The sequence below is a fragment of the Alloscardovia sp. HMSC034E08 genome (assembly GCF_001813415.1).
Taxonomy (GTDB): Bacteria; Actinomycetota; Actinomycetes; order Actinomycetales; family Bifidobacteriaceae; genus Alloscardovia; species Alloscardovia omnicolens.
This window is the reverse complement of sequence record NZ_KV812468.1, coordinates 201,041-258,711: the sequence shown is the minus strand read 5'-3', so window position 1 is coordinate 258,711 and position 57,671 is coordinate 201,041. Positions and strand designations below refer to the sequence as shown.

The following is a 57,671-nucleotide window of genomic DNA, read 5'->3' as shown; positions in this document are numbered from 1 at the left end:
CCGAAGGTAACTACGCTGTAGTGAACTACACTGCCGAGCCAGCAACAAGCGACGAACTTGATCGTTTGCTGAACCTCAACGAGTCCATCGTTCGCACGAAGATTCTTCGTACCGACGCTGAGTAAATCGTTGTTATCCGCGCTCGCTTGCTTTGCTTAAGCCGGGCGAACGCGATCGAAAAAATAAAGTAAACGTAAAACTTTAGATTTTACTTTCCAATTAACGGAGATAGTCATGGCTGGAGAAACCGTCATTACTGTAGTGGGTAATCTCACTGCCGATCCTGAGTTGCGTACCACAGGAAATGGAAGCCGCGTAGTGAACTTCACTATTGCATCCACTCCTCGTACATACAATCGCTCTACAGGTCAGTTCGAAGACGGTGAAGCGCTCTTTATGCGTTGCAGCTGCTGGGATTCCCAGTACACCACCATGGCCAGCAATATTGCACAGTCCCTCACGAAGGGTATGCGCGTTATTGCACAGGGCAACCTCGTTCAGCGCTCCTACCAAACGCAGCAGGGCGAAAGCCGTACTGTAGTGGAATTGCGTGTTACCGATATTGGTCCATCCTTGTTGCGTGCGACTGCCTCCGTGAACCGCATTTCTTCTGGTGCTGGTAACTCAGGAAACTTCTCTGCTCCTCAAGCACAGAACTCTCCAGCTGGTAATGGTGGATTCCAGGGCGGAGCATCGGCTCCAAACTACTCGAACGGTGCAAGCTATAACGCTGCATCTGCTCCATCAACAGATCCATGGAGTGCATCCGATGACTCTGCAGACTCCTTCGGCGGAGGTTCTAGTTTCGGCGGATCATCTGATTTCGGTTCTGACGAGATTTCTTTCTAACAGATAGATATAAGAAGCACGAAGAAAGCGCATCTAAAGTTAAATTTTTAAGGAGTGTGATATGTCACGCAAAAGGCCTCAGTCACCAGTAAAGCCTTTCAAGAAGAAGCCAAACCCATTGAAGGCTGCAAAGATTACCGAAATTGATTACAAGGACGTTGCATTGCTGCGCAAGTTCATCTCTGACCGCGGCAAGATTCGCTCCCGTCGTATTACCGGTGTAACCGTACAGGAACAGCGTAAGATCGCACGCGCTATTAAGAACGCACGCGAAATGGCTTTGCTCCCATACGCAACCAACGGTCGCTAAAGAGAGAAGGACAATACCATGGCAAAGAACACTAAGGTTATTCTTCTTGATTCCGTAAACGGTCTCGGTCAGTCCGGTGACGTTGTAGAAGTTTCTGCAGGTTATGCACGTAACTTCCTTCTTCCACAGGGCTACGCTTTCTTGTGGACCAAGCGTGCAGCAGCACAGATCGAGCAGCTTCAGCGTGCTCGCCGTGCACAGGCTCTCGCTTCCCGTGAGGATGCAGTTGCAGCTAAGGAAACCATTGAAGGCTCTGTAGTAGAAATTTCTGCTAAGGTGTCTGAATCCGGTAAGCTCTTCGGTGCAATCTCTGCTCCAGAAGTTGCTAAGGCTCTCAGTGCTAAGGGTAATGCAGTTTCTGCTAAGGCTATTACTGTAGAAAACATTAAGACCACTGGTGATTTCACTGCAACCGTACAGTTGCACCCAGAAATCTCCGCACAGTTCACTGTGAAGGTTGTTGCTGAGTAGGGTTTAGTTTAACTTAGCTTGGCTTGGCTTAGCTGAACTTAGGGCGCTCGCAAGGCTTGATTTTTCAGGCCTGCGGGCGTTTTTTGTTAGAGTATATGTGCGTGAATCGTGAGTGGCTATAGCCAATCACGATTCACGAATATGATTGATGATGGAAGCGCAAGATTTGTTTTGTGAAACGTGTAAATCCATGTCGATCCGCACTACACAATGACTATCAGATAATGCGTTCGTCTTCTGATAACCGTTTAACCGGGTTGGTACGTATTCGGAAATCAGCTTTAACCGTAAGAGCAGCTCTGAGTAATCGATAATATAGACTGTTTGGTCCTAAAAGATCATTCCATGTAACGCGGAAGAACGAATAGCCCAGAGCCTGCAAATCGCTTTGTCGTTTAAGGAACGATTGGCGTGCATCAAGAAATTCTTCCTCTGTTGTTCCCAATTTACCTGCATCATCGAACTCAATGAGAAGGCGGATACTTGGCACAGCGAAATCGGCATAGTAAGTACGGTTATTGGTTGTGATTCGATATTGTGATACATATTCGTTAGCAAATATAGAAGAAACAATGGGCTGTGGAACGGCTTCAGCTAAGGTTTCGCATCCAGCATCTGTATGGGAGAGAACGATTTTTGCGCGATTATATCCTTGCATATATGGGTGTAGTTTCTTTTCTTTATCGAGAGCAGCTAACAAAGATCCCTTAATCTTGATCTCTTTTGCCCTAGATACTTCTGAGTTGTGTCGAGAAAAATTCGACAGAGAGTGCAACATTTGAGAGACAGCTGCCAGTGCTTTGGTTGACGGTCTAGAGACTGCCATCCTTAGGCAAGTGAAGGGAAGCGACTCGACAGGCATACCTTGCACATGTATCGGGTGGCTACCTGCGAACGCATAACTCACTGGGTTGTAGGTCGATACAGGAATGGTGTAGTTGTAAATCTTAATGGAATCAAGACAGCGAGCATTGTGCCGTCCACCTGCGTACCCGCAAACGGGAGGACTGAGATTCCACGGTGCTATGCCGTGAAGGATCATGGAAGACTCGTGTGTGAAATATTCTAGGTGCTTACTTGTGGCATAGATTCCTTGAATACGTGCTAGATTCGCAGATTCCCGTAATAACCAATGGGAAGTATCGGGAGTGAAATGGTCTAATCTCATAACAACAGAACGCATAACGTTCACGCATTTGTAGCGCAGCTTCTTACGGTCGTGTGCTTTGAGGGCAATAATAGGGTTTTCGCTAATATTCATGTAGCTCATATATCGATATTGGCTCAGCAGCAGAGTGTAAACCAAATTGAAATGAACATGTGAACCGATGTGGAAACACGCCCGGATATAGGCAATAGCACAGAAAGATCTCGCCCATGGCCTTCGACTTCAAGAAAAAATACAAAGAACTGTACTCACCAGCCCAGCAGCCCCATATTATCGATGTAGAACCAATAAAGTTTCTAGCGGTGCGCGGTCACGGCAACCCGAACGACGAGAGCGGTGAGTATCAGCAGTCTATTGGTTTGCTGTATCCGCTAATGTACACGATAAAAATGGGGAAGAAAGGTCAGTTCGATTTCGTTGTTCCGCCTCTTGATGGCTTGTGGTGGCAAGAGGGCGTGCGCGGCTATAACCCACAAAGAAAAGATCAGCTCAGTTTTATCTCGATGATTCGCGTGCCAGATTTCGCCACTGAAGACGTGCTCCAGTGGGCAAAAATACAAGTCGAGCACAAAAAGAAGCTCGATACAAGCAAAGCAGAGCTCTTCACATACACAGAAGAGCTGTGTGTGCAAGCCTTGCATATTGGGTCATACGACAGTGAGCCAGAAACCGTCGAAAAGATGCATCAATATGCGCAAACGCAGGGTTGCGCGCTCGACATAACGGATCCGAGACATCATCACGAAATCTATATTGGAGATCCGCGCCGAGCACACTCGGACAAGCTCAAAACAGTCATCTGTCAGCCCATTAAATAAAAAAATTATGTGCAGGCTCAGCAAATTCCCAGCCAACTTTCCAGCGCGCGCGGTTTAATAGACAGAATGAAGAACCTAATCGCTCAAATTGCTAAATTCGGAATTGTTGGTGTAATCGCCGCGGTCATGGATTTCGGTATCCTCAATATTTTGGTGACCACCCTGCACATGAACGCTACAGCTGCAGGAACAATCTCCTTCTGCTTGTCCTTAATCTTTAACTATTTGGCGAGTATGAAGTTCGTCTTTGTTCACCGCGACGATATGGCACGCTGGATGGAAATGGCTATCTTTATTTTCTCGGCAGTGGTGGGTTTGCTTATTAACTTCGCGATTTTGTGGGCAGCCACGGAAGCTCTCCTCCCAGCAGGAGCTCAGCCAGGAGACGCCACTTACGCGCTGTACACCAACGGTGGAAAAATTGTGGCAACAGTTGTTGTAGCCGTATGGAATTTCGTTATTCGCAAGTGGCTGCTCGACGCACCAAAAGACGGGGTTATCGACGAGAATTCCTTCTCGCATAAGCTCGGCGTGTGGTCGCTCAAGTACGGCAAGTAGGAGGAACACAAAAGAACACAGAAAGGCAAGACAATCATGCCAGTAATTCACACTCATGTAAGCGTAGAAACAACACAAAGTCAGCGTGAAGAACTTAAGAGCATTTTCGGCAAAGCTATAACCGCTATTCCTGGCAAGTCAGAAACATGGCTCATGTGCCCATTCGAAGACAATATGCCTATCTATTTTGGCGGCGACGATTCCCAACCAGCTGCATACGTAGAAGTCAACGTTCTGGGTCGCAACCCAATTGCGCGCGAATGCTGGGAAAGCCTTACTGAGCAGATTATGGCAGCGCTCAACGAGGTACTGGGCATCGCTAAAGATCATATTTACATTCGCTACACAGCTACGGCTGACTGGGGCTGGAACGGATTGAACTTCTAATCATGGCAGAGCGCACATACACAACGGTTCATCTCATCCGTCACGGCGAGGTCTATAACCCAGATCATGTGCTCTACGAGCGTCTACCGGGCTTCCATCTCTCGGAGCGCGGTATGCGCATGGCGCACGAAACCGGGCGCTATCTGGCACAAAAATCAGAAACCAAAAATCCGGATGCTATCTTCTCTTCGCCGCTCGACCGCACAATCGACACGGTAACAGCTATCGTCGAGGAGCTCGGCAAGATGCCAGAAACGAACAATATTTACGATGTCGTAACTACCGACGAGCGCATTATTGAGGCGCGCAACGAGTTTCGCGGCAAACGCATCGGTCACGGTGAGGGTGCGCTGTGGAAGAACGGCAACTGGAAGCTGGTGCGCAATTTATGGCGTCCGAGCTGGGGCGAAAGCTATAAGGAGATTGCCGCGCGCGTGCAGGATTTCGTTTTCGAGAAGGTAGACGAGTATCCGGGCGGAAACGTGCTGGCTGTTATGCATGAGTCACCAATTTGGTCGTTCCGCTGCCTTATGGAAAAGGGCCGTTCCGAGCACAACATGCTGTTGCGCAAAACCGCGCTTGCCTCGGTAACGAGCTTTACTTTCGAAGTGGGCACGCACAAACTGGCGAGTATTGAGTACGCAGACCCTGCGGCGGGCGTACAATAAACCGTAGGATATTCGGGAACAACGCTCAACGAGGAGATGCGATGACACAATCAACGCTCACTATTCCAGCGATTCTTCTTAATCAGGCTCATGCGGCGGCTGCGAATTTGGAGGCGCTGTGGCCGCTCACCGACGCGCAGCAGCTCGATAACGACGTGCATTTTGGCGATAACATGCAGGTGCGTCAGACTTTCGAGATTGCGAAACTGCTGCTCGGCGTTGACTCGGACGAGTCCAAAGACCTGACCATTGCGGACGCTGAGTACGTTTTTGAGGGCGCGGAAGATATTCCGGGCCGCAATCAGGTTCTTGTGGATGCTCTGTTGGCCGCGAACGACGCTTTCGAGCAGGCGCACGAAATCCAGGAGACAGGCGATGCGATTGCGATTGTTCAGGCGGCCGCTTGCCTGGCTAACGGAGGCGCTGTATCCGCAGATTTAGGAGCGATTGAAACGCTGCTCGCCGAGGACGACGCTCAGGCTGCCGCAGAGGGCGAGGATGATGACGTTGCGAATCTCGTGCGCGGTTTTAAGTTGGCTGCCGCTATAGCGAAAGCGATTGTAGATGGATCGGACGATCCGGTAAGCGGTCCAGCTTTAATGATTTTGATTGCGAACGAATACCTTGATTCCTGCGATACGCCGCGCACTTTTGCGAAAGCAGATCAGCTGATTTCCGTCTATAACTCGGGCGTAGATGATGCGGCTGCGATTTCGCTCGTAGAGACTGCGGCACAGCACTGGCAGTACCGTCACGACGAGATTTTATGGGATAAGGACGAAGCCAAGCGTTTAGCGAAAGAAGAAGACGAACGCAAGAGCAAGGCTGCGCTCGCCGAAAAGTTCGAGCATATTAAGGACGATCCGAATAAACCGGAAGTGGAGCTGTAGGCGCTGGCGCCACAGGCACTGCAACCGGAATAATCGTGCGCATAATATCGAAGCGCACGCCCTCGTCGACGCTCGGCTTAGCCATAAGCATCACAAAAGCAATCCAGCAGGACACTGAGCCGAGCATCAAAACGATAAACAGGAAGCCAATAACAAAGGCGATAAGCATTGGTTCCGAATTCATTAAGGTCGTGGCAAACAAAGTGATGGCAATAATAAAGCCAATGTAGAGCCCAATCGTGCTAGCACCTAAGAGGCCCCACAGCCATTTGCCTGACAAATTCACGTCATGCATGCGACGAGTTGCTACCGCAAAGAATGGGGTAATAGACGCGATAAACACAATGGTGCTTAAGATGGCAGTAGCAATAGTGAGTGCAGGGAAAATCCAGCTAATAATGCCTAAAGCCTGAGTGACCAGCCAAATCATAAGCAATGGCCACCAAAACTCGCTACGCGAGGCGCGGCCGTTAAACGTGGCGTACTTGGTAAAGAAGCGTTTCGTTGCCTGCAGTGGGTTTGCGCCATAATAGGGTTGATGCTTCGGCGGCTCACCAAAAGCAGGTGAATACGTAATCGTGACCATACAATCAACTCCTTAAGCGGGTTCAAACGCAACTTGTTTTATTGTAAAACAGTGCAGGAAAACTAATCAATCAAATCTTGCGACGGCTCTCCCAACAGAGCGCGCTCGGCAGCAACAATAACGAGCATAAGAACTCCCGTGAGAACAGCAATCGAGAGTGTACACGCCCACACGAGTGGCGCCTGGAAGGAGTTGTACGCGGACTGCAGGAAAATGCCGATACCGTGACGGCTCCCCATATATTCGGCGGTGGCAGCAGTGCCGAGCGTATACGTGCCGGCAATGCGAATGCCGCTAAAAATCTGACGTGCCGCTGTGCGCAACAAAACGTGCCAGAGCGTCCACGAGCGAGTAGCGCCGCAGGTGAGCGCAACATCAGCAAAATACTGCGGAACCGCGTGCAGACCGCGCGAGGTTTGAATCGCAATCGGGAAAGCGCCAAAAACTGCGACAAGAACGATCTTGCCGAGTTCATCGAAACCGAACCACCACAGAACGAACGGCGTAATGGAAATGAGCGGCAAGGTCTGAATCGTGGTGAGAATTGGCATAACCGCCGCATTCGCCAGCTGCCATAAATACAGTGCCACGCCCACAACAATGCCGAGCACAACCGCTAAAGCAAAGCCCCAAGCGGCCTCAGTAATGGTAACGCTGGCATGCATGGTCAGCGTTGACCAGTTCAGCTGGACGGCCTCGAGAATCGCGCTCGGCGATGCGAAAGCGCGCGCAACCGTCGGGCTCGTGTTGGCGCTTAACTGCCAGACAATGCCGAGGAGGAGCACGGTTAAAAGGGTGGGGATAATACGCGAGAAGTGCGTGCTAATACCACGCGTGTTAGCTTGTCGTTTCTGTCGTGCTGGATGTAAGGATGCCATAAAAGCTGTAACCTACCTACTACGTATGAGTTCTGTGTGAGTTTTCTCAGTTTTATGTGCTGCTTTCGCCTCCTGCTGCCACCCGCGGCTTGCACAGCATAAAGTGGCTGTGTCGCGAAAAACACGTTCATACAGCCTCCTACCTACAATAGTCCCTATGACACAAGACACTGAAACAAATGTGAATAATACCGCAGTTGTAGCAAGCGATGCAGCAAGCGGTGCAATAAGCGATACGGCAAGCGATGTAGCAGCAACTTCTAAGCCTGAACTGCCAGAGAACGTGCGCGTGCGTTTCTGCCCATCTCCAACAGGAACTCCTCACGTAGGCATGGTGCGTACCGCTCTGTTTAACTGGGCTGAAGCGCGTCATACCAAGGGTACTTTCGTCTTCCGTATTGAAGACACCGATGCTCAGCGCGATTCGCAGGAATCCTACGAGCAGATTCTCGAAGCCTTGCGTTGGCTTGGTTTGGACTGGGATGAGGGTATCGATGTGGGCGGTCCTCACGGCCCATACCGTCAGAGCCAGCGCGGCGATATTTACAAGGATGTAGCGTCTAAGCTGCTCGAGGCTGGCTATGCGTACGAGTCCTTCTCCACCTCTGAGGAGATTGAAGCGCGTAACTTGGCTGCTGGTCGTCCAGCTGCTTTCGGTTACGACGGCTACGACCGCAACCTCACCGAAGAGCAGAAAGAAGCCTTCCGTGCCGAAGGTCGCAAGCCTGCTATCCGCATTAAGATGCCAGACGAGAACATTAGCTTTAACGATTTGATTCGTGGTGAGATTGAGTTCAAGGCCGGCAGTGTTCCAGATTATGTAATCGTGCGTCCAAATGGTGACCCGCTCTACACGCTCACCAATCCTGTCGACGATGCCATGATGGATATTAACGTTGTTTTGCGCGGTGAAGATCTGCTCAGCTCTACACCTCGTCAGATTGTTTTGTATCGTTACTTGATTGAGTTGGGTATTGCTCAGCAAGTGCCTTTGTTCGGTCATATGCCTTATGTGATGGGCGAGGGAAAGAAGAAGCTGTCCAAGCGCGATCCAGAGTCCAACCTCTTCTTGCATCGCGAGAACGGTTTTATTCGTGAAGGTTTGCTCAACTATTTGGCTGGTTTGGGTTGGTCAATTGCGGCTGATCGAGACGTCTTTACTTTGGACGAAATGATCGACAACTTCGATGTGCGCGATGTGAAGGCTAATCCTGCGCATTTTGATTTGGATAAAGCGATTGCTATTAACGCTGAACACATCCGCATGCTCGAGTCTTCTGATTTCCTGCGCCGCTCGGTGTCTTACCTGTTTAAGGATGGCGTTGTGTCGGCTGATACTTGGGACGGCTTAACCGACCGCGAGCGTCAGATTTTGACCGACTCCGTTGAGCTGGTACAGCCACGTGTGCGCTTGCTCGGCGAAGTTTCGGGGATGGTGGGCAGCTTGCTGTCGACTGAAGAATATATTGAGCCGGAGAAGGATGCTCGTAAGCAGCTGAAAGAATCTGCAGGTGAGGTTCTGGATATGGCTGTGAAAACAATGCAGGATATTCCAGCTGAAGATTTCAAGGCAGAACATGTGCATGAGGTGTTGACTCAGGTACTCGTTGAAGACGCTGGTATTAAGCCTCGCTTGGCATTCGGACCAGTGCGTGTTGCTGTGTCTGGTCGCCGCGTATCTCCTCCTCTTTTCGAGTCTATGGAGATTCTCGGAAAAGACCTGAGCATTGCGCGACTCGCCGAGTTGCGTAAGCATTTGGATTAGTGTATTGTAAGTATCCGTTGCGTTGGCAGTAGTCAAAAGTAACGGATAACTTAAGCCCCCATCGTCTAGCGGTCTAGGACGTCGCCCTCTCACGGCGGTAACATGGGTTCAAATCCCATTGGGGGTACGAAGTGCCTTCCATGTTGCACATTGTGCACATTCAAGACACGCCATATTGGGATATGGTGTAATTGGCAACACAGCTGATTCTGGTTCAGCCGTTCTTGGTTCGAGTCCAGGTATCCCAGCGATTAAATCTCTCAGTCAGGTGACTTGAGAGATTTTTTGTTTCTCAGGCAAAACGTAAGCTGCCTGCCGTATGCTTAATTCATGGGTAGTGAGGGTCATATGCAGAAACACACGCAGAAAAAAACGCAAACATCGCACAATGACGGCGAGCAGTCTGAATCAAACGCAATCTCAGCGTCAACGTCTGTATCCGCGCGTTTAGGACAGCTTCAGTTTCATGCGTCCGGTAAGTTTCGCATCTTACAGATAAGCGATATTCAAGACGGTCCAAAAGTATCGAAAGATACCGTCAAACTTATTGCTGCGTCTTGCGATGCGTCTCGTCCTGATCTTGTTATCTTTACAGGTAATCAAATCGCGGGCTATGATGCCGCGTATTCTCCAACTTTTATCAAGCGCCGCTGGCTTGACCGCGCAGCCGAGCCGAACTCTGCAGAAAAAGAGCGAACCCGTCAAATCGTTCGTGGAACTTTAACGCAGTTCTTGCAACCGCTTGTTGATCGTCGTATTCCTTTTGCCGTAACTTTCGGTAATCATGATTTTCAGTGCGGTTTGAGCCTCGAGGAGCTTACAGATATTTACCGCGAATTTTCGGGCTGTATTAATCCTTCTCTTCGTGCTGACGAAGAGAAGGAGCCGTCGTTACTTGAAAATCAGCAAGTGCTTAACTCAGGTGAAGCGGGAACTTTTGCGCTACCTGTGCGAGATGAATATAACAGCAGCAATCTTTTAGGCATAACTATTATTAATTCAGGCGATTATGCGCGTGAAGGCGGTTACGCTCAGCCGAGCGTGCGTGCTATGCAATTTTTGAAGCATGCAGTACGTCAGATGAATGTGCGTGCTATAGCGTTCCAGCACATGCCAGTACAGAAGTACTATGATTTACTACACTCGGTACCAGCAACGACGGTTAACGCTATTCAGGGATATCGCGCTTTCGAAAACCATAGCTATGTGCTTGATGAGAAACGAACACTACCAGGAAGTTATTTGGGTGAGGGGATTAGCTGTCCGGATAAAGACAGTGGGGAATTCCGTTTCTTGCAAGAGCATAACTATTTTGCGCTGTCTGCTGCGCATGATCACCGCAACGCTTTGGCGGGTGTGGTTGATGGTTTGCTGTTAACGAGCACGCCGACCGCAGGATTTAGTACTTACGGACCAAACCCTGAAAAGCGCGCGACGCGATTATTCGAGTTCGATGTGCGGCATCCTTTTGAACCGCGCACGCAGCTGTTGGAATTTGGTGATTTAGTGGGCAAGCCATCGGGTAATAAGGCGTATGCATTGGCGAGCACATATATGCCAAATAATACGGGAGAAGCCATTAATTTACTGCGTAAACCAAAGGTGTTGGCGAGCGTTGCCGCTGTTGTGGCGGGGATTGTGTCGCTGATGACTTTTAGGAGGAAGAAGTAGGGTAGGGCTTGGGCTGCCGGGCTGTGGGCTGTGGACGGCTAGTTGCAGGGCGGTGGGCGTTGAGCGCTCACAATCTACACGCTGACTCAACCTATAAACCCCTGCTAAGTCCGATGAACTGTTATGTCTCATGGGATTTTAGGGGGTGGTGGAGTTGCAGGTGCATGGCTTGTAGCTGTTTCGTGCAATCGGGCTTTACACCGTGTTCAATTCGAGGGGCTTTTACTCTCTCGCATTCTGCTTAACCGATTCGTACACCTGTTATGCCAGTTTTGATACGCAAAAATGGGTTCACACGTGGCATATCGGTTGCGCGTATCGACTTCACGCATGAACGCGGGTTTCAATCACTCTTAAAAGGCATGCTAGCAACTTTCACGCACTTGTAACCTACACACCCCGCTAAGTCCGAAAAACCAGTTTGCTGTATTATTCATCGTTGTGATTAGCTATGAATGATACAGCCCAATAGGCTTCTACTTTCGCGTGGTAAAAGCTTTACCACGTAACGCTAACTGGTAGGTACGAACGATACAGCACGCTCTAAATCGTATACCGTCGAGCTTATCTGCGCTCGGTAAAACTTTTCCAAGACTGATTTGAAGTGCGGACAGCTTTAACGCGGAACGTTATCGATAGCTGTAAGTGGTTCGCCATATGGATAAGAAACACGTCGATTTGATGGGCTTACATGTAAGTATTTGATGGGCGCAGGAGCTTGTCCAACCGTGTGAGGCTCAAGAACTAAGAGTTAACTGCCAAAAATCTCTCAAGTCCTCAAGCCGTGTGTTAGGAATTGCTTAAGTCCCTACCTGCTTCAAAAATCACCATATCACACAAAAAGCGGTGTGAGGGATATTCTCAACCTCACACCGCAGGCATATTCTATTTTGCTCTATTTACTGCTCCATTTACCTGAACATGTAAAAATATTATAAGTTATACTGATTTCGCGCGCGACATCGCTTCGCTGAGGTAACGACCGGCTTTCATAACCAGCGGAGCGTAGTGGCGTCCAGGCGAAATACCCATACGGTCAACTGGACCCGAAATAGAAATCGCAGCAATCACATGTCCAGCAGCGTTGCGAATCGGAGCGGAGACAGAACAAACGCCCTTTTCTCGCTCGTTGATCGACTCGCTCCATCCGCGCCTACGCACAGTGTTCAAAGTCTGCGCAGTGAACTGAGCGTGCCGCAGCCCTTGATGCATGTGTTCATTATCTTCCCACGCAAGCAAAATATGAGCGGCAGATCCAGCTTCCATCGACAGCATAGCCCCCACTGGAATCGAATCACGCAATCCACTTGTGCGCTCCACAGCCGCAATGCACACGCGCTGATCGCCCTGACGTCGGTAAATCTGCGCCGATTCCCCAGTGCGCTCTAGCAAAGTCTGCAAAATTGGCTCAGCAGAAGCAAGCAAACGGTCTTCACCAGCGGCGGTTGCCAACTCTGCGAAACGGGAGCCCACTGTAAAACGCCCTTGCTGGTCTCGAGAAATAAAACGATGGCGTTCCAACGCAATGGCCAAGCGGTGTGTAGTTGGTCGAGCTAAACCAGTGGCATTCACCAACTGAGCAAGCGAGCATGGCTCTTTCTCGAGCGTGTCGAGAATCAGAGCAGCTTTGTCGAGAACACCCACGCCAGACTTTACAATTTCAGGCTTTGCAGGGCCACTGTTCGTATTGTGGATACTGATTTGCTCGTTCGTCATATAAGTATTATGGCATCTCAATATGTGACATGCAAACACGGACAATCCCACCGTGTCGCGCACAATAGTTACATGGGAAAAACGATGGCAGAAAAAGTGTGGCAAGACCACCTCGTTCGCACAGGCGAAGATGGTGCTCCTGACCTCATTTATATTGATTTACAGCTGATGCATGAAGTAACAAGTCCTCAGGCATTTGAAGGTTTGCGCCTAGCTGGTCGCCAGCTGCGTCACACCGAGTTGACTCTTGCCACCGAGGATCACAATACTCCAACTTTTAATATCGACAAGGTCTCTCCAGACGAAACAAGCGCTAAGCAGATTTCCACGCTGGAAGCCAACTGTAAGGAATTTGGCGTGCGTCTGCATCCTCTTGGCGATGCTGACCAAGGTATTGTGCATGCAATGGGTCCACAGCTGGGCGTTACCCAGCCAGGCATGACCATTGTGTGCGGCGATTCGCACACCTCCACGCACGGTGCTTTTGGCGCTCTTGCTTTCGGTATTGGTACGTCTGAAGTAGAGCATGTTATGGCTACGCAGACTTTGAGTTTGAAGCCATTTAAGACCATGGCTATTAATGTGGAAGGCGAACTCCCGCCAGACGTAACCTCTAAAGACATTATTCTCGCGATTATTGCCAAAATTGGTATTGGCGGCGGCCAGGGCTACGTCTTTGAATATCGCGGTGAAGCCATCCGCAAGCTGTCTATGGAAGCGCGCATGACCATCTGCAATATGTCTATTGAAGGTGGCGCTCGTGCGGGCATGATTGCTCCTGACGAAACAACTTTCGAATACCTCAAGGGACGTCCACATGCGCCTAAGGGCGAGATGTGGGATAAAGCAGTTGAATACTGGAAGTCTCTCGTAACCGATGATGACGCTGTTTTCGATAAGGAAATTACCCTTCGCGCCGATGAGCTGTCTCCATTCGTTACATGGGGAACGAACCCGGGACAGGGCATTCCGCTCAACGATCCCGTTCCATCTCCAGAAGATTTCGCTAACCCCACCGATAAGGCTGCGGCTGAATCCGCTCTGCAATACATGGGACTCGAAGCTGGCACTCCAATGCGCGACATTGCAGTAGATACTGTTTTCATCGGTTCATGCACGAATGGGCGCATCGAAGATCTGCGTGCTGCTGCCGCAATCATGAAGGGACGTCATAAGGCTGAGAACCTTCACCGCGTGCTCGTTGTTCCAGCTTCCTCGCGCACACGTCTGCAGGCAGAAAAAGAAGGTCTCGATAAGATTTTCCTTGACTTTGGTGCTGAATGGCGTAATGCTGGATGTTCCATGTGCTTAGGTATGAATCAAGATCAAATGGTTGCGCATGAGCGAGCAGTATCTACCTCCAACCGCAACTTTGAAGGACGTCAGGGTAAGGGAAGCCGCACTCACTTGGCTTCTCCTCTCGTTGCTGCAGCTACGGCTGTGCGCGGAACTATTAGCTCTCCAAGTGATTTGGAACCGCTGAATGACGCACAAAATATAGCAGCAATAGCCTAGGCGCAGGCTCTAAAACTGAAAGGTTTTAAAACTAAAGCTTTGCGGGCTACAAGTTTTACTGACGGACAACAAGTAAGGGATTTCAAGACATGGAAAAGCTGACTGTTTTTACAGGAACAGGCGTGCCGCTGAAACGTTCAAGCGTGGATACTGACCAGATTATTCCTGCAGTATTTTTGAAGCGCGTTACCCGTACGGGATTTGAGGACGCTCTGTTCTACGCATGGCGTCGCGATCCGAACTTTATTTTGAACCAGGAATCTTACCGTAACGGCTCGGTTCTCGTTACCGGGCCTGACTTTGGTATTGGTTCTTCGCGTGAACATGCTGTTTGGGCTTTGCATGACTACGGTTTCCGCGTAGTCATTGCTCCTCGTTTCGCGGATATTTTCTACGGGAATACGGCAAAAAATGGCGTACTCGCTGCTTTGATGCCTATGGAATCAATTGAACTGCTGTGGAAGCTCTTGGAAGAAGAGCCAGGACTGTCGATTACTGTGAACTTAGATGAGCGCACGGTAACCTGTGCAGATGTTACGCTTCCGTTTGAAGTTGATGATTACGTGCGTTGGCGTCTGATGAACGGTTACGACGATATTGATTTGACTCTTCAGCACGAAGACGATATTGAGGCGTATGAAAAGATGCGTGCTGTAAAGTATCCGTTTAAGCCAAAGACCATTCCTGCTTTTACCACGGCAACCGAAAAGGTTTCGTCTGCTCCTGAAGTAGTCGTGCCATGGGATGGACCGCTTTCAGATAGATAACTTCGGCTCTGCATAGGTTTTCTGGGATTTCACGTGCTCGTGCAGACAACGGCGTCTCGCCCTACACGTGATAACTCAATATGACTTGCCACAAGCAAGAAGTGGTTGGCTGTGCTCATCACAAGTGAGTGCAGCCGCTTTGTTTTTGATGGTGAGTGGGGGGGGGGGATTCCTCGTGAGCGTTTTATTGTTGGTTTTGACAGTACATGGAGGTGTGCCGTTTCGCCTTTACTAAGAATGCTTTGAAGGTTCTGACTATTGTGAGTTATGACGCGTTGATGAACTGCGTCCCGATTTTTGGACTGGGGAATTTATGTCTAAGGAACGGGAGGATTTTTATTGGTGGCAACGCAGGGGGCTTGATTGCGTCGTGGTGATGACGGGTGACGTGCTTGTGTGCACTATACGACAGATGTGACCGTTGGCACGTGTGTTCATACCTCAGTTCTGCTAATCGGCATGTGATGAGGCAAGACACGTTGAACGCTCCTTGTCTCATCACGCGATTGAGGCTCATTATTGCCCATTTTCGTATAGCTTAGGGCATGTCGAACGTGCCTTGTGAGGGTATCAGGGCTTTTGTGTAGATGGTGGGTTGCCCTATGGTGAGCTATTTTGGTTCATCGCACAGTTGATTAAAAAAGGTTAGCTGGTATGCTGTGCACACCATAACCTTTCGTTGTTCTCGTGTAGCACATACAACTATAAGAGGTATTGCTCTTATTTACGTGTGCTGCATGGCAACACACTGCTCCCAGTGATGCTGCGTTGAACGTGTCATGTTTGGGAACAGAAAAACAGGCAATAATCAGGCTCAAATGTGTTCCCAGTGAAGCCGTGTTCAACACGTCATGTCTGGGAACATACGAATTCGAATATACCACAGAAGAACCTCGCTCATCAAGTGGCACCTCACAGGTATGACTTACCGAAAGACCATGTCACTTACACTAAGTTACATAATCAAGCCCTGCTCCAGCGAGCCAAATCCAACAAAAACCACATACACACAAAACCTGACACGTCCTGCCTTGTCTCACGACAGGCAGAACCCTCACAGCAAGCGTAGTCAACCAACCAGCACTAAACAAACAAGGCCAATCCCAGAGGTGAATAAAATCAGCGTAGTGAACCCCACCACTTACACAAAAACCCGAACACCCTCCATCTTCACCCGCAGTTCTCAACAATCACCACCTTTCCCATAAAATCATGCATATCGCTACACTTAAGAGATAAGTGCAGTGGCATGCAAAAAGATACGTAACTTTTGCATAAAAAACCAAAGCGCGAGGTCTGCGATAGGAGAACAATGGAAGCAACGCCTTTTTACGATGTAAATCTCACGTATGAAGACAACTATGAACGCGGACCATTTGGTGACTTCGCTGGCGAGGCGTTAAACAAACTCGAGACGCAAGCCATCCAAACCACTCAAGAGCAGAGCCGCGAGCTTTTTGATTTCTTTGGTCAACCAGTATTCTCACCTTTCGGCATTCCGGCAGGCCCTCTGCTCAACGAGCACTTTACCACCGCGGCTTTGCGCGCTGGATTTGATATTGCTACCTATAAAACAGTGCGTTCTCGCGCGTGGGGATGCAATCCTTTCCCAAACGTGCTGTCTGTACACCCAACAAGCGCAGATGGAACTCTTACTCCGAACTCTGAAGAAACGCAAAACGGTTTGCTTGCCGACACAAACTTTGGTGAACCAAGCAGTATTTCTATTTCCAATTCTTTTGGCGTGCCAAGCCAAGATCCTGATGTGTGGCAGCCAGATATGCAGCGCGCAATCCACAACGCCCACAACGCACAAGTGCTACTGGCCAGTTTCCAAGGCTCACGCACCCCAGAGATGAACGAAGATCAGTACATTGCCGATCACGTCACTACAGCCAAGTTAGTCCTAGAAACAGGCGCTCGCCTCTTAGAAATGAATACAAGTTGCCCAAACGAGGGGCATGGTCGCCTGCTGTGCCATAACGCGGAACTGGTAGGGCGCATAACGGAAGCGGTCAAGAACGAAATTGGCGATATTCCGCTGATCATTAAGCTGGCATTTATGCCTAACGATGAAAGCGTAGAAACAATGCTTCAGCACACGGCAGCTCGCGGGACGGTTCAGGGTTTTGCCGCCATCAACACGATTTCTGCGAAACTGGTAGATAAGAACGGCAATCAGGCTCTGCCAGGCGAAGGGCGAGAAACCTCGGGAGTGTGTGGGGCAGCGATTAAATCTGCAGGATTAGAGATGGTTGAGCGCGTGCGTCGCGTACAGCATAATCTGGGAATATCGGATGATACTTTCCATGTTATTGGCGTAGGTGGTGTTACCTCGGCAGCTGATTACTTAAGTTACCGTAACAGCGGAGCCAGCGCGGTTATGTGTGCAACGGGAGCTATGTGGAACGCTCGTTTGGGCTTGGATGTTCGAGCAACCGGACGCTAAGTAACAAAAACAAGCGAACCAAACGCAACAAGCTGTTCGCTCAGAACGTGTATTCACACCTCGCGCACAATAGGTATGACACACTAGAATAAGTAAGACTACTTTGAAGACTTTCAAAGACCGTAAAGAGAAAGCATAAAAATGACACGCGAAGACGATGTATTGCATGTTGTAGGCGGTAAGCCTCTCGGCGGTGAAATTAAAGTGCGTGGCGCAAAAAATCTTGTGTCCAAGGCAATGGTCGCCGCTTTGTTAGCTCCAGGTATGTCGGTGCTGAAGAATGTGCCGGAAATTCGCGATGTGCAAGTGGTATCCGACTTGCTGCGTTTGCATGGTGTAGACACCACTGTCGATGGTAAGAAGGGTATTGTAACCATTGATGCTTCGCATGTGGAGATGCCAGCTGTATCCGATGTAGAAACACTGTCTGGTTCTTCGCGCATTCCAATTTTGTTCTCTGGTCCGCTCCTGCATCGTTTAGGCGAGGCTTTTATTCCTAGTTTGGGTGGCTGCCGTATTGGAGATCGTCCGATTGATTATCACTTGGAAACCTTGCGCAAGCTTGGCGCTGAGGTAGATAAAGAGCATGAAGACGGCATTCATATTACTGCTCCGCACGGTTTGAAGGGTACGAAGATTCATTTGCCGTACCCTTCTGTAGGTGCAACAGAGCAGACTCTTCTTGCTGCTGTGCTCGCTGAGGGCAAGACTGAGCTGTCGGGCGCTGCTATTGAGCCAGAAATTATGGATTTGATTGCTATTTTGCAGAAGATGGGTGCCATTATTTCTGTTGATGTCGATCGCACTATTCGCATCGAAGGCGTCAAGCAGCTTAAGGGCTATACGCATACTGCTTTGACTGACCGTATTGAAGCTGCTTCTTGGGCAGCTGCTGCGCTGGCTACGCGCGGAGATATTTTCGTTAAGGGTGCTACTCAGCCAGAAATGATGACTTTCTTGAATGTTTACCGCAAGATTGGTGGCGAGTTTAACGTTACTGATGAGGGCATTCGCTTCTGGCATCCAGGTGGAGATTTGAAGCCAGTTGCTATTGAAACGGATGTTCATCCAGGATTTATGACTGACTGGCAGCAGCCTTTGGTAGTCGCTTTAACGCAGGCGAAAGGCTTGTCGATTGTGCACGAAACTGTGTACGAGAACCGTTTCGGCTTTACTGAGCCTTTGGTGAAGATGGGCGCAACCGTTCAGTTATACCGTGAATGCTTGGGTTCTTTGCCATGCCGTTTTGAGCAGCACAACTTTGAGCATTCTGCTGTTATTTTCGGTCAGACTCCTTTGGAAGGTCGAGATATTGATGTTCCTGATTTGCGTGGCGGCTTCTCGCATTTGATTGCTGCTTTAACTGCAACAGGCGAATCAAATGTTCGCGGTATTTCTCTGATTGACCGCGGATACGCTGATTTCCGAGGCAAACTTACTGCTTTAGGAGCAGACTTTAACTAAAATATTTGCGTTAACGCTCAGTGAGTCGTATCAGGCTTACTGAGCGTTTATGTTGCCCTCCAGTATAGAATAGAGCCTATGGTATCTCGCGGAAAACCAAGTCCAGGAAAAACTGTGCCAGCTTTGAGCAATGCTCAAGTACGTAAACTCGCACAGAAACATCATCTCAGCGACCCTTTTACATACTTACCAACCGGTGTTCAGCGTAAAAATAATGATGCAGAAATAGCTTCTCAGCAGCCTAAAAAAGCCAAGCGTCTGCTCGATATGATTTCGTGGGTAGCGCATACCCGCATGAAAGCGTATTCCTGGGGGCTCGAAAATGTTCCTGAAGAAGGCGTTTTTATTACCGCAGCAACGCATGTTACGCAGTTCGATGTTTTCGTGCCTATGTGCGGTCTGTTCCATCAAGGACGTCGTCCGCGCTATATGGCTAAAGCGGAAATGGCGAACTGGCCAATCATCGGTAACTGGTTCAAAACAGTGGGCATGCAGCCAGTGCCACGTCGCAGTGGCAAGGCAGAAGCTATTATCCACGAATCTGTGCGCATCCTAACCGAGGATAACCGTCCTCTCAGTATTTGGCCAGAAGGTACGGTTACGCGCGACCCTCAAAAATGGCCGATGAGTCTTAAATCCGGTCTCGCTGTTATTGCTCTCGAAGCCTCGCGCAAACTCGGACATCAAATCCCTCTGTTTGTTTCAGTAACGTGGGGAGCAGCCAGTATTAATCATGTGTTCCCGTGGCCGCGCAAAAACGTTGTTATGGCATACGATACAGCTCTCGACTATGCGGACTTACTTAAGGGTAGCGAAAACTGGGGTGAGTACGGAGCACCGCAGTCAGCAATAGACGAGCTGACCGAGCGTGTAGCTAACCGCATGGAAGAGCTGATGGAAGAAATCCGCGGCGAAGAACGACCAACTTGGGGACGCTGGGATTTCCGCTCGATGAGCCGTAAACCGCGACCATCGCAAATAGATAAGCATAACGATAATCAGGAAGTAGAGGAGTAAGTGTGGCACAGGTAACTGTTTTAGGTGCAGGAGCGTGGGGAACAGCATTCGGTCAAGTTGTGGCCGATGCTGGCAACGATGTGATGATGTGGGGCATCGAGCCAGAAATTATCGATGCTATTAACACGAAGCATACGAATCCTGTGCGTTTGCCTGTGGTCAAGGAACTTCCTCACTCCATGCGCGCAACTTTAGACCGTGCAGAAGCAGTGAAAGACGCTGAGATCATTATTGTGGCTATTGCTGCGCAGTTTGCACGTCAAGCATTAGAAGAATTTGCGGGCTTAATTCCATCGAATGCTATCGTGGTCTCGCTCATGAAAGGTATTGAGCGCAGCACAGACAAGCGCATGGATGAAGTGGTCACCGAAGCACTGAACCTGCCTATGGAACGTTTTGCTGCTGTATCTGGTCCAAACCTGTCGAAAGAAGTAGCACAGCGCCAGCCAGCAGCAGCAGTAGTTGCATCGGTTAACCGTCAGGTTGCGGAAAAAGTTGCAGTAGCAGCAACCAACGATTACTTTAAGATGTTCGTAACCGATGACGTTGTTGGCGTAGAAATGTGCGGATCGTTAAAGAACGTAACCGCGCTCGCCGTAGGTATGGCTCGTGGCGCAGGATACGGAGAAAATACTGCCGCTATGATTGAAACGCGCGGTTTAGCAGAACTAACTGCTTTGGGTGAAGCTTTGGGCGCTAACCCTCGCACGTTCTCCGGATTAGCAGGTGTAGGCGATTTGATTGCTACCTGCGGATCTCCGCTCAGCCGTAACTATACTTTCGGCGCTAACCTCGGTAAGGGAATGAGCGTGGAAGAAGCTACCGCAGCATCTAATGGTGTGGCGGAAGGCGTGCCAACAACAGCAGCAGTTGTAGCCTTAGGCAAGCAGTACGGTGTGCCAACCCCTTTGGCAAGCGCTATGAATAACGTACTTGAACAGGGTATTTCCTGCGCAGAAATGCTCAGCCAACTTTTTGCTGACGGTTCTATTGAAGAGTAAAGTTTCGTTCAAGCTAGGGTAGCTACTAATGCAGTTGCTGATACAGTTGCGAAGCGCGAACTGACGAGATACATGCATAAGGAGAAGCAGATGACAGATAAGAAAAATATCGTATTTCTTTATGGCGGTAAAGCAGATGAACACTCTATTTCCTGCATTTCTACAGCCGGAGTATTAAACGCTCTCGACACAGAAAAATTTAACGCTATTCCCGTGGGCATAACGCGCGAAGGCGAATGGATTATCGGCAGTGAAGACCCGCGCGCATGGTCACTTGACGAGGCACAGCAGTCCGGAAGTATGCCGCAGGTGCGTGCAAGCGAAACAAGTCAGCGCGTTGTGATTGATCCAGCAGGCGGGCACGAAGGTTTCTTCGCTCTGCAGACGGATGGAAGCTTGCAATCGCTGGGATACATTGATGCCGTATTCCCTGTGCTTCACGGTCCTTATGGAGAGGACGGCACAGTGCAAGGCCTGCTCGAAATGATGGGTATTCCTTATGTGGGATGCGGCGTTTTGGCGTCTTCGGCTTGCATGGATAAGCATTATACGAAGGAATTATTGCGTCAGGCGGGCATTGGTGTGGCAGAAGGCTTCAGCATTGACGCTCGTAAAGCTTCGGAGCGTGATGGCGCTCAGTTGCGCGCTCGCGTTGTGGAAGAAAAGCTCAGCTATCCGCTATTTGTGAAGCCATCGCGTGCAGGATCTTCTTTTGGTGTAACGCGCGTTGACTGGGTAACAGATGCGGCAGAGCAAGAACAGTTGCTTCAGGCTGCTGTTGAAGAAGCGGCATCACACGATTGGCGTGTGCTTATTGAGCAGGGTGTGAACGGTCGAGAGATTGAATGCGCGGTTTTGGCGCCTCGCAGCGGTGATGAGCCACGCACATCTTGGCCGGGTGAAGTGGTTATTGATTCTGCGAATACCACTGAATTCTATGATTTCGACAGCAAATACATGGATAGCGAAGCCTCTCACGTAGAAGTTCCTGCTGACTTACTCCCAGAATTACTGGTTAAAGTGCAAGACGTAGCTGCCCGAGCATTTACTGCTGTGGATGGTGCAGGATTGAGTCGCGTAGATACCTTCGTTACTGCTGAAGGTGATGTGCTGGTCAACGAAATTAACACTTTGCCAGGATTTACGCCGATTTCCATGTATTCCAAGGCGTGGGAAGCAAGCGGGTTGCCATACTCTGAGTTGATTACTCAGTTGATTGAAGGTGTGCTCTAACAGAGAGCGGGGTGCGATGCGTGCACGGGTGCGCTGAGCGCGGGTGCTTAGAACTTCTACGTATCTGCGAGTTCTCTCTCAATTATGCTAAGCAACCCTATCTGGTGCTGAATCTACAGCAGTTTGTGGGATTTTAGTGTGGGGTTTGGTTTGTTTGTGCTGTTTAACGTGGCTTGGCAGTAACCGATATGTGAAACTTGTGCTTTAACATGTGGGTTATGCTTATTCACGTGTTGTGAGCGAGGTGCGTTGAACGTGTCCTTGCTCACAACGGTTAGAACTTGCAAAATGATGTAATAAAAAAGGGTACTGATTTTTGATCGGGCGAGGTTGTATATTCGAAGGCTTTCGGGAGTTAGTGGGGCTTAGGGGAGAATGTTGCTCATTAGGCTCCAGTTGATTCTTCCGAATGTTATGTGTTAAGGCATCGCTGCAGTGTGAATGTGTTTATTTTATGAGTGAAGTCGATACGCGCAACCGATATGCCAGTTTTGAAGCCATTTTTGCGCATCAAAACTGGCATAACAGGTGTATTAATCGGTTAAGCTGAATGTGTGAGAGTAATAGCTCTTCGAATTTAACGCAGTGTGAAGGTTAATTGTGTCTAGTTACGCACCCGCAAACCTCGAACCCCCCCCACTAAGTCAGATGAACCTCTATGGCATTTGTTTGAGCTTGTTTATGTAGATTGTTAGACTAAGTGGCTACAACGCAGGAGATTGTAATGCAGCTGCCATGTGCTTAACGGTTTCACTGGGCAACTAGTACAGGCAACCAGCACAGTCGAGTTCGAAGGCGAAGGAATATATTAAGGAATATTATGGGCGAGAAGAATCAGCATTATGCGCCAGAAGTCTATTCAGCATCTACCTCAGCGTCTCCATCAACGCGTGCAGCTACGGATGCACGCAGTGCTGATCAGCCTGCCCAACAGCGCGGTCTCTCTGTTGCTGGTATTAAAACCATCGCTTTGGTATTCACTTTCTTCTCGGTTCTCGCCACCGCGATTTTCCCTACCTTGTTTGGCATAGAAAATATGGTGGGGTTAACCTTGGCTGTCGTCTCAGAAGTGCTGTCTTGGCTGGCTGTGCCTCTTATAGCATGGCTAACCGTTCAAGGCATCAAACACACACGCCATATGAACGGCTATCTTGCCCGCGTTTTTGTGCTTGCTCTGCTCAGCGAAGTGCCATACGATATGGTAACCACTGGTAAAGCATGGGATTTCAGCTCACAAAATCCGGTATGGGCAGTATTTATTATTATTTTCACCTTCAGCGTGCGCGGCGAGATTATGAAAAATATTTCCGCGAAAACAGGCAAGGTATTTTCGAAGCATTCGCGCAATACCCTCGTATTAGATACTGTTATTTTTGTGCTCGCTGCTATGTGGATGCTGATGCTTCGCGTGGGCATTCGTCAGCAGTTAGTTCCGTTGGGGCTGATTATGCTCGTTTTCGCTTATATTTATTACTTCCTCGGTCTTAAAGAGAATACGATGATGCTCTTATCGGGAATTTTCGGCGCGATGTGCGTGATTACTCCAGGTATTGGCGCTGTTGTTTTGCATTACCGCAATGACTACAAAATGGGGTATAGCCACGATAATCGCGTAGTGCAATTGGGGTGGTATGGAGCATATTTGCTTATTCTTGTTTTCGGAACGCTGTTCGTCGTTTTCTAAAGTCGTTGCGTTCTTCCTTCGCTCTGTCTGCTGTATGCCGATTTTCGAAAGACGTCGGCATACAGTATTTTGTCCATTTTATGAGATAATAAATAATGTCAAACGTACTTCTGTAATATTTCTTGAGAACGTTCCCAAATGGCTTAAAATAATATATTTTCTTACGTTCAAAAAGCAAATCCAAAAGCTAAAGTCTTTCTATATAATACTTTTTCTCATCATTTACTTGTTTTCGGCAAATAAAACTTGCAAACGTATGCAAAACGGATATACTCAGTTCTAGTAACAAAGAAGAAATGGGCACGGTGCTCGCACTTGTTCATTGCTTGAAGTTTGTTACCTCGATAGAGATTCGTTTTTTGGGGGAGGTCAATGATGACGAAGTTTGCAAAGGTATTAGCTGCTGGTGCAGCCGCTGCCATGCTCTTAGGCGCAGGCGCATGTGGCGCCTCGAATTCAGGTTCTGGTTCGGATTCTAAAACAGCAACCATTACCGTATGGTCTGCTGCGGAAGATCAGGCCAAGAAGGATTCCTGGCTGCAAACTATGGAAGCTGCATTCGAAAAAGAACATCCTGAATACAAGATTACTTGGAAGAACTCGGTGGTCACGTCTGCAGATGCAGCAACCACTGTTAAGCAAGATCCAGCGGCAGCAGCAGACGTATATCAGTTTGCAAGCGATCAGCTGGGTGCTTTGGTAGATGCTCAAGCTATTGGTGAGCTGTCTGACGATGCAACCAAGCAGGTAAAAGAGCAGAACGACGAAACCTTGGTCAATTCGGTTACTGGTACCGATGGCAAGCTTTATGGTGTTCCACTCTCGGGTAACACCTGGTTTATGTACTACAACAAGTCCAAGTTCAGTGCGGACGATATTAAGTCCTTCAATACAATGCTCGAAAAGGGTAAGGTAACCTTTAATATTGCTAACTCATGGTATTTGCCATCCTTCTATGTGGGCGACGGTATGACCATCTTTGGTAAGAAGGGTACAGATGCTAAGGCTGGCATTCAACCTGGTTCACACGCTGCAGAAGTTACTGAATTCCTTACAAGCCTTATGAAGAACCCTAACTTCGTTCTCGATAATAATGCAGACAATGCTGGCTTAGCTGCAATGAAGAACGGCACTGCAGATGTCTACTTCTCTGGAACCTGGAGTGCACAGGACATGAAGGAAGCTTTGGGAGATAACTATGCAGCAGCACAGCTGCCAAGCTTCACTCTTGATTCTGGCACATACCAGATGAAGTCCTTCGCAGGCTCTACTTCTATGGCCTATAATCCTAACGCCAAGAACGCAAAGATTGCGGCTCAGTTTGCAGCATTCCTTGGTTCAACTCAGGCTCAGAAGAAGCACTACGAGATGCGTCAGATTATTCCAGCAGACAAGTCTTTGGAGAGCATGGTTGCCGATGATCCAGCTGCTAAGGCTCAGATTGACACTTTGGCTAATACTTCGATTATTCAGCCAACTCTGACAGAGATGAGCAACTTCTGGGATCCATGCGAAAACTTCGGTACTGCAATTACCACTGGTGATGTTACCGCAGCAAATGCGGCTGAAAAGACGCAGGCATGGTTCGACGCATATAAGAAGTAAATATGCTTAAAACTCCTTACAGTCATTGATGCGCTTCTCCTTCACTTTCTCACGCATCAATGACTGTGGGGAGTTTTTATAGGCGAGATAATTTTTCTGTTATCTGATTTTCTATTATCTTGCTGGCTGTTTTTCGGAGGATGGATATTACTATGAAAAGCTCGGTTTTTGGGCGCACGTGGGTCAGTGGTGATATTTTTACCAAACTCTCCTACATTATTTTTGGCGTGGGCAATCTGGCGCGCAAGCAGATTGTTAAAGGCTTATTATTTTTAGCTTCTGAGATCGCTATTATCTCGTACTTTGTAACTACTGGCTCTACGTATCTGTCAAAAATTGGTACTTTGGGCACGGTTAAGCAGGGACGAGTAAAGGTTGACGGTTTCTGGGAATATACTGCAGGCGATAATTCTGTCGTTATTTTGCTGTACGGCGTTATGGCTATTTTCGCTGCTATTTTGTTCGTATGGCTTTCCGCTCTGTCTGCACGCAGCTCGCTCAAAGCTGAGCATGACGTTGCTGAGCGCGGACGAGCAACAACAATTCGTGAAGATTGGCATGATATTTTCGACACTCGTGCACAGATTGGTTTAATGTCTTTGCCGGTGTTGGGCGTGGTTGTTTTTACTATTTTGCCATTGGTATTTATGATTTCCATGGCTTTTACCAATTACGATAAAGACCATGCAGTGCTCTTTGATTGGGTAGGATTAAAGAACTTCGGTCTCTTCTTTGGACAGGGCAGCAAAGATGTAACGGCAAGTATGTTCTTTGATGTTTTAGTATGGACCTTGATTTGGGCGTTCTTTGCTACCTTCTTGAACTTCTTCCTCGGCATGTTTATGGCGATGATTATTAACCGCAAAACCACGAAGCTCAAGGGTTTCTGGCGTGCATGCTTCTCCATGTCGATTGCTGTGCCTCAGTTCGTATCTTTGCTGGTTATGCAGACCATGTTGCGTCAGGATGGTGCAATTAACCGCTTACTGCTTGACTCTGGCTTGATTCATCACGCCTTGCCATTCCTCACCGATACTTTGTGGGCGCGCGTTACCGTTATTGTTATTAACCTGTGGGTGGGTATTCCATATACCATTATGCAAATTACTGGTATTCTGCAAAATGTTCCAGCAGAACTTTACGAAGCTGCAGAACTGGATGGTGCAAACTGGTGGCAGCGCTACGTCAACGTGACTTTGCCATATATCTTCTTCGTTATGACGCCTTACCTTATTACCACCTTTACGGGTAATGTGAATAACTTTAATGTGATTTATCTGCTCACCGGCGGTGCTCCAACCCCTGTGGGGGCATCTGCAGGTAAAACAGATTTGCTCATTACCTGGCTGTACAAGCTCACCGTGGATAAGAATAACTACAATCTCGGCGCTGTTATTGGCATTATGACCTTTATTGTGCTTGCAGTGGTATCTCTGATTACCTACCGCAGTTCCGGTTCCTACAAGAATGAGGAGCGTTTCCTGTAATGAATACTCAAACAACGAAGCACGCAAACGATAAGATTCCATTTTGGAAGAACCAAAAGTATCGTCGCATTCTTACGGATACTATTACGCATATTTTCTTGGCGCTGATGGCGGCAATCTGGATTCTGCCTGTGGTGTGGGTGTTCCTTGAAAGCTTTAACAAGAATACGGCGGCATATCAGCCAACCTTCTTCCCAACTGAGTACACCTTCAACAACTATATTCAGTTGTTCACCGAAACAAGCGTGATGAACTTCCCTCGCATGTTTATGAACACGTTGATTATTGCAGTCTTCACCTGCTTAATCTCGATGTTCTTTGTGCTGGCTGTGTCTTTCTGCATGTCACGCTTACGTTTCCGCGGGCGTAAAACCTTTATGAATATTGCCTTGATTTTAGGCATGTTCCCATCGATTATGTCGGTTATTGCCATCTACTTCATTTTGAAGGCATTTGGATTGACCAGCGGATCGTTGGTTATTATTTCCCTCATTTTGGTATACTCTGCTGGATCGGGTATGGGATTCTATGTGATGAAGGGGTATATGGATACTATTCCTATGTCGCTCGATGAAGCTGCGTACCTTGATGGCTGCACGCGCTGGCAGGTTTTCGTGGAGATCATTATTCCTATCTGCAAGCCTATGATTGTGTATCAGGCTATTGTAGGCTTCTTGGGGCCGTGGCTTGACTTCGTGCTGGCAAAGGCTATTGCCCGTACGCAAGACAACTATACGGTGGCTTTGGGGCTGTGGCAGATGCTGCAAAAGGAGTACGTGAATGAGTGGTATGCACGCTTTGCAGCTGGAGCTGTGTGCGTATCTATTCCGATTGCGATTTTGTTCATTCTGATGCAGCGCTACTACCAGCAGTCTATGTCTGGCTCTGTTAAGGGATAACTATAAGATTTCTCCTCCAGAGAAAACAGTACGGCGAGATTCTTCTTGGAATCTCGCCGTTTTACTTACAGGTTGTATTCTTCACGCGTTTGTGTTGTATTGAGGGTTCTGACTGTTCCGAGAGGTAATGCGTTGCACGGCATCATAACCTACGGCATGCGGATTGATAGAACCACCTTTGTAAGGAGTCTTCGGATTTTGGTGAGTGTTTCGGTTGTAGGGATGTCAGCATTGTTAGCGCTGAGTTCGTGAATCATGAGGTACTATACCGAAGCACGATTCACGTCGAAGGTTATGCGTTCAACCGGATAGAGATGAGTTCGTCAATCGTGGAGCACTCTCGCACAGCATGTTTCACGCTACGTTTTACCCCTGTAGAAATAATCAGAACGTTCGTGAATCATGGAACGCTAGAGCAAGTCACGCTTCATGAACCATTCCGTCAAGCTATGAGCAAGCACGAAAGCAAACCAAAACCCCACTAAAAATCCAAAGAGGCGGTTTTCTTCGCGCAGTTGGCTATCGCTTATATCAAAAGCGCCCAGTATTTACTCCTTAGAACTGTTCTTCTTACAACGTTCCGGAGCAGGAAATTCAACTGGTTTTTGAACTACAGTCGTCACTCCTGTATCAACAACCTTCTTCTTAGCAGCAGAAGCGCCCTCCATAGCGTTATCTACTAACGGTGTGCGCAAAATCTGAGTAGACACTAAATCAGGCAATTGAATATTATCGAGCGGAACTGTAGAAGCTGTTGGCTCACCGCTATCTGGTAAAGCAGAAGCAAGATATGGCTTACCTGCCAAAGCGCGTGCAGCACTGTCATGAATAACTGAGTAAGCAGTGCGTTCTTTTGCATATAAAACAACGTTTGCTTCAATGCCGTACGCAGTAAAACTGACTAAACGCACAGTAGGAGTTGTGCCCTTGAGCGAGTAATTAAGCGTTGCGGTCTGAACTGTGCGCACAATATCGGCAACGGTGGAACGCACATCAATAGAAGGCTTTAATAAAATACGTAAGGTGGTATATGCCTCGTTTGAGCGCAAAATCTTTTCCAAGCTCGCAGTGTTGAGCACAGAGTTAGGAATCCACATTTCGTTACCGTTGCGCTCAATAACAACTGTGTGTCGCCAGGTAACATCCTTAACTGTGCCGTGAATATTGTTAATAACTACGCGGTCGCCCGGCTTAATGACGCGACCCGCCATAAGGCCGAAACCGCTGATAATGTTGGAGATAGTGTCCTGCATACCCAAGGAAATCGCCACACCACCAACTCCCAGAGCGGTAATTAAGGAATTTGCCTCAATGCCGAAAACGGGTTTAAGCACAATAATAAAAGCAATCACCCACAGGGCAGAACGGGTAACGTTAATAAATAAGCTGGCGCTAGGCAAAGGAGAACGATCAAGCAGAGCGTGCATAGCCTTTGCTACAAAATGCGAAATTAAGACAGTAACTACTATCGTGATGGCAAGAAAGATAAAACGATCTGTTTGGTTATTTACCCAGTTTGTGAGAAATTTAATGATGCTATTCATGGTCGTCCTTGCAGTAGTGTGCGCTCTAGGGTTTAGGCTCTAGGCACGACTGTATAGCAAAGAGCGAGCAGCACAAGTTGCAGGCTAAGATTTTCACAGTGATTTCAAGACAGACACAGCGGCTGTTAGCTCACAGCGCAGTATGCTTGTCAAGCATGTCCGAGGTTTGCAAAGGTCTGCCTCCTTGTGTACTATAGAGAAGTTGTTTGCTCTAGGCGCATTGTGCCTATTGGTTGTGCCTATTGGCATAGTGGTCGCAGAGCACGGAAGATGTGAGTTTTAGACTTATACAAACAGAGGAGTCCAAGATGGCAGCTCGTTGCGCAGTATGCGGTAAGGGTCCACAGACCGGTTATAGCGTATCGCATTCGCATATTCGTAATAAGCGTCGCTTCCTGCCAAACCTCCAGGCTGTGCGTACAACTGTTGATGGCGAAAACGTTCGCCTCCGCGTTTGCACTTCTTGCCTTAAGGCTGGCAAGGTTCAGCGTCGCGTGGCATAGTTTTGTCACCAACTGACCCCGGGAGAAATCCTGGGGTTTTTTAGTATCAGCAGTAGTAACAGCACCCGCTCGCACGTTAAGTCAATAGAGAGCAAGCAATCAATCAAGCAAACCGAGCAGAAACGAGGCGTCCCCATGGTTGATATTCATGCAGCGCTATCAACGCTTATCAGCAATAAGCGACGTGTGGGAGCGCTCAAAAAGCTCGGCGTTATTACCTGTGAAGATTTGCTGACCTACTATCCTTTCCGTGTGTCAGCACCTGTTGCGGCTCGCTCTATGGATCAGATTGCTGTGGGTCAGACGGCTGTGTGCGGCGGTGTTATTGATCGTGTGCATGTCTCCTCAATGGCTCGCGGAGGTTCACGCATTGTTGTGGAAGTGCGCGATAGTGAGCCAGGTGCCCGCGCATCTGTTCAGCTTGTGTATTTTACGCATAAAAAATACTATGTGGATTATCTACTCTCTCGTCTGCGCGAAGGTCAGCGCATAGCTGTGCAAGGAACACCGAGCGCATATGGTGGCACTCTTCAGTTCACACATCCCGTCACATGTACGGTTCGAGATGATGATTCCAGTTTTCCGCTTGGGCAAGCGGATTCCTTGGCTCAGGCATTAGATAAATTGAGTCAACCTCAGCCGATGTATCATGCCACGTCACGCATTTCTTCGCCACATATTCATGAGACCGTGCTTACGGTTTTAGAGGCTATGACAGGTATTTCGCATGTGTCCACTCAGCCAGATGAAGATGAAAGCGCTGCTAATGCGCGCAATTTACAGGCTCATGCCGAGGATCTCGCAGCAGTTATTCCCGATGTTCTACCTGAGAGCGTGCGCGTGGAACACAAACTTATGCATAAAGCTGAGGCTCTGCTGGCTGTACACTGCCCAACAACGCCCCAGGAGTTCGAGCAGGGCTTGGATAGCTTGCGTTGGGAAGAAGCTTTCGTATCGCAGATGGCGATGGTGATGGCTCGTGAAGATACGAAAAGCTCGCAAGCCTACGTATGCGAGGACAACGAGGGGTATGTGCAGCGTTTGGTGAACAGCTTGCCGTTTGATTTGACTGAAGGACAGCAGGAGGTTATTGCTGAGATTTCTGCAGATATGCGCTCGGGCACGCCGATGAGCCGTTTGCTTCAAGGAGAAGTTGGGTCGGGTAAAACTTTGGTAGCGCTTGCTGCTGTGCTGAAAGCTGTGGGCGCGGGACATCAGGCTGTGCTGGTGGCTCCTACGCAAGTGTTGGCTCAGCAGCATTTTGCCAACATTGGTCAGGCTTTGGCTGATGCTGGGTTACAGGATATTCCGCTTGTGCTCTTGCAAAGTGGCATGAAGTTAGCAGAACGCCGTAGAGCACTGTCTGTTCCTGCATCGGGAGTGCCGTGCATCGTGGTGGCAACGCATGCCGCTTTTTCCAAGACTTTCCAAGCTCCTCATTTAGCGCTTGTGGTAATTGATGAGCAGCACCGCTTCGGCGTAGAACAGCGCGAAGTATTGCGTTCTGAAGTGAACGAAGAGGGTATGGTGCCGCACATGCTGGTGATGACGGCAACACCTATTCCTCGTTCTGCAGCTATGACATGGTTCGGTAATCTCGATATGTCATGGTTGGCACAATTGCCTGGTGGGCGCAAACCGATTCGCACAATTCTTGTGGACGAAGCAGACACAAACACAATGAAGCGTGTCTTTATTCATGCGCGCGAACGCATTGATGCGGGGGAGCGTGTGTATGTGGTGTGCAAGCGCATTGACGCAGATGGCGAAGACGCAGAAGACGCTTACAACGAATCGGGTTTTGAGGAGATTGGTATTGACCCACTTACCGGTGAGCTTGTGGACAAGCCTGCGCGTGTTTTGCATTCTGTGGAAGAGATGAGCGAGCGCTTAGCTAGCCTGCCGCAGTTTACAGGCATATCCGTGGTAACACTTACAGGGCGCGACGACGATGCTACGAAGGCTGAGGTTATGGAGCGTTTCTCTTCGGGAGAAGCACCTCTGTTGGTCTCCACCACTGTTATTGAAGTGGGTGTGGATGTGCCTCAAGCAAGTTGCATTATTATTTTCGATGCCGATACTTTCGGATTATCCCAGCTACACCAGTTACGCGGACGTGTGGGACGTGGCGGCACTCAATCATGGGCGTTCTTTGTACATAATGCTGAACCGGAGTCTATAGCCAGCGAACGTTTGGCAGTTATTCGTGATTCTTCTGATGGAGCTGTTATTGCACAGAAAGACTTAGAATTGCGAGGTGCGGGAGATGTGCTCAAGTCAGCTCAGGCAGGTTTCACCTCCTCCTTTAAGCTGCTCCATGTGGTGAAGAACGCCGATATTATTATTCAGGCGCGCCAAGCCGCTCAAGACGTTTTTGAGCACGATAAAAACCTCTCTCGAGATGCACAACTCAAGGGTGCTGTATTAGACTTTATGCGTATGGCTTCAGGCTATTCGATGAATTCGTAGGAGAAAATATGCGTATTATTGCTGGTCGTTTTAAGGGGCAGGAGATTAAAAGCCCGAAAAATGCAAACCTTACTCGCCCTACAACCGACCGCGCTAAAGAAGCGATTTTCTCCCATTTAGAAGCGATTGGATCACTGGATAAAGCGAACGTAGCCGATGTGTATGCAGGTACGGGAGCCTTGGGTTTTGAAGCTTTAAGCCGTGGCGCGCAGGCGGTAACTTTTGTAGAAGCTCATGCTCAGATAGCTGCTTTGATTACGCAGACCGCTCAAGGATTGAAAGAATCAGGTCAGTGTGGGGTAGCTGTGCGTATTTTGCGCACAACAGCAGAAAAGTTTTGCGCTCGCGTGAGCAATACGAAGATGTTTGACCTTGTTTTTATGGATCCTCCGTATGCCGTCAGCACGCAAGAGGTGAACGAGCAGTTAGAACAATTAAGTTCTGCCGTAACTGAGAACGGCATTATAATGGTGGAACGTTCTGCGCGTTCCGAAGATATTACGGCACCTGAAGATTGGCAGATTTACTTGCGTAAGGAATATGGAGAAACAGATGTTTTCTATCTGGAACGAGGATGATCGCCGTTCACAATCCATCCAAGCTCTGTGAGGAGTTTGCGGTCTTTCTTATCTAAGCGCGAGCAATCTAAAGCTTCAATAATATCGGGACGTAAAGCGCTGGTACGGCGCAGTTCTTCGTCACGGCGGAAACGATCAATATTGGCGTGGTGTCCCGAAAGTAAAACCTCGGGAACGCTCATACCGCGCCATGTAGCAGGTTTTGTATACTGACGATGTTCAAGCAGACCTTCAGAACCAGTATAAGATTCCTCTTCAATAGATGCATGATTGCCCATAAAACCATCAATTAAACGGGTAGTGGCCTCGACCATTACAGACACAGCTACTTCGCCACCGTTGAGCACATAATCGCCAATCGAATATTCGCGCACATCGTAGCCTTGAGCTGCGTAATAAGCAGGCAAACGACCATCGTAGCCTTCGTAACGTCCGCAACCAAAAATCAAGTGCTTGGCATGGCTAAGCTCAGTAGCATCTTTCTGCGTAAAAGTTGGGGCAGAAGGATTAGGAAAAACGAGCACAGCCGATGAATCACAGCCAGTAGCAGCATCCGCCTGCTCAATAGATTCTAAAGGCTCAATGCCGAGTAAATCATCGAGGCACTGCGCCCATACTTCTGGCTTCATCACCATGCCAGCGCCACCGCCCACAGGCGTATCATCGACGCTGTGATGCACATCATGAGTCCAATCGCGCAAATTATGAATGCCGAACTCAATTAATCCCTTATCTTGAGCTTTACCAAGCAAACTCAAATCAAGAACATTGAAATATTCAGGAAAAACAGAAACAATATCGATGCGCACAAAAAACCTTTTACAGATCTAATAAACCAGCAGGAGGGTCAATAATAACATAGCCCTCATCAACATCAACAACAGGAACAATATCTTCTACAAAAGGAATAAGTGAGATTTTACCACTCTCGTTCTTAACTTCCAACAGATCTTGAGCAGTGTTATTGTATACAGCGCTAATTGTGCCCACTTCATGCACTTCTACGCCGTCATAATCGGCTGCTCGAGCAGTTTCAGGGTCATTGACTTCCAGAACGTCAAGACCTACGAGATCTGCTAAGTACCAGCCTTCATCCTCACCGTCAGTTGGCAGGTCGGCTTCTTTATCAATAAAAAGATCAATGCCGTTGAGTTCTTCGGAAGCGTTGCGATTGCTTATACCTTCGAACAGAATAATCCAGCGGCTTTTAAAATTGCGGGAGCGCATAACTCTAAACTCACGACCATCTTTCGTGAGTAATACGCTTCCCGGGGCAAAACGATTCTCAGGGTCGTCAGTAAAAGCGCGAACATTAACTTCACCCTTAAGACCCTGAGCTCGTCCAATACGACAAACCCTCAACAACGTGCGCTGTTGAGGGTTTGTGTGCGTAGAATCAGCGGCGCGCATCGATAATATCAATTCGAACGTTGTGGTCCGCAATAGCTTGAACGACGGTTCGGATGGCGGATGCCGTGCGACCTTGACGTCCAATAACGCGACCAATATCTTCGGGATTAACGCGAACGCGAATGTGCTCGCCTCGAGCGCTGTCATGAGACTTTACCGATACATCGTCTGGAAAATCAACGATGTTCTTAATCAAATGCTCTACCGCTTCAGTCAACATTTTACTCAGCCTCTGCTTCTGGCTGTGTTTCTTCAGCTTCAGCAGCAGCTTCTGCCTTAGCCTTTGCAGCAGCTTCAGACTTTGCAGCCTTAAGCTTCTGAGCTTCATTGTCTGCAGCTTCAATACGTGCAGCAGCATCTGGACCAGCTTCAGCGGTGCGCAAAGTACCTTCTGCACCTGGCAGGCCCTTGAACTTCTGCCAGTCACCGGTAATCTTGAGCAGGTTCAAAACAGGTTCGGATGGCTGTGCGCCAACGCCGAGCCAGTACTGTGCGCGCTCAGAGTTAATCTGAATGAGGGAAGGCTGCTTGTTTGGATCGTATACACCGATCTCCTCAATAACCTTACCGTCGCGCTTTACGCGAGAATCTGCTACAACTACGCGATAGAATGCGTAGAACTTCTTACCGAAACGCTTCAAACGAATCTTAGTTGCCAAGATGGCTCTCCTTGTATCATGAGGGTGTTGTTCAGGTCATCCGTGTGGGGCACGCAATCACTGAGCAACGTGTAACCCCGCGCATATTGGAATTGAGGGCGCCAACATACGCAGATAACGCGTTCTAGTTTATCGGAACGGCTCGATTTTTACTACTTGTGAGCACGCTGAGCTGCAGCAATATCGTCGGCAATAATGCGGTCCACGATGGAGTGCGGAATATATTTGCTATCCGTTTGAATTTCGTACTCGCCATTGGCTAGTTCTAAACCGTTTGTGCGGCTAAAAGTTACGCGAAAAGTTACGGTTCCCGACAGCCTGGCCACGTGTGCACGCACGCCTGTTACGTGTGTGTAGTCCCATTCCTCGCTAAAAGTTACTGCTTGTTTCTTTGCCATGATGCTTCCTTTGTTCGTTTCGTTTTTATTGTACGTTAGCGCCAGCTCAGCGTAGCGATAAGCGCTTTATGATCGGTTCGCGGTATAACAGCAGTTTTTACGCTAACTGACTGCATTTCGCGCGTATGGAGCACATGATCGATTTCAATCATGCTTGGCAGGAAAGTCCATGATGATGGGAAAGTAGGATGTGCCCCACTATGAAGTTCAAGAGAAGAATCAAGCAAACCAGTGTTGATTGTAGAGCGCAAACTCGGATGAACAGTGCTTGAGTTCATATCTCCCATCACAATTGTGGGAACATCTGTTCCGCTCGACAGGCTGGCTAAAGCAGTAATATCATGATGCCATTGTTCAGTACTGCGCTGTGGGGAATATGGATGAGTGGAGACGATGTGCACGGCTTGATTATTGACTTGTACGGTTATCCACGGCGTGTGAGAACCCATGTTGTTCAGCAAAGTTGAGCCTGATTGTGTGACGAGATAGCGCGACCAGAGAGCATTAAAACCGCCGTTATCGCTTGCTTTTTTCTCACCTAACTGTTCGTGCGGCATGAGAGTATCTATGCCGGCTTCGTGTAAACGCTTAACGAAGTCACTGCTTACCTCTTGCACAGCAAGCACATCTACATTCATCTGTTTGAGCGTGTGAATAATCGCGCTGGTATCTGCATGTCCGTAACGCGCGTTAAGCGTCATCACAGTAATCGTCTGTTCAGAGTCAGTGCTGACGGCACTGTTCATGCTTTGCCGAGGAGAGCCAAGCACAGGCATAATCTCAGCAGGAAGTGGCACAAAATAGGTGAGCGACCACACAATATGAACGATTAGCAGAGCAATACTCGTCCAGACCTGAGTCGTGCTGTGCGTAAATAGGCTGAGAGCCAGCACGCCGCACAGGGGGATTGCAAGAAGAGGAATAAGAGCGGTAATAAATGGCAGCGGACCGAAGGAATCCCATCCGGCAGGAAGATAGCGTAAAGCCATCCATAAAGCAATACAGCCTAGAATGCACCATAAAATCATAGATACTCTTTTCGGTTGATGGTTCTTTGACTGAGACGTTGAACGCGAATTCTTGCGTTTCGGTGAGCCTGAAGCGCGCTGCAGAAGTTCTGATTGGGCGCTGGAAAAGCCCTTCATATGCGTGAGAGTGCGCGGATGCTGTGCAGATGCGGATGTTCCACGTGAAACCGTTCTGCGCGAAACAGACGAAGCGCGCCTCTGAGAAGAAGACGCGCTTTTCTTTTGTGCTGCGCGGCGAGACTTTTTAGTTGCCACCGAGCAAACTACCTAATCCGCCGAAACCATCGGGAAGCTGAGGGATATCTGGAATCTCCTGCTGCTTCATAAAGGATGCGCCTTGAGGAGCTGCGGGCTTCTTACCGGCCAAACGGTCGCGTAAAGCCTGCTCTTCTTGAGCGCGCTTCATAGGGTTACCGCTCTTAGACTTGTTCTTCTTTTTCTGAGCGGCCTTAAGCTTCTTGCCCTTACGCGAGTTCGCGGAAGGAGCGCCCATGCCCATAGCGCCACCCATACCTGGAATGCCTACGGAATTGCCCATACGCTTCATCATCTTGGCAGCCTGCTCGAAGCGCTGCAAGAGACCGTTAACCTGGGTAACAGTTACGCCGGAACCATAGGCGATGCGGGCGCGACGAGAACCATTAATAATCGACGGATTGCGACGCTCTTCAGGAGTCATCGAACGAATAATAGCTTCTGTGCGGCCGATTTCCTTCTCGTCGAGCTGCTCAAGCTCCTTACGGTGAGCGGCCATGCCAGGAATCATGCCGAGCAAAGACTTCATCGAACCGAGCTTACGCACCTGCTGAAGCTGAGCCAAGAAGTCGTCCAAACCAAAAGTGCCCTCCGACATTTTGGCTGCAGCCTTCTTCGCCTCTTCCTCATCGAACTGCTTTTGAGCCTGCTCGATAAGAGTGAGAATATCGCCCATATCCAAAATACGCGACGACATGCGGTCTGGGTGGAAGACCTCAAAATCCTTCAAACCTTCACCGGTAGAAGAGAACAAAATCGGCTTACCCGTCACGCTCGCCACAGACAAAGCTGCACCACCGCGCGCATCGCCATCCACCTTGGAGAGGACTACACCAGTGAAATCAACGCCCTCGTCGAATGCCTTCGCCGTAACCACAGCATCCTGACCAATCATGGCGTCGATAACGAACAAAATTTCCTGAGGGTTTACAGCATCGCGAATGTTGCGAGCCTGCTGCATAAGCTCTTCGTCCACGCCCAAACGACCAGCGGTATCGATAATAACCGTGTCGTACATTTTCTGCTGAGCGTAGCTAATCGAATCGCGAGCCACCTGCACAGGATTGCCAGCGTCCTGACCTGGAGTGGCAGTTCCTGCAGCTACAGCTTCCGAGGAAACACCGCGCTCAGGCGCGAAAACTTCTACGCCGGCGCGCTCGCCCACAACCTCCAACTGGGTAACAGCATTTGGACGCTGCAAATCAGCAGCCACCAGCAAAGGCGTGTGACCAGTATCTTTAAGCCAATAACCAAGTTTTCCCGCCAAGGTAGTCTTACCAGCACCCTGCAAACCGGCCAGCATAATAATTGTTGGCGGATTCTTAGCGAAGTTGAGTGGACGATCAACGCCTGCACCCAAAACAGCAGTAAGCTCTTCGTGCACGATCGACACCACCTGCTGAGCAGGATTGAGCGCATCGCTTACTTCCGCGCCGAGCGCGCGCTCGCGAATGCGTCCGGTGAAGGAGCGTACAACGTCCACGGCTACGTCGGCATCGAGAAGAGCACGACGGATTTCGCGAATAGTGCCGTCAATATCCGCTTCAGACAATTTACCCTTCGAACGCAGGTTCTTAAAAGCGTTCGACAGGCGATCGGTGAGGGAACTGAATGTAGCCATAAGTCCTTATTCTTTCACTTTCCAGGTGGAGCCTTGCGGGTCATCTACAATAGTAATACCTGCTGCGTTCAGGGCGTCGCGAATAGCATCGGCCTGTACAAAATCTTTGGAAGCGCGAGCCTGTGCACGAGCTTCGAGCTGAGTTTTAATGAGCGCATCGAGAGCTGCGTGTTCTGCGCTGTTCGTGGAGTTCGCGTTGGACGATACAGAGGAAGCCCATGTCTGGTTTTCGGGGTCGAGACCGAGAACATCCAACATAGCGCGCACAGCGGTTACGGTTTGTGCTGCTTCTTGTGCATTGTTGTTCGCTACTGCGGTGTTTCCTTGACGAACCGTGCTAAAGATTGCAGCCAAAGCACCAGGAATATTGAAGTCATCGGTCATGGCGGTAACGAAAGCTGCTGGCAGCTCGTCGGCAGTTGTGTGCGCGATGTCTTCAGTGGTTACTGGCTCGATATTGTTGTCTTCTAATAGCTCGTGAGCGCGGTCGAGGAAGCCGGTAATGCGTTCGTATGCAGCGCGTGCTTCTTCCAAAGTTTGGTCGCTCCACTCGAGCATGGAACGGTATTGCACACCGCCCAAAGCGTAGCGCACAATCCATGGGGTATAACCTTCGAGAACATTGGACAAGCTCAAACCGTTGCCCAGAGACTTGCTCATCTTTTCGCCCTTTTGGGTGACCCATGCCGAGTGCATCCACACATGAGCAAAACCCCAACCGGCAGCGTGAGACTGTGCCACTTCGTTCTCATGATGTGGGAAGCGCAGATCCAAGCCACCGCCGTGAATATCGAAATCGTCACCCAAATACTTGTGACTCATTGCCGAGCATTCAATATGCCAGCCTGGACGACCCGTACCAAATGGCGTCTCCCAACGAGCAGTGAGCGGATCGGTGTCTTTCGGAGCCTTCCACAAAGCGAAATCGCGAAGGGAATGCTTGTCTTTCGACAGGTCTGCGGCGTCTAGTGGATTGTATTTATCGTCGCCGGCCTTATCGATGGATGGGGCGGCAGCTTCGACGTCTGCATTTGCGCTTTGCGTGCCGGCTTCCTGATGCGTCAACTCGCCGTACTTGTTCCAACTTGGCACATCAAAGTAAACGTTGCCCGACGGTGTGCCATCAGCGTTCGGCACAACGTACGCGTGACCGCGCTCAATCAAACGCGAAATCAAATCAATCATTTCTGGCACATGACCAGTCGCGCGCGGTTCGTACGTCGGCGGCAGAACGCCGAGCAGATCGTAGGACTGCGTAAACTCACGCTCGTAAATGTACGCGCGCTGCCACCACTGCTGACCGGCGGCCGCGGACTTGTCGAGAATCTTATCGTCGATATCGGTAACGTTGCGCACGAAAGTAACGTCGTAGCCCAGCTTCATGAACCAGCGGCGGATAATATCGAACGCAACAGCTGCGCGCAAATGCCCGACATGCGGCGAGCTCTGTACGGTGGCGCCACACACATACATGCCTACGTGTCTAGAGCGTAGCGGTTCGAACGGAATAATGCTGTGCGTCGCAGTATTATAGACCTTTTGTGAGGCAGCTGCCTTCGACATTTGTGTACTCATATATAAGAGATTATTAGTCTTGTCCGACAGATGGGCGCAATTTCGCCGATTGTGTAGTGGTTGTTTCTGCTTTCCGCGCGGTTTTTTGCTGTAGCTTTCGTAGATGTGCGTTAGCACTACATGGTAAAGCCTTTACCAAGTCAGTTTTAATGGGTCAGAGAGATTTAGCGTTCACTGATGTTGTTACGGATGAAAGTTAAAGCCGAGCGTAAAGTAGACCCGATCGCCCTACACAGCAATCAAATCACCTCGCACTATACAAACAAGCCAAAACTTTTGGCGTAAAACTGTAGTACGAGGTGAATTGTCCCCACTGCCAACCCTCACGTAAAGACCGCGTGGCACAATAGCACTATGACTGAAACCTCAAAGCCATATGTTCTTATCGTGCAGCACGTGCAGTGGGAACGCCCTGGTTATATCCAGGAAAGTTTGGAAGAAGCCGGCATCCCCACCCGCGTTCTCTCCATACTTAACGAGAAGAAGCCTAATCTTCCTGCGCCTGAAGAGTATTGCGGCGTGGTGCTTATGGGCGGTCCGATGGGAGCACTCGACTTCGACGAGTATCCGGGACTTAAGGCTGAACAGAAAATTGTGAAGGCGGCGGTTCAAGAGCATAAGCCTGTGCTGGGTGTGTGTTTGGGACATCAGATTATTGCTGCTGCTTTGGGGGGCAAGCTGAAGAAAGGCAAAGAACCTGAGATTGGTTTTGCGCATATTGACCGCGTTAATCGTCATGATTTCGCGCCGATGGATTCTGCAGGCACAACCGTTTTGCACTGGCATAATGACGTAGTTTCTGCTCCGGAAGGCGCAATAGTTATTGCGAAAAGCGATGCCACGAAAGTTCAAGCCTTTGCCTACGGTTCGGCGCTCGGTTTGCAGTACCATTTAGAGGTTTCGCCAACTATTTTGGAGCAATGGTTGGAGCAGCCAGAAATGATTAAAGGGCTGAAGAAGTCTCAGATAAAGAAGATTCGCGAGGACTTCCGCGAAAATGAAGCCACGCTGCATCGCGTGGCCGATACTGTTTTCTCCTCGTTCGCGGCTCGCTGCGCAAGTTTTTCGCGCGTTCTGCAGAAGAACGCTTAATAATTTTTTAGACTGGAGATTTTGTTCGTGCCTGTTCATGACATTGGCTTAGAAAACGTATCCCTCGATTTTGCGACAAAAACCATTTTCCGTGATGTAACGCTCGGCGTTGTTGAAGGCGACCGCATTGGTATCGTGGGTAAAAACGGTGACGGTAAGTCCACTTTGTTGCGCATTTTAGCGGGACTTCAGCCAGTTGATTCAGGTCGTGTAACCAAGCGCGGCGGTTTAAGTTTAGGTATGCTCGATCAGCGCGACAGTTTAGACGATAACGCAACCGTTGCGCAGGCTGCTTTAGAAGGTCGCGAAGAGTATGAGTGGGCGGCGGATGCCAGCTCGCGAGCTATCGTCGAAATGCTTTTGCTTGATATTCCTTTAGACGCGCTTGTTGGAACTCTTTCGGGTGGTCAGCGCCGTCGCGTTGATTTAGCGCGCTTACTGCTGCGTGATTGGGATATTCTTGTACTCGACGAGCCAACCAATCATCTGGATATGCTGACAATCCACTGGCTGGCCGCACACTTAAAAAGTCGATGGTCTGCCAATGCGGGCGCTCTGCTTGTCGTAACCCACGACCGCTGGTTCCTCGACGAAGTGTGCACGCGCATGTGGGAAGTGCATGACGGAATCATTGATCCTTTCGAAGGTGGATACTCTGCCTACATGATGCAGCGCGTAGAGCGCGAACGTCAGGCAGATGTAGCCGAAACGAAGCGCAGAAACTTAGCGCGCAAAGAGCTCGCCTGGCTCACCCGCGGCGCTCGCGCTCGCTCAACAAAGCAGAAGTTCCATGTAAAAACTGCGCAAGAGCTGATTGCCGACGTTCCTGAACCTCGTAACGTTGTGGAGCTGAAAGCTATGGCTACTTCCCGTTTGGGTAAGCAGGTAGTCGATTTAATTGACGTAACGCAAGTCTATGAGCAGAGCGAAGCGGAACAGACACCTCAATCTGTCAGTGTTGACATTACGCAAGACAGCGAAAGCGGAGCGGCAGTAACGCGCACGGTTACCGGAAAGCGCATCCTCGATAACGTTACGTGGCTGATTGGCCCTGGCGATCGTTTCGGCATTGTGGGTGCTAATGGTGTTGGAAAATCAACGCTTCTCAAGATTATTGACGGCAGTTTAGCGCCTACTGCAGGGCACGTAAATATTGGTAAAACCGTTAAGTTTGCTGTGCTATCTCAGCGATTAGACGAGTTAGAGAAGCTCGGAAAGTATCGCGTAAAAGAAGTTTTGAGCCGTTATAAGCCAAGCTATATTGTTGATGGAAAAGAAACAACTCCTGGTCAGCTTATGGAGCGTTTAGGTTTTTCTGCAGCGCAACTGATGACTCCTATAGCAGATTTATCGGGCGGTCAGAAACGTCGAATGCAGTTGCTGTTAATTCTGCTCGATGAGCCGAACGTGCTGATTATGGATGAGCCGGGCAACGATTTAGATACCGACATGCTCACAGTTATGGAAGATTTACTCGATACCTGGCCAGGTACTTTGATTGTTGTTTCTCATGATGCGTATCTGCTAGAGCGCGTTACGGATCACCAGTTTGCTATTTTTGACGGTAAAATCCGTCATTTGCCAGGCGGCGTAGACGATTACTTTGCTTTATTAGAGGGCAAAGAGATTGTTGATAATCCTATTTCTGGCGGCATAGTGAGCACAGGTAATGAGTCCGTGCTTACTTCTGCAGGCGTTCAGACGCAATCATCACATACTGCTGACGATAAAGCGGCGCGTATTGCTAAACGTGAAGCTTCCAAGCGTATGAGTGCTATCGAACGGAAAATCGCTAAACTGCAGGACGAGCAAAAGCAGCTTGGAGAGCAAATGGCTGCGCACAATCCAAGCGATTTTGTGGGGCTGAACGAGATAAACATGCAGGTTGAAGCTGTGCGCTCACACATTGACGAGCTGGAAATGGAATGGCTCGAAAAGAGCGAGATTGTAGAGGGATAGGGCAGGCGTTCTGGTTAATAACGAGTTCCGTAGAAGAAATATTTCTCAGCAACTGAATCGTAAAAAATAACCAGAAGGCTCTCATCCTTAATCGTTATTTTCTGATAAAGGATATGAGAACTTTCGGGCTGTGCATCAGAGATGTGAAAGGCTGTATTAACGTCTTTAACCAACTGAGAGACACGTGTATCTGAGGTATTTTTCAGCGGAGTAAAATTCGCAGTATTTACCAAGCCTGTGGAGCTACCTTTGTGTGCATTCAAGGTGCCATATGATAAACGACCGTCCCAATCTGGTTGTGTGCGAAAAGAATTAATCTTGACGGTCGAAGGTATTTTTACTCCAAAAGTATCGGTGACGTAGTGCAGCGGTGAATTCGACCGCACGATTGCTAGCGTAATAATGCCTGCCAAAGCAATGAGGATTCCAACGAGTGCTAGGGCGAGCCACGATTTTTTCATTGCTGAACCTTAAATTAAAAGCTGAATGGAGTGATTTTTCGAGAGGAAGCAGGAAAGCGCTGTATTCAATTATTTTCTATTAATATTTTAATCAATTGCGTGCGGAGGACTTGTGGACAGCGTGCACGGCGAGGTGTTAGCATTGGTCTGGCTGAGGCTTGATTGTGTGGAGGCGGAGGAGGCACGGTTTTCAGCAAGCTATATGGGCAGACTTGAGCTTATAAACATGCTGTGTATGTCAATCTGTTTTGTAGCGTATGACGTGTTGAATGTGTCTTGTCTCATAACCCGTCTCACAAGCCTCCTCACAACCGCGCCCGTTAAACCGCCCGACCCGCGCCAACTTGCCCGATATACCTAGTGCACGATACACTAAAACCATTGGGCACGGTGCCCAAAATGTTGCGATTATTAACTTACATGGTAGAAAGACCATAATGGCAACCCTCGCAAAGAATCTCAGGCGTTGCAGTTTAAGCGCGCTCGCCGTGATAATTTCATTTTCTGTCTTGATGGGTTATTCCTCACATACTGCTCATGCAAGCTCTATGGAATACAAAGATCAAGACCTCTCCATTGAACGTGGACATGTTGATGTTTTCTATCCGTTTATTCAAGGTGGAAAACTACTGCAGGGATTAGAATATGGCAATACGCTGTACAATCCCAACCGCTCAACGATTACAGTTCCAGTAACGGCATATAGCGAAAAAGATTTAGGTCATCCTGAACTAAAATACGATACAAGTTATGGCTACTGGTTCTTGGATCAATCTCAAAGCGATATGAATGTTGCTCCTTATCCTGGTTGGGATACAGGAGAAGGTCGCGACGCTGTAGGCGCTCGCACCAGTCATGACGCAACAGCTGACATTGTTGTCACCCGCGTAAGCGCTCCTGAAGATGGAAAAGTTTTAATTTTCGATTCAGGTGAGATGGGTGGAGCTGTTGAATCTTTTGAAAAAGATGACAAAGATGATACGGAAGAAGAGGGCAGTCGCTTTGCTATGCCAGGAATCTTGCATCAAGATTCGCTATCGCATCAGCATGCCAACTGGATGTTTACAGCTGCCGGCACCTATCATTTAGATGTTAAAACGATTATTACATCTAAAACAACGGGTAAATCGGTAAGTACTGGGGTAGTGCGTTACACCTTCATCGTCAAAGATAATACGGGCAAAGTGTATTCGGACGAAGAAAATATCGTTACTGAACTGGGCAAGGTTCCATCTTCTCAGCCAGATAATCCGTCCGAGCCAACACAGCCAAGTACACCAAGCAACCCAACCGAGTCGACCCAGCCTACCGATAATCCTTCAAATCCAAGCTCTGAGTTTAAAATCCTCGGTAATCGCGATAAAGGCACTCACGCTCATTTTCACTCGTATGAATACAGCGGTTTGAGCCTGTACATTCCGCAAGACAGTATTCCTAAGGGAACACAGAACTTGGAATGGCGTTATGTGCGTGCAGATGAAAAGCCTGACGAAGGAACGACCCTATACGCGCGCAGTTTGGAGCTTCCTGCTGAGCCAGCGATGAACAATATGATGGTATATGTGCGCGCTTTAGACAGTCACGTGAATGAATTAGCATCGGCTAAAGCTCATATTGCTGTTGACGATCATGGTATAGATATGCGTCCTGTTGTGCGTGCGATTGCTGATGAGCGCGTGTATAAGCCGGGCGAAACCGTTCATTTTACCTCGAAAATTTATAACCCTCGCGTGCCGACTGATGCTAAAGGATTGGGCTTGAGCAATCCTGTTGGTACGGTAACGTCAATTGTTCAAAAGCGCGTGTGGCTTATTAAGAAGAAGGGCGAAAAGACCTTCACAAAGATTGATATTCCTCACGATACCGACGCTGGGGATGGAACACTTACTCGTCAGACTGACACGAATTACGATCTTGTTGTTGATGAGTCTATGGACGGCGCAACGGTGAGAGCTTCACTTGAGTTTGAGGATGGCACGCTATATCGCAACGAGAAATTTGATGATTTTGGCGATGTTATTTTGAGCGTAAAGTCTCAGACTTCTTCTCGACCTGAGACTAAGCCAGAGGCTAAGCCAGACAAAAAATCTGACTCCGCAGTTACGGTTCCACCAGCACCAGTTCCTACAGTCGTTCCTGGAGATGCTCCAAAGAACTCTGGCGTGTACGACACATCACACAGCGGTGCGGGTTTGTCGTCCAAAACCAATGCATTTACTGGCAATTCTGCCGCGGTAACACCTGCAACATTGAGCCCTCAGGTCTCAAACTTTGCTGCTCCAGCAAGCATTGGTGCAGGTGCTGGCTCCATTTTGTCAACAGGTGCGAGCGTTACTGCTCCATCAGCTCAAGACGAGGGTAATAAAGCGGAAGAAGCTGCCGGTCAGTCCACGCTGCTAGACGCGCAGGAGACATCCTACAAACCTCTTAAGGATAAGAAGAAGCAGAAAAATCATACTGTGGCATCACAGAAGACGAATACTGCACCAACTCCGTGGGTTCTTATGGTGTCTGCAGGCGTATTAACTGTTGCTTTGTGCGCAATGGCAGTGGTTGCCACCATTCTCGTGGTCAAGCGTCGCATAGGGTAGTAAGGCATTATCTTTCACATTTTTCCAAGAATATAGCTCCTTGCGCGTGCAAGGAGCTTGGGGCTGTGTAAGCCCTCATATGCGAACAAATTTCAATTTTCTTAGTGTGAGCAAGGTATGCCTTCTTTTGCTATGCCTTGTTTGCGGTAGTGAAGGACTTATTATGACTACTCGTAAGCGCATTGTGCTCTATGTCGCTGTGCTGTGTGCTGTCATCACATGCTTGTGTACAGGTATAAATATCAATATTGCTCATGCCGATACGCAGAAAATACTTCTGCAAAAAGGTCATGCTGATTTTGGCCCAACGTTAAGCGAAGGCTCATGGAAGCTCAAAATCCGTGACGATACCGGCGATACTCCTGTATGGCGAAATCCTGATGATGTGGTGGTTGAAGTATCAGATAAAGCTATTATCGCCATGCCGAGCGATGCCGCATACAGCTTTATTGGCGCTCAAACAGGCGAAAAACTGTACGTTATTCCTCAAACTCAAAATCCTGAAGTCATGTGGCTGGGATGGAATACTCAAGAAAGTCAGGTAGTCAACGAACTGGCTGGTGGCGCTAACCTGAGCTTAGATAAGGTAGAAGGGCCAGGAAAGGTTCACGTTTACCTCGAAAATGGTAATCTTCAAGCTCCTCAGCAGCTGTGGAGCTCTGATGCTGCTATGCCTCAGAAAACGTGGATCGAAGCCAATATGCATACTCATGCGAACTGGGTTTTCTCTCAAAAAGGCATTTATCATCTTACTTTTACCATCTCTGGTCAGCTCAAAAACGGTCAGAGCGTTTCTCACACAGCAACGCTGAACTTTGCTGTTGGTTCGGGCGTAAAAGCTCAAGATGCTTTGCCTCAGAGTAACGCTGTGCAAGACGTGGAGCAGTCGGATGCTCAGGAAAGCGCTCAAACTGCTAATAACAGTGCTGCTGAGGTAACTACTCCTGAGAATAATTCTGAACGACTGTTAACAGTTATTGTTGCGTGTGCGGCTGTGATTGCTGTTGTGGCTCTTATCCTCATGATTATTGTGATGCGTTTTTCTGCGTCTGCAAAGAAAAAAGCGCTTGATGATTTCTCCAGTAAGAGTGAGGTAGAGGGAGAAAAGAACTGATGAGGCGAACAACAGTACGAGCATATGCGGGAGTGTGTGCCTGCTTATGTGCAGTGATGATGAGCATGACAGGTTTTGCGCATCCTCAGACAGCTGTTGCCAGTGAGAATGCGCAGGCTAATCTTGCGTTGTGCGATAACGCTCGCCGAGCAAATACGGACTCTGCAACATCAGCACAAGAATCTGCGCAGATTCCTGCTTCTGTCAAATGCCGTGTGGGAGCTGTTCATGCAGATGCTTTCGCAGCTTATGTTGATGCTTCGGGCAAGATGGTTTTAGCCTCGCGTGCTGATGAGATTGATTCGCGCGCAGAGAACGGTGTGCGTTATGATCCGAGCCGTCTGATTTTTGTGGTGGACGATACTGCGAAAACAACTGTTGCCACTACTTTAGATTCGCAATATGATTTTTTGCGCAAAGCTACGGTGAATAATGAGTTTTGGCAGATTCCGTTTTCTCGTCAGCCAGGAATGTTGTGGGCAGGATTCAGCAGTGAAGCACTAACTGGTCAGGCTCAGGGATCTTTGTTGCTGAATATGGAATCCATGTCTGGTCCACAAGATGGTGCTGTGTATATGTGGACATGGGATGGAAGAAATGTTGTTCATCCTAAGATGGCATCTCCTAATGTTGCTGTTGCAGGCGCTCCAGCAGACCAAGGGCAGTGGTCTACTCAGCATCAGTTGGAGATTGGTCAGCATGAACATGTGCAGTGGGCGTTTACTCGTCCAGGAACATATGTGTTGACGATGAAAGCAACTGCGCAGATTAACGGACAGGTGCAAACTGCTGTTCAGGCGTACACTTTTCAGGTAGGTTCAGCTTCGTCGGCAGGGCAGGGCGAACACGGTGGGCAGGGCGAGCAGCCTTCTACTCCTTCTACTCCTTCTACGCCTTCGACGCCGGAGCAGCCAAGCACACCAAGCGCTCCAACTAACCCAGCTCCATCACAAAATTCTTCTGCCCAACAGAACTCTCCTACCCAACAGAACGCATGCCTCACGCTGGCAGATCTGAGAAATAGGGGACGCCAAGCCATGGTCATAGAGCATGGTCATGTGGATATTGCCGCATACACGCCTGTGGGTGGCGGTTTAGCTATGGCAGCTCAGGAAGATTCTACGGGTTCGCATGTGTTGCGCGATACATCTGGAGTAGTTTTCTGGGTGCACGGTTCGCAAGCGCGTAACGGTTCGGGATATTCTATTCCGCAGTCTGCGGTTGCGGGAGTTCCATGGTTGGGATGGAATAATCAGTCGATGAAACCGCATTTGCCAGTATCTATGACCTTATTGCGTGTGCAAGGTCCTGGTTCAGTGCGCGTATGGCTTCAAGGAAACTTGGGACAAGCAAATACCACCGTGGTTTCTACATCCGGCCCATACAGCTACACGATGATGCGCAATACGCATACTCATGCGAATTGGGATTTTAGTGCTCCTGGCTATTACACAGTAACTTTGGCTTATGCAGCATTGTCTGGCACAGTAACGCGCAATATTCATTTTGCTGTGGGAGATGTTGACCCGTGGAAGATGCCGATTGCCTGCACAGCTCAAGCTCAGTCTTCTGCTGGGCGAGGGGTGGCTCAGGCTGCAGCTACTAGCTCTGCCCGCGGTTCTCGTGGAGGTCTGCCAGCTTTGAATTCAAACCTTGATGGTGATGCAATCGCCAACAATTCCGCCAATTTAGATGAGGAGAAGAAAGACGCTGAAAATGCTGACGGCAAGAACGCTTCGGATGAAAACTCTGCTTCAGCTCAGGCAATCCGCGCAGTCAAAGGAAAACAGAAAATGCCTTTACTCGCCGGAGTCTCTGAAAGCTCGCTGCCTCTTCCTGAGTGGATGATTATTACCTGTGCAGGCGTTATTTTAAGCGTGCTGTGCACATGTGCTGTTCTGCTCGTAAAAAGGAATGCTCATGCGTAAAGTTCTTCGCGCTCGCATTATGGTAGGTATGGCAGTCATTGTAGCTCTTGCAATGAGCGTCGGTTTGTGCGCGGGATGCTCGCGCACAGCCGCTGTCTCGTCATCTGTTGCATGTTCAGCCCGTCGTAGCGACAAGATCTGCGTAGTAACGACAACGGGAGTTCTGCGCGACATGGTTGCTCATGTTGCTGGAGATGCTGCAACCGTGGCATCAATCATTCCCGATAATGCTGACCCTCACTCCTACGAGCCAAGCCTTGCGTCAATCCGCAATATTGTGTATGCCGATATTGCTTTTAGTAACTATATGTTACTTGAAGAGCACAGCATTATTACTGCTTTGGATTCCAACGTTCGCAAAGGCGTGCCGAACGTTCAGTTAGCTGAGGAAAGCGTTAAAAACGCGGCGGATATTATTCCGATGATTGAAGACGTTTCGCTTGATACGCTTTGGTTGGGATTAGCCACGGAACGTGTGGAACGTTCTGTAACAGAAGGAACGCAAACGCAGGGCAGTGGAAATGCTGTGCATGCAGATATTTCGCGTTCTGACCAGATCCGTTTAACTGCTACGAAAGTGCAAGGTCCAGGAGATTTATTTGCCTATTTGACTGGAACTTTTGGCAATGTAGACGTTTATTTTAACTCTGCTGACGGTATTGATGCGCATGATTATGTTGATTTGCCAGCTGACGCTCATACGCATTTAAGTTGGGCGTTCTCCAAGCCGGGCGTATACAGTCTCGATATTCGCGCTGACCATTACAACGCACAAGGCGAAAAACTGCAGTCTTTAGGAAGCACGCGCATCACTTTTGCCGTTGGCGTGAACGCTCTGCAGGTCGCGAAAAAACGTGGCGCATCAGTCGTGCTGAATCAAGGACATGCTGACCTTGCTTATAATATCGTGTCCCAAGATTTCTCTGTGCGAGCAGATGACGCGCAATCCTCGCGTAGCACTACAAGACAGCGTACCTATTACACACCAAAAGAGGTTATCGTAGAAGTTCCGTCCCAAGCTATCAAAGAAATACCTGCAGGCGGCGGATACTCTTTCTTAGGGCCGAAAAAATCAAAAATCTATCAGCTCCCGCAAGCCGTACTCGGAAAGCACGTGCATGGCGATATTGACCCGCATTTGTGGCAGTCGGTGAGCAACGGTATTGCATACGTAAAAACTATTGCCGATCGTCTCACTCAAGTAGATCCAAAAAACGAGGCAACATACCGTCGCAACGCGGCGCAATATATTGAGGAGCTGATGGATGTGGACGATTACGTGCGTTCAACAATCGCTTCCATACCTGGGGAACGACGAAATCTCGTAACTACGCACGATGCTTTCGCGTATTTCGGCAAAGCGTATAACGTGAAAATTGCCGGCTTCGTAACTATTAACCCATCGAGTGAGCCGTCGATTCAAGATAGAAAACGTTTAGCGCAAACTTTGAGAGACCTTAAAATACCGGCTGTATTTTTGGAACCAAACCTTATGTCGCGTTCCTCTGTGCTGCAACAGATTGCGCACGATAACAATATACAGATTTGCCCGATTTATGGTGATGCTTTTGACGCGCACGTGCATTCGTATGCACAGATGATGCGTGAGAATGCGCGGTCGCTTAAGAAGTGTTTGGGGTGAGTGGCGGTGTTTTTGGTGATTGATGGTAGCGTGCAAGTGTGGAAAACGGCAGCTTAGCTCAGAAAGCTGAAAGCTTAGGCGTTGAAAGCGTGAGGAGGGTTTTATGAAAAAAGTTGAGAAGGAGCAGATGCTGGAGGAATGTGCTGTGCAGAACTCGCAAGAGCGGCCTGTGCATGTGCCCGGCGTAGAAGTCAAAAATCTGCACGTATCTTTCGGACAAAATCACGTGGTTAATAACATATCTTTCCGCGTGATGCCCGGCGATTTCGTGGGTCTGCTCGGCCCGAACGGAGCGGGAAAAACGACGCTTTTCCGCACAATTATGGGGCTGCAGAAGTCATGCGCTGGCGAGGTTCTGTTCCATACCGAGCACGACAAGCACTATCGCACGCGCTATGTGGGGTATGTGCCGCAACGCCATGATGTTGCGTGGGATTTTCCGATTTCCGTGCTCGACGTGGTGCTGATGGGTCGTATCCGCCACATCGGTTATGGCAGGCGCGCTCGCATAGAGGACTATCGTGCCGCGCTCACCGCGCTGGAGCGCACGGGAATGCTTGGTTTTAAAGACCGCGTGATTGGTGAACTTTCGGGCGGTCAGCGTCAGCGCGTGCTCGTAGCGCGAGCTTTGGCAGGTCAGCCGCATATTTTACTGCTCGATGAGCCGTTCACAGGCTTAGATATGCCGAGCCAAGAGTTGCTGACTGACCTCTTCCACAAGCTAACCGACGAAGGCGAGTCGATTATTATGAGCTCGCACGACATCGTGGGGTCGATTCAGTCCTGCTCACGCATTTTGCTGTTTAACGGCTCGATAGTGGGAGACGATGTTCCGAGCGCTTTGACCGCAGCTCAATGGGCGCAAACCTTTAACATTCGCGAAGATTCCTCTCTTATCCGCTTGATTACGAAAGATATGAACCATGCTTAGTCCTCTTGATTTTCTTTTAGACTTAACCAATCCAGACCTGTGGTTTCTTCTTAAAGCGCTTATTGTTGCTTGCATGTCGAGCGTGATTTGCGGCGTAGTAGGATGCTACGTTGTGCTGCGCGGCATGGCTTTTATTGGAGATGCCGTGGCGCATTCCGTTTTCCCTGGTCTTGCTATCGCCTTTATTTTGCAAGGAAACCTTCTGATTGGTGGCGCGCTCGCAGGCATTATTACTGCGATTATTGTGGCGCTTTTTAGCCAAAACAGACGGTTGCGCGAAGACTCCTTTATTGGCATTTTCTTCGTTTCAGCTTTTGCCTTGGGTATCGTTATTATTTCTAAAGCCCAAGGATACGCTGGATCGCTGGAATCATTCTTATTTGGGTCGATTACTGGCATACCTAATTCGGATATAGCAGTGATTTCTGTGACTGGTGTGCTTATTTTGAGTCTGCTCTTCGTGTTTCACAAAGAGCTTGTGTGTGTGTCGATGGATAGAGAAACGGCGGCCGCAACCGGATTGCCTGTGCTATGGCTGGACGTAATGCTGTATGTGACGGTTGCTGTGGCTGTGGTGGTGTCGGTGCAGATTATTGGAAATGTGCTTGTGTTGGCGCTGTTGGTGGGGCCGGCGGCGACCGCGCGATTGTTGACCGACAAATTGACTGTGATGATGCTCTTGTCGCCGATTCTGGGATGTGTTGCCTCGGTGCTGGGAATGTACTTCTCGTGGAGTCTGGATTTGGCAACCGGTGGAACAATCGTGCTGGTGATTACAGGATTGTTCGTGATAGCTTGGATGTTTTCGCCGAAGCATGGGGCAGTGAAGAACCTTGTGCAGCGTGTGAGGCAAGGGTAGCGGGCGGTTGTTTGTTTGTGAGGGCGTTGTTTTGCTTGACTTTTCGAGCATACAACGCCCTTTTGCGTTGTATGGCGGCTTCTTGGGACTTAGAACAACATTTGGAAGGGTGTCAGGAATTTTGTGTAAATGGTTGGTTGCACTACGCTGATTTTATTGTTTGTTTTAGTGCTGGTTGGTTGACTATGCTTGCTGTGAGGATTCTGCCTGGTGTGAGACAGGATGCGTTCGACGTGTCTGAGCTTGTCAGATTTTTTGTGGAAGTGGTCTTTGTTTTTGTCGCGTTCTAAGCGCTCGCGTCTGTGTTTGTCCTCGATATTACAAATGGCTAACCATAACAGTTTGACCGCTGCAATATCATTGGGAAAACTCGACCGATTCTTAATAATTTTGCGTAACTGGTAATTCAACGATTCAATCGCATTGGTCGTATAAATAACCTTACGGGTAGCTGAACCGAACTGCAAAAACGGTATGAATCTACCCCATGCGTTATCCCATACACGATAGGCCATCGTGTATTGCTGGCCCAGTTCACTTGCATGGAAATCTTCTAACGCATCGCGAGCGGTTTGCTCATCGAGGGCTGTATACACCTGGCGTAGATATGCTGCCACGCGGCGACGGTCTTTATTTCTGTACAGGGTCAGACCGACGAGATTCGCGATGTTGCCAATACGGTGAACAGCTTGGATAAGAAGGCTGGCTTGGGATTGTTCTGGTGGGAGCCAGCGTGGTTGCCAGAAACGAAGCCGCAACCTGCAGAGCCATGGGCTCATCCTGTAGATAAGAGCGCGCTGACTGCCGCTCTTGAAAAAGCAAAGGCGGTAGATCCAAGTGCTTATGAGGAGGCAGGATTGGATACTCTGGCTATTGTTCGCGCTCATGCGCAGCGAGTGCTGGATTATAAGGATGCTGCCGGCCGAGATGTTAATCAATCATCTGTGGATGTGGCAACACGTCAGCCGATGAACGCTGTGAATGCGTTGGTCGCTCTGCCTGGTGAAGAAAAGCCTGAGCCGCCTGAGAAACCAGTCAATCCGGGAACATCAAACAACGGTAACAGTCAGAACGGTGATACCCAGACTAACACCAGCCAGAACAACAACCAGAAGAACAATAGTAACCAGTGCACCAAGGCCCCAGCTCAAGGTGCAGCGACTCATGTAGCAGGTAAGTCCGCTAAGGGTATAAAGCTTGCTGCAACGGGTTCGTCTGTTGTTCCAACCTTGGTTTGCGGTTGCTCTTGTTCTTGCGTCTGCAGCAGCGCTATCTATCCGAAAGCTAACGCTTAAGTAAGCACACGCTCACGATCAAGTAAAACACAAAACCGTGGCCGAGAACTTCTCAGCCACGGTTTTGTATGCAATCAAAAAAGGGACAGTACAAACGAGTACTGTCCCTTTGCTAAATAATCAGCCTTAGCGCTCGTTAATCTCCGAACCTGCTACTTTATCGCTCAAAGCGTGCGGTCCGCGGTTGACGGCTACCGATCCTGAGCGCACGAGTTCGAGGACGCCGTAAGGGTAGAGTAAGCCGAGCAGAGCGTCGATTTTACCGGCAGCTCCGGTAGCCTCAATGGTGAGGCTTTGAGGGTGAACATCCACCACGCGCACGCGGAAGAGGTTCACAATCTCTAAGATGTCTGAACGGTTCTGTTCGGTGGCTGCCACTTTAATCAGCACGAGTTCGCGCTCAACTGTGTTGTCTGGGTCGAGTTCCACAATCTTGAGAACATGCAGCAGCTTATTGAGTTGCTTAATAATTTGCTCAAGAGGAGCTGGCTCCACCATGGCGGTGACGGTAATACGTGAAATATCTTCGCGTTCGGTAGGAGACACCGATAGCGAGTCGATGTTAAACGAACGGCGTGCGAACAGCGAAGACACGCGAGCGAGCACACCCGGACGGTTTTCCACCAAAACAGACAAGGTGTGGCGGGTAGCTCCTGGCTGTAAAGAAAGATTATTAACCATTACAGATTGGACCTTTCTGCGCGGGCATTCTGCATTGCTTCTTCAGTTTCTGCTTGAATGCGTGCGGTCTGTGCGGCAGCAGCTTCGCGCTGCATTGCCACGTTCTTCAAAGGCTGTTCGCCTTCGCGATAGTTCACGTTGTCGTTGGAGTTTCCAGCTGGAACCATTGGCCACACCATAGCATCTTTCCATACACGGAAATCAATCAACACTGTGCGGTCGTTAATGCTGTTCGCAGTTTTAATGGCCTCTTCAGCCTCTTCCTGCGTGGTAGCACGCAATCCCACGCAACCATACGCCTGAGCAAGCTTCACGAAGTCTGGAACGTCAAAGAATTCTTCAGTGCCAGCATTGCCTGCATGTTCGTCGCCATCATGCAGCATAGTGGCGGAATAATGTTCATCGAAGAACAGCGTCTGCCACTGGCGAACCATGCCATACACGGAGTTATTCAAAATAGCAATCTTCACAGGAGTGTGCTCTTGGAAAAGAGTTGCCATTTCTTGCGAGGTCATTTGGAAGGAACCATCGCCATCAATAAGCCACACTGGTTTTTCACCATTAAATTCGCGTTCGGAGGCAACACGAGCACCCAAAGCTGCTGGTAATCCATAACCCATAGTTCCAGCACCTGCAGAAGACAGCCACGAGCGAGGCTGAGTAAAATCAACCAACTGGCTTGCCCACATTTGGTGCTGACCTACGCCAGCCACCCAAATAGTGTTCTTATCGGCCTCGTCAGACAGCTTCTTTACCACCCACTGAGGCGAGAGGCTGCCGTCGCTTGGAATATCTCCTTCGCGCGTGTAATCAGTTGGATAATTCTCACGCAAAGAGTTAAGCAGGTTCCACCAATCGCTCAAGTCAACAGCGCCCTCAACGTTCTGCAGAGCCTGAATTTCCGGAATCAAAGCATCTAAAACCTCAGCAACATCGCCCACAATAGGCACGTCTGGCTCACGGTTTTTACCAATCTCAGCAGGATCAATATCTATATGAATAACACGTGCCCGAGGAGCAAACTCAGAAAGCTTGCCGGTAACGCGGTCGGAGAAGCGCGCACCAATAGCAATCAGCAAATCAGAGTTCTGTACTGCTCCCGTACCTGCAATCGAACCGTGCATACCAATCATACCGAGGTTATGCTCATCTTCATCAGACACAATACCGCGCGCATTCAGAGTTGTAACCACTGGAGCGTTGGTAATGTTCATGAGTTTGTCTACCTGAGCGGACGCGCCCGAACGCATCGCGCCACCGCCCACATACAAAACCGGGCGGAAAGACTGCTGAATCAAGCGTGCTGCTTGAGACAAAACCTTGCCATGCGCTTTCGTTGTTGGCGCATAACCAGGCAAAATCATGCACTGAGGCCAGGAATAATACATGTCTCCTGTTTGCGCAGAACGGGTTAAATCAATCACTACAGGACCAGGACGACCAGTAGTAGCGATATGGAAAGCTTCAGTAATAACGCGCGGAATATCTTGAGCGTTCGTTACCAGATACGAATGCTTAGCGATTGGGTACGTAATGCCCACAGTATCGGTTTCCTGGAACGCATCCGTACCAATCTGATGCGCACCCACCTGACCAGTAATAACAACCAGTGGCACCGAATCCATCTGCGCATTCATAATCGAGGTAATGGTGTTCGTCGCACCCGGACCAGACGTAACAATCGCTACGCCCGCCTTGCCCGTTGCCAGCGCGTACCCCTCAGCCGCATGACCAGCAGCCTGCTCGTGACGCGTAAGCACGAAACGGAACTTGGTGTCGTCGTTAATAACGTGATACACCGGCAAAATAGCGCCGCCAGGAATACCAAAGACGTCAGTGACGCCAATATCTTCCAAAGAACGTACAAGAGCCTGAGCTCCGGTCATTTTCTCGCCCTTGGACACGGCTGATTCAGCGCTGTTTTTCGGTAGCGCGCTAAAAGCTTGTAAAGGTGTTGGCAATGCCATAGAAACCTCTTACGATAGTGTGTTCATTGTGTTCACTGTCCGTAACCGCTTGTGACGGTATGTTGCTTAATACTATCGTAAGAGGCAGGAAATACGCCCCTTTTTGTCCGCTATGTGTACGGCTATTATTTGTTTGTATTTTTTAATGCGTTTAGCGCCTTCCACGCATGCTCGGCAGCAATCATTTGCGCTTTACGTTTCGTTGACGCCTCGCCCTGCCCCAGCGGCTTGCTCGCATCGATACCAAGCGCTCGGCTGCGTTCGTTTTCTTCCAGTTGAGCGTAAGCCGTAAAGACTTGCGCAAAGTTCGGTCCGCCCACTTCCATGCGGTAGGTGAGTTCATTGATTTTTAGCTCGTGAGCGATTTTCATGAGAGAAGTTTTCCAGTCCAACGAAGGGCCTTCATGACTGACTTTTTCGAGAGATGCGTCGATGAGGCGGTGAACCGTTTCGCGCGCGGCATCGATACCGTGCTCAATAAAGACAGCGCCAATTAAGGACTCAACAATATCGCATAAAATTGAGTCTTTATCTGCACCGCCGTCATCGGCTTCACCGTTACCAAGCAAAATCATCGGTCCGACGTTCAGCTCGTTACGTGCGATTGGCGCTAAAATCTGCTCAGATACTGCTTTTGCGCGGATTTTCGCCATCTGACCTTCAGAATAATCAGGATGCTGAGTGAACAGACTTTCCGTTACAACCAGTTCGAGCACAGCGTCGCCCAGAAACTCTAAACGTTCGTAGCTGACCGTTCCCTCATGCTCGTGCGTAAACGAGCGGTGGGTGAGAGCTTCTACTAAATGCTCAGGAGTGAGCGTATGACCTAGTTTTGCGAAAAGATTTTCCGCAAAACTGCTGACGGGAGCGCTGTGATTGTTATGGTTTCTGTTCTTAGTCATGATGCTTATTGTAGGCATATGCGTGAACGGGTGGGGTGGCTGGGTCGCTACGGCGTTCCTTGTTTTACTGAATTGCTTTCCCTAGTCTCTTTGTTTTCTTGTAGCGATTAAGTTCAGATTGATAACTCTTTTCGCGGGTTAATTGCCAAAGAGCGCGTGACGAGATAGTTTACGTGGTTCTGCGGGGCTAGGTTTTTTAACTGCGTTTCGGATTTCAGCAGGTTTCGGCTTAGCTCGTTTTTCTGCTGTTTCTTTCATAGCTGTGTTTAGCAGTGAAAGGTAAAGCTTTTACCAGCTACGATTTATGTGGTTAAACAGTTGTAACGAGTAGCACTATTGATAGCGGTGAAAGA

51 protein-coding genes, 2 tRNA genes and 1 pseudogene (1 of these 54 cut by a window edge) are annotated in these 57,671 nt (G+C 49.0%); 36 read left to right on the top strand and 18 right to left on the bottom strand.

Annotated elements, in window-relative coordinates:
• From rpsF to rplI, 4 genes are all read left to right on the top strand, one after another.
• Window positions 1–125: the end of a 30S ribosomal protein S6 gene (rpsF, locus tag HMPREF2909_RS02595; protein ID WP_021617535.1), read on the top strand. Its footprint begins 172 nt before the window's first position; 125 of the gene's 297 nt are visible here — the last part of the coding sequence; its start codon lies beyond the left edge, outside the window; it ends in the stop codon at window positions 123–125.
• 109 nt (window positions 126–234) lie between these two features.
• Window positions 235–849, top strand: coding sequence for a single-stranded DNA-binding protein (locus tag HMPREF2909_RS02590; RefSeq protein WP_021617536.1), 615 nt, complete (start codon window positions 235–237; stop codon window positions 847–849).
• A 61-nt stretch (window positions 850–910) separates the two neighbouring features.
• A complete protein-coding gene (rpsR, locus tag HMPREF2909_RS02585) occupies window positions 911–1,159 on the top strand; it encodes a 30S ribosomal protein S18 (protein ID WP_071415116.1) in 249 nt (82 codons plus the stop codon).
• An 18-nt stretch (window positions 1,160–1,177) separates the two neighbouring features.
• Window positions 1,178–1,630 carry a 50S ribosomal protein L9 gene (gene rplI, locus HMPREF2909_RS02580; RefSeq protein ID WP_071415115.1) on the top strand — a complete coding sequence of 151 codons (453 nt, stop codon included), beginning with the start codon at window positions 1,178–1,180 and terminating at the stop codon, window positions 1,628–1,630.
• Window positions 1,631–1,847: 217 nt separating this feature from the next.
• Here rplI and HMPREF2909_RS09030 read toward each other — a convergent pair whose 3' ends face one another.
• Complete coding sequence (locus tag HMPREF2909_RS09030) at window positions 1,848–2,900, bottom strand: hypothetical protein (protein ID WP_148130783.1); 1,053 nt, start codon at window positions 2,898–2,900, stop codon at window positions 1,848–1,850.
• A 107-nt stretch (window positions 2,901–3,007) separates the two neighbouring features.
• Between HMPREF2909_RS09030 and HMPREF2909_RS02570 the strand changes: the two genes are divergently transcribed.
• From HMPREF2909_RS02570 to HMPREF2909_RS02550, 5 genes are all read left to right on the top strand, one after another.
• On the top strand, window positions 3,008–3,616 hold the full coding sequence (locus tag HMPREF2909_RS02570) for a GyrI-like domain-containing protein (protein ID WP_071415113.1): 609 nt from the start codon (window positions 3,008–3,010) through the stop codon (window positions 3,614–3,616).
• A 66-nt stretch (window positions 3,617–3,682) separates the two neighbouring features.
• The gene (locus HMPREF2909_RS02565) at window positions 3,683–4,174 is read left to right on the top strand and encodes a GtrA family protein (protein WP_071415112.1); all 492 of its coding nucleotides are present in this window, start codon (window positions 3,683–3,685) and stop codon (window positions 4,172–4,174) included.
• 36 nt (window positions 4,175–4,210) lie between these two features.
• Window positions 4,211–4,561: a phenylpyruvate tautomerase MIF-related protein gene (locus HMPREF2909_RS02560; protein ID WP_071415111.1), complete on the top strand. Its 351-nt coding sequence runs from the start codon at window positions 4,211–4,213 to the stop codon at window positions 4,559–4,561.
• A 2-nt stretch (window positions 4,562–4,563) separates the two neighbouring features.
• Entirely contained in the window at window positions 4,564–5,229 is a 666-nt protein-coding gene (locus HMPREF2909_RS02555) for a histidine phosphatase family protein (protein ID WP_021617543.1), read from the top strand.
• A 41-nt stretch (window positions 5,230–5,270) separates the two neighbouring features.
• A complete protein-coding gene (locus HMPREF2909_RS02550) occupies window positions 5,271–6,119 on the top strand; it encodes a hypothetical protein (protein WP_071415110.1) in 849 nt (282 codons plus the stop codon).
• Here HMPREF2909_RS02550 and HMPREF2909_RS02545 read toward each other — a convergent pair.
• Window positions 6,082–6,705 (bottom strand): DUF805 domain-containing protein, encoded by a 624-nt coding sequence (locus tag HMPREF2909_RS02545; protein ID WP_071415109.1) that lies wholly within the window; start codon window positions 6,703–6,705, stop codon window positions 6,082–6,084. The genes HMPREF2909_RS02550 and HMPREF2909_RS02545 overlap by 38 nt on opposite strands.
• Window positions 6,706–6,767: 62 nt before the next feature.
• Entirely contained in the window at window positions 6,768–7,583 is an 816-nt protein-coding gene (locus HMPREF2909_RS02540) for an ABC transporter permease (protein ID WP_084797218.1), read from the bottom strand.
• 157 nt (window positions 7,584–7,740) lie between these two features.
• Here HMPREF2909_RS02540 and gltX point away from each other — a divergent pair, with 157 nt between their 5' ends.
• The 4 genes from gltX (at window position 7,741) to HMPREF2909_RS02520 (ending at window position 11,019) form a co-directional block, all read left to right on the top strand.
• The gene (gene gltX, locus HMPREF2909_RS02535) at window positions 7,741–9,348 is read left to right on the top strand and encodes a glutamate--tRNA ligase (RefSeq protein WP_246815499.1); all 1,608 of its coding nucleotides are present in this window, start codon (window positions 7,741–7,743) and stop codon (window positions 9,346–9,348) included.
• Window positions 9,349–9,402: 54 nt separating this feature from the next.
• Window positions 9,403–9,475, top strand: a tRNA-Glu gene (locus HMPREF2909_RS02530).
• Window positions 9,476–9,524: 49 nt separating this feature from the next.
• Window positions 9,525–9,596, top strand: a tRNA-Gln gene (locus HMPREF2909_RS02525).
• Window positions 9,597–9,696: 100 nt separating this feature from the next.
• On the top strand, window positions 9,697–11,019 hold the full coding sequence (locus HMPREF2909_RS02520) for a metallophosphoesterase (RefSeq protein ID WP_049206514.1): 1,323 nt from the start codon (window positions 9,697–9,699) through the stop codon (window positions 11,017–11,019).
• Window positions 11,020–11,958: 939 nt separating this feature from the next.
• Here the strand turns inward: HMPREF2909_RS02520 and HMPREF2909_RS02515 are convergent.
• Complete coding sequence (locus tag HMPREF2909_RS02515) at window positions 11,959–12,735, bottom strand: IclR family transcriptional regulator (RefSeq protein WP_049188030.1); 777 nt, start codon at window positions 12,733–12,735, stop codon at window positions 11,959–11,961.
• A gap of 72 nt (window positions 12,736–12,807) precedes the next feature.
• On the opposite strand from HMPREF2909_RS02515, the gene leuC reads away from it, so the two are divergent.
• From leuC to HMPREF2909_RS02460, 11 genes are all read left to right on the top strand, one after another.
• Window positions 12,808–14,250: a 3-isopropylmalate dehydratase large subunit gene (gene leuC, locus HMPREF2909_RS02510; protein ID WP_071415108.1), complete on the top strand. Its 1,443-nt coding sequence runs from the start codon at window positions 12,808–12,810 to the stop codon at window positions 14,248–14,250.
• 89 nt (window positions 14,251–14,339) lie between these two features.
• Window positions 14,340–15,017: a 3-isopropylmalate dehydratase small subunit gene (gene leuD / locus HMPREF2909_RS02505; RefSeq protein ID WP_021617553.1), complete on the top strand. Its 678-nt coding sequence runs from the start codon at window positions 14,340–14,342 to the stop codon at window positions 15,015–15,017.
• Window positions 15,018–16,329: 1,312 nt separating this feature from the next.
• Window positions 16,330–17,466: a beta/alpha barrel domain-containing protein gene (locus tag HMPREF2909_RS02500; protein ID WP_071415107.1), complete on the top strand. Its 1,137-nt coding sequence runs from the start codon at window positions 16,330–16,332 to the stop codon at window positions 17,464–17,466.
• Between the two features lie 141 nt (window positions 17,467–17,607).
• On the top strand, window positions 17,608–18,930 hold the full coding sequence (gene murA / locus HMPREF2909_RS02495) for a UDP-N-acetylglucosamine 1-carboxyvinyltransferase (protein WP_071415106.1): 1,323 nt from the start codon (window positions 17,608–17,610) through the stop codon (window positions 18,928–18,930).
• 78 nt (window positions 18,931–19,008) lie between these two features.
• The gene (locus tag HMPREF2909_RS02490) at window positions 19,009–19,947 is read left to right on the top strand and encodes a lysophospholipid acyltransferase family protein (RefSeq protein ID WP_071415105.1); all 939 of its coding nucleotides are present in this window, start codon (window positions 19,009–19,011) and stop codon (window positions 19,945–19,947) included.
• A 2-nt stretch (window positions 19,948–19,949) separates the two neighbouring features.
• The gene (locus tag HMPREF2909_RS02485) at window positions 19,950–20,948 is read left to right on the top strand and encodes an NAD(P)H-dependent glycerol-3-phosphate dehydrogenase (protein WP_071415104.1); all 999 of its coding nucleotides are present in this window, start codon (window positions 19,950–19,952) and stop codon (window positions 20,946–20,948) included.
• A gap of 90 nt (window positions 20,949–21,038) precedes the next feature.
• Window positions 21,039–22,181, top strand: coding sequence for a D-alanine--D-alanine ligase family protein (locus tag HMPREF2909_RS02480; protein ID WP_071415103.1), 1,143 nt, complete (start codon window positions 21,039–21,041; stop codon window positions 22,179–22,181).
• A gap of 820 nt (window positions 22,182–23,001) precedes the next feature.
• Window positions 23,002–23,865 carry a hypothetical protein gene (locus HMPREF2909_RS02475; protein WP_071415102.1) on the top strand — a complete coding sequence of 288 codons (864 nt, stop codon included), beginning with the start codon at window positions 23,002–23,004 and terminating at the stop codon, window positions 23,863–23,865.
• 375 nt (window positions 23,866–24,240) lie between these two features.
• On the top strand, window positions 24,241–25,470 hold the full coding sequence (locus HMPREF2909_RS02470; RefSeq protein ID WP_071415101.1) for an extracellular solute-binding protein: 1,230 nt from the start codon (window positions 24,241–24,243) through the stop codon (window positions 25,468–25,470).
• Between the two features lie 152 nt (window positions 25,471–25,622).
• Entirely contained in the window at window positions 25,623–26,957 is a 1,335-nt protein-coding gene (locus tag HMPREF2909_RS02465) for a carbohydrate ABC transporter permease (RefSeq protein ID WP_230467071.1), read from the top strand.
• The gene (locus tag HMPREF2909_RS02460) at window positions 26,957–27,856 is read left to right on the top strand and encodes a sugar ABC transporter permease (RefSeq protein WP_071415100.1); all 900 of its coding nucleotides are present in this window, start codon (window positions 26,957–26,959) and stop codon (window positions 27,854–27,856) included. The genes HMPREF2909_RS02465 and HMPREF2909_RS02460 overlap by 1 nt, the downstream gene beginning before the upstream one ends.
• 548 nt (window positions 27,857–28,404) lie before the next feature.
• On the opposite strand, the gene HMPREF2909_RS02455 is transcribed toward HMPREF2909_RS02460, so the two are convergent.
• Window positions 28,405–29,400 (bottom strand): mechanosensitive ion channel family protein, encoded by a 996-nt coding sequence (locus HMPREF2909_RS02455; RefSeq protein ID WP_022856940.1) that lies wholly within the window; start codon window positions 29,398–29,400, stop codon window positions 28,405–28,407.
• A 308-nt stretch (window positions 29,401–29,708) separates the two neighbouring features.
• Here HMPREF2909_RS02455 and rpmB point away from each other — a divergent pair, with 308 nt between their 5' ends.
• The 3 genes from rpmB to rsmD all read left to right on the top strand — a co-directional run bounded on the left by rpmB (window position 29,709) and on the right by rsmD (window position 32,950).
• A complete protein-coding gene (gene rpmB, locus HMPREF2909_RS02450) occupies window positions 29,709–29,903 on the top strand; it encodes a 50S ribosomal protein L28 (RefSeq protein ID WP_018142574.1) in 195 nt (64 codons plus the stop codon).
• A gap of 135 nt (window positions 29,904–30,038) precedes the next feature.
• Complete coding sequence (locus tag HMPREF2909_RS02445) at window positions 30,039–32,372, top strand: ATP-dependent DNA helicase RecG (protein WP_071415099.1); 2,334 nt, start codon at window positions 30,039–30,041, stop codon at window positions 32,370–32,372.
• 8 nt (window positions 32,373–32,380) lie between these two features.
• The gene (gene rsmD, locus HMPREF2909_RS02440; protein ID WP_071415098.1) at window positions 32,381–32,950 is read left to right on the top strand and encodes a 16S rRNA (guanine(966)-N(2))-methyltransferase RsmD; all 570 of its coding nucleotides are present in this window, start codon (window positions 32,381–32,383) and stop codon (window positions 32,948–32,950) included.
• Here the strand turns inward: rsmD and trmD are convergent.
• The 8 genes from trmD to cysS all read right to left on the bottom strand — a co-directional run bounded on the left by trmD (window position 32,932) and on the right by cysS (window position 39,896).
• Entirely contained in the window at window positions 32,932–33,759 is an 828-nt protein-coding gene (gene trmD, locus HMPREF2909_RS02435) for a tRNA (guanosine(37)-N1)-methyltransferase TrmD (RefSeq protein ID WP_071415097.1), read from the bottom strand. The two genes, rsmD and trmD, sit on opposite strands and share 19 nt — an antisense overlap.
• A gap of 10 nt (window positions 33,760–33,769) precedes the next feature.
• Complete coding sequence (gene rimM, locus HMPREF2909_RS02430; protein WP_071415096.1) at window positions 33,770–34,360, bottom strand: ribosome maturation factor RimM; 591 nt, start codon at window positions 34,358–34,360, stop codon at window positions 33,770–33,772.
• The gene (locus tag HMPREF2909_RS02425; RefSeq protein ID WP_021617572.1) at window positions 34,347–34,580 is read right to left on the bottom strand and encodes an RNA-binding protein; all 234 of its coding nucleotides are present in this window, start codon (window positions 34,578–34,580) and stop codon (window positions 34,347–34,349) included. The genes rimM and HMPREF2909_RS02425 overlap by 14 nt, the downstream gene beginning before the upstream one ends.
• A gap of 1 nt (window position 34,581) precedes the next feature.
• Window positions 34,582–35,019, bottom strand: coding sequence for a 30S ribosomal protein S16 (gene rpsP / locus HMPREF2909_RS02420; protein WP_021617573.1), 438 nt, complete (start codon window positions 35,017–35,019; stop codon window positions 34,582–34,584).
• A gap of 152 nt (window positions 35,020–35,171) precedes the next feature.
• On the bottom strand, window positions 35,172–35,417 hold the full coding sequence (locus HMPREF2909_RS02415; protein WP_071415095.1) for a hypothetical protein: 246 nt from the start codon (window positions 35,415–35,417) through the stop codon (window positions 35,172–35,174).
• 35 nt (window positions 35,418–35,452) lie between these two features.
• Window positions 35,453–36,700 carry an endonuclease/exonuclease/phosphatase family protein gene (locus HMPREF2909_RS02410; RefSeq protein ID WP_084797217.1) on the bottom strand — a complete coding sequence of 416 codons (1,248 nt, stop codon included), beginning with the start codon at window positions 36,698–36,700 and terminating at the stop codon, window positions 35,453–35,455.
• Window positions 36,690–38,321, bottom strand: a complete 1,632-nt coding sequence (gene ffh / locus HMPREF2909_RS02405) for a signal recognition particle protein (protein WP_071415094.1) — start codon at window positions 38,319–38,321, stop codon at window positions 36,690–36,692. The genes HMPREF2909_RS02410 and ffh overlap by 11 nt, the downstream gene beginning before the upstream one ends.
• Window positions 38,322–38,327: 6 nt before the next feature.
• A complete protein-coding gene (cysS, locus tag HMPREF2909_RS02400) occupies window positions 38,328–39,896 on the bottom strand; it encodes a cysteine--tRNA ligase (protein WP_071415093.1) in 1,569 nt (522 codons plus the stop codon).
• A 354-nt stretch (window positions 39,897–40,250) separates the two neighbouring features.
• Here cysS and HMPREF2909_RS02395 point away from each other — a divergent pair, with 354 nt between their 5' ends.
• Together HMPREF2909_RS02395 and HMPREF2909_RS02390 are read left to right on the top strand one after the other, a co-directional pair.
• Complete coding sequence (locus HMPREF2909_RS02395) at window positions 40,251–40,988, top strand: type 1 glutamine amidotransferase (RefSeq protein ID WP_071415092.1); 738 nt, start codon at window positions 40,251–40,253, stop codon at window positions 40,986–40,988.
• Window positions 40,989–41,015: 27 nt separating this feature from the next.
• Window positions 41,016–42,947: an ABC-F family ATP-binding cassette domain-containing protein gene (locus tag HMPREF2909_RS02390; protein ID WP_071415091.1), complete on the top strand. Its 1,932-nt coding sequence runs from the start codon at window positions 41,016–41,018 to the stop codon at window positions 42,945–42,947.
• 14 nt (window positions 42,948–42,961) lie between these two features.
• Here the strand turns inward: HMPREF2909_RS02390 and HMPREF2909_RS02385 are convergent, their stop codons facing one another.
• The gene (locus tag HMPREF2909_RS02385; protein ID WP_071415090.1) at window positions 42,962–43,408 is read right to left on the bottom strand and encodes a hypothetical protein; all 447 of its coding nucleotides are present in this window, start codon (window positions 43,406–43,408) and stop codon (window positions 42,962–42,964) included.
• Window positions 43,409–43,920: 512 nt separating this feature from the next.
• Here HMPREF2909_RS02385 and HMPREF2909_RS02380 point away from each other — a divergent pair.
• The 6 genes from HMPREF2909_RS02380 (at window position 43,921) to HMPREF2909_RS02355 (ending at window position 52,473) form a co-directional block, all read left to right on the top strand.
• Window positions 43,921–45,999, top strand: coding sequence for a choice-of-anchor M domain-containing protein (locus HMPREF2909_RS02380; RefSeq protein ID WP_168165259.1), 2,079 nt, complete (start codon window positions 43,921–43,923; stop codon window positions 45,997–45,999).
• A gap of 163 nt (window positions 46,000–46,162) precedes the next feature.
• On the top strand, window positions 46,163–47,113 hold the full coding sequence (locus HMPREF2909_RS02375) for a choice-of-anchor M domain-containing protein (protein ID WP_071415088.1): 951 nt from the start codon (window positions 46,163–46,165) through the stop codon (window positions 47,111–47,113).
• A complete protein-coding gene (locus tag HMPREF2909_RS02370; protein WP_084797215.1) occupies window positions 47,113–49,041 on the top strand; it encodes a choice-of-anchor M domain-containing protein in 1,929 nt (642 codons plus the stop codon). The genes HMPREF2909_RS02375 and HMPREF2909_RS02370 overlap by 1 nt, the downstream gene beginning before the upstream one ends.
• A complete protein-coding gene (locus tag HMPREF2909_RS02365; protein WP_071415086.1) occupies window positions 49,028–50,683 on the top strand; it encodes an anchored repeat ABC transporter, substrate-binding protein in 1,656 nt (551 codons plus the stop codon). The genes HMPREF2909_RS02370 and HMPREF2909_RS02365 overlap by 14 nt, the downstream gene beginning before the upstream one ends.
• A gap of 127 nt (window positions 50,684–50,810) precedes the next feature.
• A complete protein-coding gene (locus HMPREF2909_RS02360) occupies window positions 50,811–51,614 on the top strand; it encodes an anchored repeat-type ABC transporter ATP-binding subunit (protein ID WP_084797339.1) in 804 nt (267 codons plus the stop codon).
• A complete protein-coding gene (locus HMPREF2909_RS02355) occupies window positions 51,607–52,473 on the top strand; it encodes an anchored repeat-type ABC transporter permease subunit (RefSeq protein ID WP_071415085.1) in 867 nt (288 codons plus the stop codon). The genes HMPREF2909_RS02360 and HMPREF2909_RS02355 overlap by 8 nt, the downstream gene beginning before the upstream one ends.
• A 290-nt stretch (window positions 52,474–52,763) precedes the next feature.
• Here HMPREF2909_RS02355 and HMPREF2909_RS09810 read toward each other — a convergent pair.
• Window positions 52,764–53,117, bottom strand: a pseudogene (locus HMPREF2909_RS09810) (transposase); the annotation flags it as partial.
• On the opposite strand from HMPREF2909_RS09810, the gene HMPREF2909_RS02345 reads away from it, so the two are divergent.
• On the top strand, window positions 53,079–53,768 hold the full coding sequence (locus tag HMPREF2909_RS02345; RefSeq protein WP_084797213.1) for a glycosyl hydrolase 53 family protein: 690 nt from the start codon (window positions 53,079–53,081) through the stop codon (window positions 53,766–53,768). The pseudogene HMPREF2909_RS09810 and the gene HMPREF2909_RS02345 sit on opposite strands and share 39 nt — an antisense overlap.
• Before the next feature lie 126 nt (window positions 53,769–53,894).
• Here the strand turns inward: HMPREF2909_RS02345 and ilvN are convergent, their stop codons facing one another.
• From ilvN to rnc, 3 genes are all read right to left on the bottom strand, one after another.
• The gene (ilvN, locus tag HMPREF2909_RS02340; protein ID WP_071415082.1) at window positions 53,895–54,449 is read right to left on the bottom strand and encodes an acetolactate synthase small subunit; all 555 of its coding nucleotides are present in this window, start codon (window positions 54,447–54,449) and stop codon (window positions 53,895–53,897) included.
• On the bottom strand, window positions 54,449–56,416 hold the full coding sequence (locus HMPREF2909_RS02335; RefSeq protein WP_071415081.1) for an acetolactate synthase large subunit: 1,968 nt from the start codon (window positions 56,414–56,416) through the stop codon (window positions 54,449–54,451). Before HMPREF2909_RS02335 ends, ilvN begins: the two co-directional genes overlap by 1 nt.
• 125 nt (window positions 56,417–56,541) lie before the next feature.
• Window positions 56,542–57,318 (bottom strand): ribonuclease III, encoded by a 777-nt coding sequence (gene rnc, locus HMPREF2909_RS02330; RefSeq protein ID WP_071415080.1) that lies wholly within the window; start codon window positions 57,316–57,318, stop codon window positions 56,542–56,544.
• Between the last annotated feature and the right edge of the window lie 353 nt (window positions 57,319–57,671).

Bases quoted from the DNA above. Each gene is read 5' to 3' on its own strand.
- ilvN (WP_071415082.1), bottom strand. From the start codon at position 54,449: ATGGTTAATAATCTTTCTTTACAGCCAGGAGCTACCCGCCACACCTTG.
- HMPREF2909_RS02335 (WP_071415081.1), bottom strand. From the start codon at position 56,416: ATGGCATTGCCAACACCTTTACAAGCTTTTAGCGCGCTACCGAAAAAC.
- rpsR (WP_071415116.1), top strand. From the start codon at position 911: ATGTCACGCAAAAGGCCTCAGTCACCAGTAAAGCCTTTCAAGAAGAAG.
- HMPREF2909_RS02360 (WP_084797339.1), top strand. From the start codon at position 50,811: ATGCTGGAGGAATGTGCTGTGCAGAACTCGCAAGAGCGGCCTGTGCAT.
- HMPREF2909_RS02545 (WP_071415109.1), bottom strand. From the start codon at position 6,705: ATGGTCACGATTACGTATTCACCTGCTTTTGGTGAGCCGCCGAAGCAT.
- HMPREF2909_RS02480 (WP_071415103.1), top strand. From the start codon at position 21,039: ATGACAGATAAGAAAAATATCGTATTTCTTTATGGCGGTAAAGCAGAT.
- HMPREF2909_RS02355 (WP_071415085.1), top strand. From the start codon at position 51,607: ATGCTTAGTCCTCTTGATTTTCTTTTAGACTTAACCAATCCAGACCTG.
- HMPREF2909_RS02550 (WP_071415110.1), top strand. From the start codon at position 5,271: ATGACACAATCAACGCTCACTATTCCAGCGATTCTTCTTAATCAGGCT.
- rimM (WP_071415096.1), bottom strand. From the start codon at position 34,360: ATGCGCGCCGCTGATTCTACGCACACAAACCCTCAACAGCGCACGTTG.
- HMPREF2909_RS02470 (WP_071415101.1), top strand. From the start codon at position 24,241: ATGACGAAGTTTGCAAAGGTATTAGCTGCTGGTGCAGCCGCTGCCATG.
- rsmD (WP_071415098.1), top strand. From the start codon at position 32,381: ATGCGTATTATTGCTGGTCGTTTTAAGGGGCAGGAGATTAAAAGCCCG.
- rpmB (WP_018142574.1), top strand. From the start codon at position 29,709: ATGGCAGCTCGTTGCGCAGTATGCGGTAAGGGTCCACAGACCGGTTAT.
- gltX (WP_246815499.1), top strand. From the start codon at position 7,741: ATGACACAAGACACTGAAACAAATGTGAATAATACCGCAGTTGTAGCA.
- HMPREF2909_RS02385 (WP_071415090.1), bottom strand. From the start codon at position 43,408: ATGAAAAAATCGTGGCTCGCCCTAGCACTCGTTGGAATCCTCATTGCT.
- HMPREF2909_RS02515 (WP_049188030.1), bottom strand. From the start codon at position 12,735: ATGACGAACGAGCAAATCAGTATCCACAATACGAACAGTGGCCCTGCA.
- HMPREF2909_RS02490 (WP_071415105.1), top strand. From the start codon at position 19,009: ATGGTATCTCGCGGAAAACCAAGTCCAGGAAAAACTGTGCCAGCTTTG.
- leuC (WP_071415108.1), top strand. From the start codon at position 12,808: ATGGGAAAAACGATGGCAGAAAAAGTGTGGCAAGACCACCTCGTTCGC.
- HMPREF2909_RS02475 (WP_071415102.1), top strand. From the start codon at position 23,002: ATGGGCGAGAAGAATCAGCATTATGCGCCAGAAGTCTATTCAGCATCT.
- rplI (WP_071415115.1), top strand. From the start codon at position 1,178: ATGGCAAAGAACACTAAGGTTATTCTTCTTGATTCCGTAAACGGTCTC.
- HMPREF2909_RS02455 (WP_022856940.1), bottom strand. From the start codon at position 29,400: ATGAATAGCATCATTAAATTTCTCACAAACTGGGTAAATAACCAAACA.
- HMPREF2909_RS02415 (WP_071415095.1), bottom strand. From the start codon at position 35,417: ATGGCAAAGAAACAAGCAGTAACTTTTAGCGAGGAATGGGACTACACA.
- HMPREF2909_RS02500 (WP_071415107.1), top strand. From the start codon at position 16,330: ATGGAAGCAACGCCTTTTTACGATGTAAATCTCACGTATGAAGACAAC.
- rnc (WP_071415080.1), bottom strand. From the start codon at position 57,318: ATGACTAAGAACAGAAACCATAACAATCACAGCGCTCCCGTCAGCAGT.
- cysS (WP_071415093.1), bottom strand. From the start codon at position 39,896: ATGAGTACACAAATGTCGAAGGCAGCTGCCTCACAAAAGGTCTATAAT.
- murA (WP_071415106.1), top strand. From the start codon at position 17,608: ATGACACGCGAAGACGATGTATTGCATGTTGTAGGCGGTAAGCCTCTC.
- HMPREF2909_RS09030 (WP_148130783.1), bottom strand. From the start codon at position 2,900: ATGAGCTACATGAATATTAGCGAAAACCCTATTATTGCCCTCAAAGCA.
- HMPREF2909_RS02445 (WP_071415099.1), top strand. From the start codon at position 30,039: ATGGTTGATATTCATGCAGCGCTATCAACGCTTATCAGCAATAAGCGA.
- HMPREF2909_RS02555 (WP_021617543.1), top strand. From the start codon at position 4,564: ATGGCAGAGCGCACATACACAACGGTTCATCTCATCCGTCACGGCGAG.
- HMPREF2909_RS02520 (WP_049206514.1), top strand. From the start codon at position 9,697: ATGCAGAAACACACGCAGAAAAAAACGCAAACATCGCACAATGACGGC.
- HMPREF2909_RS02590 (WP_021617536.1), top strand. From the start codon at position 235: ATGGCTGGAGAAACCGTCATTACTGTAGTGGGTAATCTCACTGCCGAT.
- leuD (WP_021617553.1), top strand. From the start codon at position 14,340: ATGGAAAAGCTGACTGTTTTTACAGGAACAGGCGTGCCGCTGAAACGT.
- HMPREF2909_RS02565 (WP_071415112.1), top strand. From the start codon at position 3,683: ATGAAGAACCTAATCGCTCAAATTGCTAAATTCGGAATTGTTGGTGTA.
- HMPREF2909_RS02370 (WP_084797215.1), top strand. From the start codon at position 47,113: ATGAGGCGAACAACAGTACGAGCATATGCGGGAGTGTGTGCCTGCTTA.
- HMPREF2909_RS02365 (WP_071415086.1), top strand. From the start codon at position 49,028: ATGCTCATGCGTAAAGTTCTTCGCGCTCGCATTATGGTAGGTATGGCA.
- HMPREF2909_RS02540 (WP_084797218.1), bottom strand. From the start codon at position 7,583: ATGGCATCCTTACATCCAGCACGACAGAAACGACAAGCTAACACGCGT.
- HMPREF2909_RS02380 (WP_168165259.1), top strand. From the start codon at position 43,921: ATGGGTTATTCCTCACATACTGCTCATGCAAGCTCTATGGAATACAAA.
- HMPREF2909_RS02375 (WP_071415088.1), top strand. From the start codon at position 46,163: ATGACTACTCGTAAGCGCATTGTGCTCTATGTCGCTGTGCTGTGTGCT.
- HMPREF2909_RS02425 (WP_021617572.1), bottom strand. From the start codon at position 34,580: ATGTTGACTGAAGCGGTAGAGCATTTGATTAAGAACATCGTTGATTTT.
- HMPREF2909_RS02465 (WP_230467071.1), top strand. From the start codon at position 25,623: ATGAAAAGCTCGGTTTTTGGGCGCACGTGGGTCAGTGGTGATATTTTT.
- HMPREF2909_RS02395 (WP_071415092.1), top strand. From the start codon at position 40,251: ATGACTGAAACCTCAAAGCCATATGTTCTTATCGTGCAGCACGTGCAG.
- HMPREF2909_RS02570 (WP_071415113.1), top strand. From the start codon at position 3,008: ATGGCCTTCGACTTCAAGAAAAAATACAAAGAACTGTACTCACCAGCC.
- ffh (WP_071415094.1), bottom strand. From the start codon at position 38,321: ATGGCTACATTCAGTTCCCTCACCGATCGCCTGTCGAACGCTTTTAAG.
- HMPREF2909_RS02460 (WP_071415100.1), top strand. From the start codon at position 26,957: ATGAATACTCAAACAACGAAGCACGCAAACGATAAGATTCCATTTTGG.
- HMPREF2909_RS02560 (WP_071415111.1), top strand. From the start codon at position 4,211: ATGCCAGTAATTCACACTCATGTAAGCGTAGAAACAACACAAAGTCAG.